This is a genomic window from Aeromonas sp. sia0103, assembly GCF_963895295.1.
In the GTDB taxonomy this organism is placed as follows: domain Bacteria; phylum Pseudomonadota; class Gammaproteobacteria; order Enterobacterales; family Aeromonadaceae; genus Aeromonas; species Aeromonas encheleia.
This window is the reverse complement of the sequence record NZ_CAWQKG010000011.1, coordinates 513,185-569,315: the sequence shown is the minus strand read 5'-3', so window position 1 is coordinate 569,315 and position 56,131 is coordinate 513,185. Positions and strand designations below refer to the sequence as shown.

The following is a 56,131-nucleotide window of genomic DNA, read 5'->3' as shown; positions in this document are numbered from 1 at the left end:
TGTCGGAGGTCGCGTCATAGGTGTACTTGGTGTTGCCGATCTCGTAGTTGTAGATCTTCTTGTCTTTGCGCAATGCGGCGCTCTTCCAATCCTTGCGAAAAGAGTTGGGAGAGATGATGGTCTTGAGCACCTTGTTCTCAATCCAGCTCACCTTGACGTTGGTCGAACCATCATCGATGGCCATTTTCATTACTTCAGACATGAGGAAATACCTGTTAATGGAGCAAATGGGTCCGATTGCCTTGCCTTATGCCATTGGCAAGGCGATCGGACCAATACATACACGGGTGGTACGGGTAAGGGGCGACAAGTTTAATGAGTTTCTAAAATCCGGTGAAGCAAATGATTGAATCCGGCGGGATCTTCCGCCGGCCAGGCATGATGGCCGGGAGGGGTGTGGATGCTGGCGTTGGGCAGGGAGGCGAACTGCTCCACCCGTTTGGCCAGCGGCAGATAGTCCTGGGTCGTGGAGATGATGGCCACCGGCTGCCAGAGGGTGCCGAGCCGGGCGCGGGCCGACCAGCCGGGCAAGGCAGCGAGCAGGGCCCTGTAGACCTTCTTCTTGTTGCTGCGCACGAAACGCAGCCGGAAGGTCTGGCGCAGTTGGGTGAGCTCGGGGCCGGGGAAGAGTTCCCGCGCCAGCCACCAGGCGAGCGGGCGCAGGCCGAACCAACGCAACCACTTCAGGCGCTGGGCGTAGCGCTCCCGCTCCTTGGGGGTCTCCAGCAAGAACTCGCTAAAGCCGTTGACCAGCACCAGACCGCGGATCTTGTTCGGCAGTTGCAGGGCCAGCTCCAGCGCCACCATGGCCCCCAGGGAGAGCCCCACCACCCAGGCGGGCTCCGGCTGCTCGTCGAGCCAGCGGGCCACGTCCGCCGCCAGGGTGGGCACATCGAAGGGCCCCTCCTGCATGCTCTGGCCGTGACCACGCAAGTCGAGGGCCACCACCCGGTAGTGCTGCGAGAAGTGCTCGAGCTGGGCCTGCCAGTCGAGGCTGGAGGAGCCGAGCCCGTGCAGCAATAGCAACAGTGGCCCCTCCCCCGCACTGCGCAGGGCCAAGCCATGGGATTTCATTACCTGATTGCGACGCACCCGCGCTCTCCCTCTCGGCTCGATGCCGGCACCTGATGACATAGATTCCCTTGTTGCGCTGACAGTCCGCCCTCACCAATCAGACTCGTCGCCTTGAGGGGTAGGGACATGGAACAGCGGATCCTGTCCCAGGCACCTCAACCCTCACCGACCAGACTCATCGCCTTGCTGGATAGGGACATGGAACAGCGGCTCCTGTCCCAGGCACCTCAACCCTCACCGACCAGACTCATCGCCTTGCTGGATAGGGACATAGAACAGTGGATCCTGTCCCAGGCGCCTCAGCCCTCACCGACCAGGCTCACCGCCTTGATGTAGGCATAGAGGAGCTGCCCCGGCACCAGCGCGAGCCGCTCGGCCGAGCGGCTGGTGATCCGGGCCAGCAGTATCTGCTGCCCCAGAGCCAACTGCAACAGGGTTTGGCCCGGCCTGACTTCCCGGATCTCCAGCAGACGGGTCTCGAGACAGTTGGAGAGGCTGGAGTGCGTTATGGGGGCGGTGGCGATCACCACATCTCGTCCCGCCACCTTGATCTGCAAGGGGCCTGTCTCGTCGGGGGCATGATCCATGGTGACCATCAGGGTCTGCTCGCCGAGCCGCAGGCTCGCCATCTGCGAGGCGTCGTCGTAGTGGGCCAGGGTGGCCCTCAGCATGACGCCGGCGTCATCGCGACTGGCGAGCGACAAGTCGGTGCGGGCGAAGATATCGCCGGGCCGGCCCTGGGCCTCCACCCGCCCCTCGGCCAGCAGCACCAGCTGATCGCACAGCAGGCTCACCTCCTCCATGGCGTGGCTGACGAAGATCATCGGCAGGCCGCTCTCGCGCTGCAGGCCCCTCAGCACATGGGCCTGATGAATGCGGCTGCGCCTGTCCAGCGCCGAGAAGGGCTCATCCAGCAGCAGCAAATCGGGCTCGGCCAGCAGCGCCCGCCCCAGTGCCACCCGCTGGCGCTGGCCGCCGGAGAGGCCATGGGCAGGCTGGGGCAGCAGTTCGACGAAGCCGAGCCGCTCGGCCAACGCCTCGGGCTGCCAGCGCCCCCTGCCCTTGCGGGCCGCCAGCTGCAGGTTGGCCAGCACCGTCATGTGGGGGAAGAGCCGCGAGTCCTGAAACACCAGGCCGATGCGGCGCCGCTCGGGCAGCAGGCTCCCTAGCTCCCGCCCCTGCCAGCGCAGGCGGTCCTGAGGCTGGCGATCGAGCCCGGCGATAATGCGCAGCAGGGTGCTCTTGCCACAACCTGAGGGGCCAAAGAGGCCGAGCATGCCGCCCAGCGGCAGCGCCAGCTCGCAGTCGAGCTCGAAGCCGCCAAACCGGCGCCTGGCCTTGAGGTGAAGGCTCATCCGAACAGCCTCCGTTGCCGACGCTGCAAGACGCCGTAGACCAGCACCAGCATGACGAGGGAGAAGCCCATCAGGCCGCCGGCCAGAGTGTGGGCGTTTTGATAATCCATGGCCTCCACGTGATCGAACAGGGCGATGGAGAGCACCTGGGTCTCCCCCGGGATGTTGCCCCCTATCATCAGCACCACGCCAAACTCCCCGAGGGTATGGGCAAAGCCCAGCGCCGCCGCCATCACGAAGCTCGGCAGCGTCATCGGCAAGATGATGTGGAAGAAGCGCTCGAGGGGCCCCAGCCCCAGGGTGGCGGCCGCTTCAAGTTCTTTGCTGCCCATGTTGACGAAGGCGGAGGTGAGCGGTTGCACCACGAAGGGCAGCGAATAGAGGATGGAGGCAAACAGCAGGCCGAGGAAACTGAAGGCAAGGGGGGCGCCAAAGGTCTCCTTCCACCAGGCACCGAAGCCGTAGGAGGGGGAGAAGGCGAGCAGCAGATAGAAGCCGAGCACCGTCGGCGGCAGCACCAGCGGCAACGCCACCAGCGCCTCCACCAGCGGCCGCAGCCGGTGCTGGCTGCGAGACAGCCACCAGGCCAGCGGCGGTGATAACAGCAGCAGGATGCCGGTGGTGCTGCCGGCCAGCTTCAGGGTCAGCCAGACGGCCAGCAGATCTCCCTCACTCATGGTCAAGGCCCCGGCCAGGTTCGAGCAACAACATGTCTTGCATCCTCATAGCAAAGAGTGGCCGGCCCAGAGGCCGGCCACTCATCATGCGGAATTAGCGCTCAGGCCATCATTGCGGCAGGGCATAACCCGCGTCCTTGATGGTGCTCTGGCCCGGGCCCTTGAGCCAGGCCACCAGGGCATCGACCGCTTCCCCTTTCTTCAGCACCAGCCCCTGCTGCTCGATGGCCGGATAGAGCTGATTCGGCACCGCCCAGGCTTCGCCGGTCTTGCCCGCTTCCACCAGGTTGGCCCAGGCGACGAAGCCCAGCTCGGCGTTGCCGGTGTCCACGAACTGCCAGGTCTGGCCGATGTTGGCACCGGTCAGCAGGCGATACTGCTTGGGATCGATCTTGAGCTGCTCCAGGGTCGCCATGGCGGCGGCGCCGTAGGGGGCGGTGCGCGGGTTGGCGATGGCGAGGTTGCCCTTCCAGCCGCGCAGGGTGGCTTCATCGGGGGCCGGGCCACCCTTCTTCCACAGACCCAGCTGGCCGATGGCGTAGGTGAAGCGCTCGCTGCCCTTGCCTTCCTTCTCCAGCTTCTCGGGTGTGGCCACATCGGCGGAGAGGAAGAGATCGAAGGGGGCGCCGTGGCTTATCTGGGTGTAGAGCACGCCGGTGGCCGCCGAGCTGATAACGACGCTATGGCCGGTCTTGGCGGTGAACTCCTTGCCGATGCGCTCTATGGTGCCCTTGAAGTTGGCGGCCACGGCGACCTTGACCTCGTCGGCCTGCACGGCACCGCTGTGCAACACGGAGGCGCAGGCGCCCACCAACAACACGGATAACAGCTGCTTCATTCCCTTACTCCTGTCATTACACCGAGGGGCCTGGTTCTGCCGGGCCCGAAAATGGGGTAATCCCTTTGTGGGACTCACTCCCTCAATATCAGCGTGCGCCTTATCAGCGTCTATTCACCAGCGAGCCGCGGCGTCGTCATCGCTCTGCTTGGCTTCGACCCAGCGCTGAATCCCCTCGGCGGTCAGCTCTTTTTTCCAGAACGGCGCCCGGGTCTTCAAGAAATCCATGATGAAGTGGCAGGCCTCGAAGGCTGCATCCCGGTGGGCGCTGCTCACCGCCACCAGCACTATCTGATCGCCGAGCAGCAACTCACCGATGCGGTGGATCAGGGTGCACTCCTGCAGCGGCCAACGCGCGCGCGCCTGGGCGACGATATCGGCCAGCGCCTTCTCGGTCATGCCGGGGTAGTGCTCGAGGGCCAGCCCCTTGACCTGCTCCCCCTGATTGAAGTCGCGCACCTTGCCGACGAAGGTGACGATGGCGCCCGTGTCGTGACGGGCGGCGAGCCGCTGGTATTCATCACCGAGGGAGAAATCGGCCCGCTGCACCAGGATGCGATCGGTCGAGTCAGTGGGCATCTCGTGGGACATGGCTCAGCCTCCGGTCACGGGGGGGAAGAAGGCCACCTCGTCGCCATCGACCAGCGCCGTATCGAGAGGCACCAGGGTCTGGTTGACCGCCACCAGCAGCTTGCCCGCTTCCAGCGCCAGTGCCCACTTGTCGCCACGCTCGCACAGGGCCACGCGCAGTTGTTCGGCCGTGGCGTAGTCGCTGGGCAGGCTCAGCTCGTCGCAACCGACCAGCTCCCGCACCTGGGCGAAGAACAGTACCTTGATCATGCGTTCTCTCCTGCATCCGGCGCCAGCTGGAAGTGACCGGACTTGCCGCCCTTCTTCTCGACCAGGCGCAACTGCTCGATCACCATGTCCTTCTGCACCGCCTTGCACATGTCGTAGATGGTGAGCGCCGCCACCGAGGCGGCGGTCAGGGCTTCCATCTCCACCCCTGTCTTGCCCGAGAGCTTGCAGAGGGTGCGGATATGCACCCTATTGTGCTCGGGCTGGGCTTCGATCTCTACCTCCACCTTGGTGAGTGCCAGCGGATGGCAGAGCGGGATCAGGTCGGCGGTCTTCTTGGCCGCCATGATGCCGGCGATGCGGGCGGTGGCAAACACGTCGCCCTTGTGGTGCTGACCGCTCAGGATCAGGGCCAGGGTGGCGGGCGCCATGGTCACGAAGGCTTCGGCGCGGGCCTCCCTTTCGGTGACCTGCTTGTCGGTCACGTCCACCATGTGGGCCTCACCGCTTTGATTGAGATGGGTCAGGTTCATCACTTTCCCTCAGGGGTGGGGTTCAAAGGTGGGAGACAAAGTTGCAGGGCCTGGTGCGGGCGTCGAGCTGATCCCGAATGAGCTGCTCCCAGCCCAGCTGGCAGGCGCCGGTGGAGCCGGGCAGGCAGCAGATGAGGGTGCGGTTGGCGAGTCCCGCCAGCGCCCGGCTCTGCATGGCAGAACCTTTTATCTCGGCAAAGGAGAGCTGGCGGAACATCTCGCCAAAGCCCTGCACCGTGCGCTCGAACAGCACGCCCACCGCCTCCGGCACCCGGTTCTGTTCATTGAAGCCGGTGCCGCCGTTGATCAGCACCACCTGCACCGCCTCATCGACGATCCACTGGCTGACCTGGGCCCGCACGCGGAACAGATTGTCGGCGCACAGCGCCCGATCCGCCAGCTGATGACCGGCCTGCGTCAGGGCCGACACCAGATAATCCCCCGAGCTGTCGTCGGTGGCGGTGCGGCTGTCGGAGACCGTCAGTACGGCGATCTGGAGAGGAATGAATTCGCTGTTTTTGGGTGCCATTGGGCAATTCCTGTCAATCATTGACCACGAGAGGAGAAGGGATGACACGCCCCCACCCGGCCAGATACCGCCGAAGCCATGCCGGCTGGTGAGAGGGGAAAACGGCGGGGGTCGCGTTATCGCGCACGGATTCTATCAAAAGTTGCCGTGCAGATGGGATTAACGAGTCCATAAAAATGAAAAACCACAGGGCCGGGCATGCCCGACCATGTGGTCACGTCCTTAGAAGCCCTTCACCCCCGTCATGTCGGGCAGCTGATGCGCTATGCCCTTGTGACAGTCGATGCAGGTGCTCTCGCCGCTGGCCAGGTTGGTGGAGTGCATCTTGGCGGCACGCCGTCCCTGCAGGGAGAAGTCCATGTATTCGAAGTTGTGGCAGTTGCGACACTCCCTCGAATCCGTCTCCTTCATCCGTTGCCACTCCCGCTCGGCCATCTCGCGCCGATGCGATTCGAACTTCTCGCGGGTGTCCACCTTGCCGGTCAGCATGCCCCACAGCTCCTTGGAGGCCTGCACCTTGCGAATGATCTTGTAGGTCCATTCGTGGGGCACATGGCAATCCGGGCAACTGGCGCGCACGCCGGAGCGGTTCGCGTAGTGGATGGTGTCACGGTACTCGACGAAGACGTTGTCCTTCATCTCGTGGCAACCGGTACAGAACTTCTCGGTGTTGGACGCTTCCATGGCGGTGTTGAAGCCCCCCCAGAAGATGACGCCGCCGAAGAAACCCATCATCAGCAGCACCCAGAGGGCCGCCTTGGAGGGAGACTTGAAGGTGGTCCAGAGTCGCTGCACAAAACCAGGTAATTTCATCTGTGGATTCCTCAGTTCGGTGCTTCGTTCAAGGGAAACTTGAAAGTGTTCCAGAGATGTTGCGCAAAGCCGGGTAATTTCATCTATGGACTCCTTAGTTCAGGGCTTCGACCGGCTTGAAAGTATTCTCCACCAGCGGCTTGGCATCCGCTTGCGGCACGTGGCACTGCAGGCAGAAGTAGCGACGGGGGGAGACTTCACCCAGGGTCAGGCCGTCACGGGTCTCGAAGTGAGTCGGGCTGATCTTGGGAGCCTTCATGGCACTGGCGTTCTTGAAGCTGTGACAGGCCAGACACTTGTTGACCTTGTTGTCCACCTCGTAGTTACGGGTATCGTGCGGGATCAGCGGGGGCTGATGCATGTACTGACGATCGTAGATGTCGCCATCCTTGCGATAGTTCTTGAGCGGGGCGGCCTCGGCCTCGATCGCGAGATCCGTGCTGCCTCGCTCCGACTTGATGCCTCCCGTGCTGTTGGTGATCTCGGGGACTGCCGCCATCAAGGAACCCGCCATCAGGCAGGCCAGCATTGCTCCAATCAGCTTTTTCATTATGTGTTCTCCGACGTTTTCTCTGCCTTGACGGCAAAACCTACTGTGATTTCGAAAACTTGCTCCGCGCAGACATCGATGCAACGGCCGCAGTTAGTGCACTCCTGAGCCACAATCAAGGGCCCGTGACCGCGCCTGGCACCGTGGACCGGGCCGCGCAGGATGGGACGCTCGGGGCAGACTGCATAACAATCCATGCAGTTGCTGCAACGCTCACGCCCTTTGGCAGAAATCTTGATGAACCCGACCCGGTTGAGCAGGGCATAGAAGGCCCCCACCGGGCAGAGATGGCCACACCAGCCTCGCTCCACCACCAACAGATCGAACAGGAACAGGGCCACCAGCAAGCCCCAGCCCGCCCCCATGCCAAACAGCAGACCGCGCAGGGCCAGCGACACCGGGTTGACCAGCTCCCACACCAGCACGCCCGTGATGGCCGGAGCCACCAGCACCATGGCCAGCAGCCAGTAGCGCGTGTTGCGGTTGAACTGACCGTTGCCCTTGAGGCCGAGCCGGGCCCGCAGCCAGGCCGCCGCATCGGTGATGAGGTTGACCGGGCAGACCCAGGAGCAGAACAGCCGCCCCCCGACCAGCCAGTACCCCAGCAGCACTATGGCCGCCCCGAACCACAGGGTGGCGACCGGCCAGTGACCCGCCGCGACCGACTGCAACAGGGTGAGCGGATCCGTCAGCGGCACCCTCTCCAGCAATAAAGAGCTCGAGAGGTTGCCCTTGAGGATCCAGATCCCCGCCAGCGGTCCCAACAGGAAGAGTCCCAGCACGCCGAACTGGATCAGACGACGCAGCAGCAGGAAGCGGTGTGACCGCCACCAGCCGAGCCGGGCCCGCGCCTCCTGTCCCGGATAGCGGCTCATAGCCCCTCCGGTTTGCGGGTCGGCAGGGTGAGGCGCTCACCGATGAGCGACTTGCCCGCCTTCTGCTTCTCTTCCCAGCCGAGCCGGTAGTGATGGCCGAGCTCCCCCTTGGCGAGCCGGTGGGGCACCACCTTGATCGCCGCCGTCTCCAGCACGCAGGCATGCTCGCACTTGCCGCAGCCGGTACAGCTGTCGCTGTGCACTGTGGGCAGAAACATGGCGTGCTTGCCGGTGCGCGGGTTGCGCACCAGTTCGAGCGTGATCGCCTGGTCGATGAGCGGGCAGACCCGGTAACAGACATCGCAGCGCAGGCCCAGATAGTTGAGGCAGGTCTCATGGTCGATGAGCACCGCCATTCCCATCCGCGCCTGATCGATGTCGGTCATGGCCGGATCCAGCGCCCCGCTCGGACAGACCACCACGCAGGGGATGTCGTCACACATCTCGCACGGCACGGCGCGCGCCTCGAAATAGGGGGTGCCGGTGGTCACCGGCTCCAGCAGCCTGGCAAGCTTCAGGGTGTCGTAGGGACAGGCCTCGACGCAGAGCCCGCAGCGCACACAGGCGCCGAGGAACTCCGCCTCGTCCAGGGCCGCAGGCGGCCGCAGTGCCTGGGCGGGCACCGCCTGCGCCTGCTGCCGGGCCACCCCGCCGAGCCCTGCGCCAAGCAGGCCCACGGAGCAGGCCCCCTTGGCAAGGTCGGCCAGGAACTGGCGACGGCTGCGACTCATTCCCCCGGGCCCCGCCTTACGCCTTCATGACCTTGACGGCGCACTTCTTGTAATCCGTCTCCTTGGAGAGCGGATCCGTGGCGTCCAGGGTCAGCTTGTTGACCAGCTGGCTCGCATCGAAGAAGGGCATGAACACCAGGCCTTTGGGCGGACGGTTGCGGCCGCGGGTCTCGACCCGGGTCTTCACCTCGCCCCGGCGGGAGGCGACGATCACCTCTTCACCACGGCGCACGCCACGGGCCTTGGCATCTTCCGGGTGCATGAACAGCACCGCATCCGGGAAGGCGCGATAGAGCTCGGGCACGCGGCGGGTCATGGTGCCGGTGTGCCAGTGCTCCAGCACGCGGCCGGTGGAGAGCCACATGTCGTACTCTTTATCCGGCGACTCGGCGGCCGGCTCATAGGGCAGCGCGAAGATCACTGCCTTGCCGTCGGGTTTGCCGTAGAAGCGCACCCCCTCGCCCGCCTTCACATAAGGGTCGAAGCCTTCGCGATAGCGCCACAGGGTCTCCTTGCCGTCCACCACCGGCCAGCGCAGACCGCGGGCCTCGTGATACTGATCGAAGGGGGCCAGATCGTGGCCATGGCCACGGCCGAAGCTGGCGTACTCCTCGAACAACCCCTTCTGCACGTAGAAGCCGAAGTGGTCGGCCTCGTCGTTCAGTGCTCCCTTGCTCTGCTCTTTCGGGAACTGATCGACCTGACCGTTGCGGTAGAGCACCTCATAGAGGGTCTTGCCCTTCACTTCCGGCATCTTGGCGATAAGCTCGGCCGGCCACACCTCTTCCACGGTGAAGCGCTTGGCAAACTCCATCAGCTGCCACAGATCGGACTTGGCCCCTTCCGGCGCCTTGACCTGCTGGTGCCAGAACTGGGTGCGACGCTCGGCGTTGCCGTAGGCACCCTCCTTCTCCACCCACATGGCGGTGGGCAGGATGAGATCGGCGGCCTGGGCGGTCACGGTCGGGTAAGGGTCGGACACCACGATGAAGTTGGCCGGGTTGCGATAACCGGGCAGTCCCTCCTCGTTCATGTTCGGGCCGGCCTGCATGTTGTTGTTGCACATCACCCAGTAGGCGTTGAGCTTGCCGTCCTTGAGCATGCGGCTCTGCAGCACGGCGTGGTAACCCACCTTGTCCGGGATGGTGCCTTCCGGCAGCTTCCAGATCTTCTCGGCGATGGCGCGGTGCTTGGGCTCGGTCACCACCATGTCGGCCGGCAGGCGGTGGGCGAAGGTGCCCACTTCCCGCGCGGTGCCACAGGCGGAAGGCTGGCCGGTCAGGGAGAAGGGACCGCTGCCCGGGGTGGAGATCTTGCCGGTCAGCAGGTGGATGTTGTAGCAGAGGTTGTTGGCCCAGACGCCGCGGGTGTGCTGGTTGAAGCCCATGGTCCAGTAGGAGACCACCTTCTTGGCCGGATCCGCATAGATCTGGGCCAGCTTTTCCAGCTTCTCCTTGGAGACGCCGGAGAGCTTGGAGACCGACTCGACGTCGTAGTCCGCCACGAATTTCGCGAAGTCATCGAAGCTCATGGGGGTAGAATCGCCGCTGTCCGGGTTCTTCGCCTGCTGCTGCAGCGGGTTGGTCGGACGCAGGCCGTAGCCGATGTCGGTGACGCCCTTGCGGAACTGGGTGTGCTTGTTGACGAACTCCCAGTTCACCTTGTCGTTCTGGATGATGTAGTTGGCGACGTAGTTGAGGATCGCAAGATCGGTCTGCGGGGTGAACACCATGCCGTTGTCGGCCAACTCGAAGCTGCGATGCTCGAAGGTGGAGAGCACATGCACCTGCACGTCCGGGTTGGAGAGGCGGCGATCGGACATCCGGGACCAGAGGATGGGGTGCATCTCGGCCATGTTGGAGCCCCACAGCACGAAGGCGTCGGCCTGCTCGATGTCGTCGTAGCAGCCCATGGGCTCATCCATGCCGAAGGTGCGCATGAAGCCGACCACGGCCGAGGCCATGCAGTGACGGGCGTTGGGATCCAGGTTGTTGGAGCGGAAGCCCGCCTTCATCAGCTTGGAGGCGGCGTAGCCTTCCCACACGGTCCATTGGCCCGAGCCGAACATGCCGACCGCGGTCGGGCCCTTCTCTTTGAGGGTGGCCTTGAACTTCTCGGCCATGATGTCGAACGCCTGATCCCAGCTGATGGGGGCGAAGTCACCGTTCTTGTCGAACTTGCCGTTGGTCATGCGCAGCAGCGGCTGGGTCAGACGATCCTCGCCATACATGATTTTCGACAGGAAGTAGCCCTTGATGCAGTTGAGGCCACGGTTGACCGGCGCATCGGGATCGCCCTGGGTCGCGACGACGCGGCCAGCCTGGGAGCCCACCAGCACTGAACAGCCGGTCCCGCAGAAGCGGCACGGCGCCTTGTCCCAGGTGATGGCGGTCTTGTCGGTGCTGGTGATAAGGTTCGCCGCCAGGGTGGGGGCACTGACACCGGCCACGGCAGCGGCAGCCGCCACCGCATTGGCCTTCATAAAGTCGCGTCGACTCAGCTTCATGGCATATCCTCGCATTGCTTATCGAGTTCATCGAACTGGTGGTAGATCAGGGCGGCGGAGAGCACCCCGGGCATTGCCCCAATGGCATCTATGGCCGCCATGATGGGGCGCTGGCTCGACCCTTCCAGGGTCACCACCAACTTGCCTTCGTCGCTGACAGCGTGGATCTCGGCACCCTCGAGGGCCGCGATCTGTTCGGCGAGCCGGTGACGCAATGGGGGCTGGGTCAGCACCACCAGGCTCGATACGTGGAACTCTTCTCGGTTCATAGTGTTTTCCAACTTGCTCATCCTTGCTTCCTATCGGCTAGCGGCAGAGGCGATGCCACCCTGGGGGCATGCCGGCGACGCCCTGGCTCAGACCTGATTCGGTTCGCCGCGGGGTGCGCCGACCCTGATGCTGCCGACCGGGCAATCCGCGACGCAGGCGCCACAGCCATTGCACAGCTCGAGATCGATGCTGGGCGTCGGCACTCGTCCCAACTGGGGAGAAAAACGGATCGCATTGTGTTCGCAGCTGTCCTGACAGCGCTGGCAGAAGACCTGCTCATGGGCCAGACAACCGGCTTCGATATGGGCCACGTAGTCCCAGGGGGCTTCCGTCACCGGACGAAACAGCGGCAGCTCGCAGGCCGAGACGCATTCGGTACAAAAGGTGCACTCGCCGCGGCTAAAGTCCAGGGTCGGGAAACCACCGTCTCCCTTGACCAGGATCTGCTCCGGACAGGCCGTCAGGCAGTCTCCGCAACGGGTACAGTCGGCCACGAAGTCGGGCCAGGAGAGGGACCAGGGCAGCCGTGTCTCGGGCTCGGGCGCACTCAGTCGGCCTCGAAACAAACCACGGCGTGACAGGTTGACCCCATCCGGCATATTGCTTCCTCTTCGCAGGTGAAAGACTCGAGTGCGGACTATGTGACTGGTATTTTCAATACCAATTATAAGCGTGGGTGTATATTGCGTCCCCGACAAGTTAAGGGATATACCACTAGGGGGATAAACAGGGGGGATTCTTGCGCTGGATCAATCCCTTGGCACAATGAGGTCACACAGGGGCGGGTCAAAATACCCCTATGTGAGGATTGCTTATTAATCGGTGGCTATTTTTATCGGGCGGCGAAACCTCAACCGCCGATGGAGGCAAGATGGGGGGTCATGCCGGCATTGCCGTCGTGCAGGCGATGGGTGGCGGCCTTGCCAACGAGGGCCTGGCGGATCCGTTGTTGCAACTCGTCCTGTTGGCTATCGGCAGTGAGCAGATCCCGCAGCTCCACGCCGTGGTCGCCGAACAGGCAGAGGTGCAGCTTGCCCACAGAGGAGACCCGCAGCCGGTTGCAACCGGCACAGAAGTCCTTGCTGTAGGGCATGATGAGCCCCACCCCGCCCTGTGACGCCGGGTGCATGAACACCTGGGCCGGACCGTCGTCGGCCCCACGCAGCTGCTGGATCCAGCCATTGCCGAGCAGTTGCTGCTTGATGAGCTCGCCGCTGGCGTGGTGATCGCGAAACAGGCTGTCCATCTCCCCGGTCTGCATCAGCTCGATGAAGCGCAGTTCGATGGGCTTGTGCCTGATCCAGGCCAGAAACGCATCCAGCTGCTGATCGTTGAGCCCCTTGAGCAGCACCGCATTGATCTTCACCGACTTGAAGCCGGCGGCCAGCGCCGCTTCGATCCCCTCCATCACCTCCGCCAGCTTGTTCTCGCCGGTGATCTGGTGAAACTGGCGCGGATCCAGGCTGTCGACACTGACGTTGAGCGCGGTCAGGCCGGCATCAAACCACTCCTGCGCCCGCTCCTTCAAACGATAACCATTGGTGGTCATCGCCACCTTCTCGATCCCGGGCGTGTTGGCCACGGTCTCGATGATGGCGGTGAAATCACGGCGCAGAGAAGGCTCGCCACCGGTCAGGCGCACCTTGCGGGTGCCCATGGCGGCGAAGCCGGACACTATCCGGCGGATCTCCTCCAACGAGAGGAACGACTTGCGCCCCTCCTTGTTTCCATCCGGGGGGCGATAACCGTCCGGCAAACAGTAGGTACAACGAAAATTGCACACGTCGGTGACCGACAGGCGCAAATAGTAAAAACGACGGGAAAAACCATCTTCAAGTGGCAACATAAACACCTTTCCAAATACGGGAGGCCAGGGCATTTCTTTCCTGACCCTTACAGCGCGAAGATCGGCTGACGGCGGTTTCCCCCTATCTGAGGACTTAGGCAAAACCGCTCGGAGTTCATCTAGTTTTTCGATGCTAGCACAAGTTGGAGTACACTCCCACGCAACTTTATGTGGTTTCTTACCAGTCCCGGGACCCTCAACCAGCATGCGAAAGTGGTTCAAAGTGCAGTCTGTCAGCAGCGCCATCGGCCGCTCCATGGTGCTCATCCTGTTCATGGCGAGCCTGATCGCCGTCGTCGCCATGGTCACCCTGTTCTATTCGGTCCCCGATGCCAAGGCCATCAACCTGTCCGGCTCATTGCGCATGCAGGCCTATCGCATGGCCTACGAGATCGAGCAGGGCCAGACCGTGCTGGGGCGGCTCGCCCAGTTCGAGCAGACGCTGCGCGCGCGCGAGTTGCAAGAGACCCAGCGCTGGATCACCCCCGCCTCCCTGCGCCGCACCTATGGCGAGGTGTTGCTGCAATGGCAGGTGATGCGTGAGCACATCGAGAATGCCACCCCCAGGCGCTACACCGACAACACCGAGCAGTTCGTCGCCGCCATCGACGACTTCGTCAACCAGATGCAATACCACGTGGAGTTCAAGGTGCGCATGCTGGCACTGGCGGAGGGGCTGGGGCTGCTCTCCATCATCACCATCGCCTGGTTCACGGTGCGCTTCACCCGCCAGCAGGTGGTGGCCCCGCTCAACCAGCTGGTCTATTGCGCCCGCCAGATCCAGCGCCAGGAGTTCGATCTCACCCTGCCCCCCCACTGCGAGAACGAACTGGGGGAGCTGTCGGGCGCCTTCGTCACCATGGCGGACGAACTCGGCAAGCTCTATCGGGAGCTGGAGAGCAAGGTGGAGGAGAAGACTGCCAAGCTGCAACAGGCCAACGATACCCTCTCCTTCCTCTATTCCACCGCCCAGAAGCTGCATGCGGCGCCGCTGAGCCGGCGTACCCTGCAGAAGCTGCTGGAGCGGGCGGCCGCCCATCAGCACATCGACTACATCCGGCTGACCCGCTTCGAGCACAACGCCATGCCGGTGTACATCACCGGCCGCAAGGGCTGGCCCGGCGATCTGGATAGCTTGGTGAGCTTCTATCTGCAGATGGACGATCAGGAGTTCGGGCGGCTCGACATGATCAGCGAGCACCCCATCGACGAGCGGCTGATGAAGAACTTCTCCATGCTGCTGGCCCAGGTGCTGCACAAGGATCAGACCCTGCTGCAACATCAGCGCCTGCTGCTGATGGAGGAGCGTGCCGTCATCGCCCGCGAGCTGCACGACTCGCTGGCCCAGGCGCTCTCCTACCTCAAGATCCAGTCCACCCTGCTCAAGCGCTCCGTCGCCAAGGGGGATCACGGCAAGGCCGAGGCGGCCATGCAGCAGATCGACGAGGGGCTCAGCAACGCCTATACCCAGCTGCGCGAGTTGCTCGGCACCTTCCGCCTCAGCATAGGTGACGCCAATCTCGGCGAAGCCATCGGCGTCATGCTGGAGCAGCTCAAGCCCCAGACCCGGGCCGAGATCAGGCTCCAATACGGTCTGGCCGATACCGACCTCGAGGCGGGGCAGCACATCCATATCCTGCAGCTGATCCGTGAGGCAGTGCTCAATGCCATCAAACATGCCGGCGCACAGCTGATTGAGGTTAGCTGTGAGACCCTGGCTGATGGTAACATTCAGGTTCAGATTTCAGATGATGGTGTCGGAATAGGGGGCGCGAGCTCCGCGGTCAATCACTACGGTCTTAGCATCATGAGCGAGCGCGCCAGCAAGTTGCACGGCCAGCTGGCCATCAGTGAGCCGCCATCCGGCGGCACCCGTGTACACCTGACCTTTCCCACCAGCCTAACAAGAGACGCCTGATGGACGAGATGAAATATAGTGTTCTGGTCGTGGATGACCATCCCCTCATGCGCAAAGGGATTGTGCAGCTGCTGGAACTGGAAGAGAACATCGAGGTGATCGGTGAGGCTTCCAACGGTACCGATGCCGTGGCCATGGCCAAGGAATCCGAACCCGACCTGATCCTGCTCGATCTCAACATGAAGGGGCTCTCCGGCCTCGACACCCTCAAGGCGCTGCGGGCCGAAGAGGTCACCTCCCGGGTGGTGATCCTGACCGTCTCCGATGCCCGCCAGGACGTGGTGGCCCTGCTCAAAGCCGGCGCCGATGGTTACCTGCTCAAGGACACCGAGCCTGACATGCTGCTGGGCCAACTGGCCGATGTCATGACCGGCAAGCAGATCCTGAGCGAGCCGCTGCGCCCCTATCTGGAAAACATCTATGAGCTGGATCATCTGCAGCAGAAGCTGGAGAGCCTGACCCGCCGCGAGATGCAGATCCTGCGCGAAATAGCCAAGGGGCTCTCCAACAAGCAGGTCGCCTCCGTGCTCCATATTTCCGAAGGGACGGTCAAGGTCCACGTGAAGAGTCTGCTGAAGAAGCTCGAGGCCCAGAGCCGGGTGGAAGCCGCCGTCATGTACCTGGAGCAGCGCAACTAGCGCGCTCACCCTCCGGGTCCTGCGATCACATCAGGGTCGCGGCTAGCGGCTCAACTGGCTGCATAAATAATCAATCAGGCCCCGCTACGTCGGGGCCTTTTGCTGACCAGGTGTCGACCCGTCCCCGCCACACAGTCCCGATCGGCCGGGCCCATGAAATGATTTATTTCCCCTCTGTGCCTTATTGAGCAAGTGCATTATTATCTTCAGGCGACCACATAGGAAGGATGGACGGCATGACTCCCGAACAGATCGAGTTGGTGCAGAGAGCATGGGGCAAGGTAACCGCATTGAATCACACCTATGTGCAGGAGGTGTATGAGGAGCTGTTCCGACTGTCGCCGGAATTGATCAACCTCTTTCCCGATCCTGCGGGCATGCCGGTCGCCAAGGTGTCGGAGACCCTGAACACGGTGATCACCAGCCTGGAGCAGCTGGATGCCTTGGGTTTCATCATCAGGGATCTCGGTCGCAGACACCGGAAATTCAAGGTGGAGCCACACCAGTTCGCACTGTTGAAGCAGGCACTGACGACAGTGCTGGCGCGGCGCTTGGGCGCAAACTTCAAGCCAGAACTGGCCGAGGCCTGGTCACAGATGTATGACGAGATCGCGGCCCTGATGCTGGAAGGCTTGAACCAGCACGCCGAGTCAACCGCCTAGCCCGCATCTGCCATCATGCCAGACAGCAGCTACCGCTGAAGGTGGATGGCAGAGGCGCATTTTGCAGGGGAGTCATTTGCAATATGCAAACGAGACCCCATTCTGCAGATGGGGCATGTTCGAAACCCTTGCGAGTCACTTGTGTCCAAGACTGCATCGGACCAAAGCTGCATTTTTTCCTCCCCATAACCACATGATTTTCATCGACTATTAAAATAGTTCTTCCTTCAACGGCCCCAATAAACCGATTTCCCCACCCTCTGGCACAGTCACTGCATTGTCATATGCAGATGCGACTTATCGGAGGATGGAACATGAAACTTCAACCCTTGGCACTGTTCCCCTTGCCCTCACACATACTGCCGGGCGGGAAACTCCCACTGCGCCTGTTTGAGCCACGCCACCTGCAGATGCTCAAGGAATCGTTCATCGATGATCGGGGCTTTGGCATCGTCATGGAGGAGACGACCAGCACGGGTAGCTGCGGACGCATACTGCCGGTCGGTACTCGCGTCAAGGTGACTGATTTCTATACCCTCAACGATGGCTTGCTCGGGGTCACAGTGCTCGGGCTCGAACGCTTCTCCATTCATGAAATGGAGACGGACGAAACCGGCTTGCGCCACGCCAAGGTAGAAACCCTGCCCAACTGGCCGAGCGCCCACTCCGATTTCAGTGACACACCGCTGGTGAGCAGATTGAGGGAGGTGTTTGAACAATATCCGGAATTGGATGAGCTCTACCCGGACAAGCAGTTTGACGATGCGGCCTGGCTCTGCCAACGATGGCTCGAGATCCTGCCCATGCCGATCTATGAAAAACAGATGTTGATTGCCAAACAAAACAGTGAAGCGGCGCGCCAGTTCTTGCGCCGACTGATCGCACAGTGAGTCAAAAGTAGCTTTGCAAAATGCGAATATTCTTACAATGAAAACACATAATTCGCATTTTGCGACGAGCCGGCAGCGAGGAATGACAGATTACTCAGCTGCAAGCCGCAAAAACAGGTTATTAAAAGTTGGCACGAATTTTTCATAAGTGCCTGTACAACCCGATTTATCCCGTGCTCTCTTCAGTATTTGCTGAAGAATTGGTCAACCACCAGGTTGACCATTTTTTTTATCTGGATCCCGGGTTTACAGTTCCGCAATGCCGCTGCAAGCAGCTGCGCAGCCGGGCCAGGCTGATCGGTTTGGCCAGGAAATCGTTCATCCCCTGGGCCAGACAGCGCGCCCTGTCCTCCGTCATGGCATTGGCCGTCAGCGCCACTATCGGGATCTCACACCCCATTTCACGCAAGCGGCGGGTCGCCTCCAGCCCGTCCATATGCGGCATCCGCATGTCCATCAGGATGAGATCGGGCCGCCGCTCGTTGACCTGCGCCAACGCCTCCAGGCCATTGGCCGCCAGCCGGACCCTGCACACCAATTTCTGCAGCATGAGCGACACCACCAGCTGATTGACCGGGCTGTCCTCCACCACCAGCACATCCAGATCCAGCATGGCGAGCGCATCGGTGACGGGCTGACCCGGGTCTATGCAAGGGGCCGCCATGCCGGGCAACTCGAACCAGAAACGGCTGCCCTGACCGGGCGTACTCTGCAGGTAGATCTCGCCGCCCATCAGCTGCACCAGCCTCCGGCTGATGGCAAGCCCGAGCCCTGAGCCGGAGAAACGGCGGGTGGCCGAGCTGTCGACCTGAAAAAATGGCTCGAACAACAACCCCTGATCCTCGGCGGAGATACCTATCCCGGTATCGGTCACCGACACCCTCAGTCGCTCATCCTGCCACCCCAGCGCCAGCTGCACGCTGCCGGTGGCGGTAAACTTCACCGCATTGCCGAGCAGGTTGCCGATCACCTGGGACAGACGGACCGAGTCCCCCTGCAACCAGTCCGGCACCGATTCATCCAGTTGCCAATGCAAGCGGATGCCCTTGGCGCTGGCTTGTGCCTGCAGCGGCTCCACCAGCGCCTGACACAGGCGGGCGGGTTGCAGCGGCTCGGCATGCAGCGCCAGGGTGTGAGATTCGATCTTCGAGAAGTCGAGCACATCATCGATGATGGTCTGCAGCAGATGCGCCGAGTGGGTGGCATGGCCGAGCAGGGCCTGTTGCTGGGCCTCGAGCCGCCCGTATTGCAACAGATCCAGCATCCCCAGCACCGCATTCATGGGGGAGCGGATCTCGTGAGTCATCATGGCCAGGAACTGTGACTTGGCCCGGTTGGCCGTCTCCGCCTCGTCCCGTGCCCGCGCCAGCTCCTGCTCCCGGCGGATCTGGTTGTCGATCTCCCGCGCCGTACCCCGATAACCGATAAAGACACCGTCGGCATCGAAGCAGGGCTCGGCGTTGAGCTCCATCCAGCGGGGCCCCCTGGCCAGCACCACCTGGGTACGCATCGCCCGCACCGGCAGCTGCAGCGCGATCAGCCGTCGGTACTTGCACCACTCGGGATCCTGGGGGTCATGGGCAAAATCATAGAGACTACGGCCGACCTGGCGGGCGATCAGCTCTCTGCGGTAACCGGGGGCCGACACATAACTGAGCCTATGCTCGGGATCCGTCTCCCAGAACCAGTCGGACGCCATGGCGGCAAAGCTGCGAAAACGCTGCTCGCTGGCCTGCAGGGCCAGGGTCTTGAGCTCGACCTGCTCCTGCAGGCGAGCTCTATAGGCAATGTTGACCAGCGCCTGGGAGATGAGGGGACGGCACCGCTGCATCGCCGCCTTGCTCTTGAGATCGAAGGTGCCCACGGCGCCATGACGGCAGATGAGCACCCCGGAAAAACCGGGAGCCTGCAGCCCCGTCATCATGACGCTGGCCCAGCCCGCCGCCCCCGCCAGGGGTGCCAGCTCAGGCAGCTGGGACGGATCATAGATGACCAGGGTTTCCCCCGCGATGGCGCGGGAGAAGAGCGGGGTCAGTGGCCAGGGGCGGCCCGTCTCCTCGGGCTGGGTGCTGAGATGAGTGGTGCCGCTCGCCCCGCCCCAGGCCACCACATCCGCATGCTCGAAGCCGATGAAAGGCTTGAGCGTCTGGATGAGGCTGTCCAGCACCTGCTCCAGACTCTGGGCATCGGCCAGCGTCGCCACCCCGCACAGCAAGGCCTGCGACTCCTGGCGGTATTTGGCCTCCCGCTCCCGGCAACGCACCAGCTCCACCAGCGTGGTCTGCAGCTTGTCACCCAGAGCTTCGAGTTCGGTATTGCCTATCATCTTGTGTCCAGCACTGTGTCAGCTATCGAGGAAGATTACGCTCGATACCATGAGGTTGCCATGGGCCAGCTCACCATGGGGCAAACGCCCCTGCTCGCCGAAGGTAAAGGGGGTGATGAAGGGGATCTCCCCCAGTTGGCTGCGGAACTGGTCGACGACATCGTTCAGGCTCTCCCCCAGCACCAGTCGGCAGCCGGCACAGAACACCACCAGGGCGCCGAAGGGCTGCAGGCTGCCCGCCATGCCATATTCGGGCTCGATCCGCACCGCATTCAGACTGCGCTGCAACAGGCCTTCCTCACTGCTGTACATCAGCTCCAGGCGCTCCCCCAGCCGGGTCTCGGTAAACAGCCGCAACCCTTCTCTCGGGGTCACCGCCTCGGGATGAGAGAGCTTGTAATAAGGCATGTCGTCCAGGGTCCCGACCTGGCGGGCCAGCGGTGAGAGGGTGGTCTCCCTCAGGATGGGACCCACCTGCCAGGGGGTCTCGCGCTCCGTCCAGCGGGCATACACCCGGGCCGCCGGCTCGTGATCTATGGTCAGCACCTCGCGCCCATCCAGGGCGGTGATGGTGCCATGCTGTTCGGTGGGGACATAGCCGGAGTGAAACTGGAAGGCCAGCTGGCAATCAGGGTACAGCACCGCCAGCACCGCGCCTTGCCGGCTCTCGCCCTCGTCCCAGCACAGCTGCCATTCGCCGGTGACCCCATCATCCGCCGCCGAGCCCCCCACGACGGGAACCGTCGTGCCGAACTCCGCCTCGATCCCCGCCAGCATGACCTCTTCCAGCCCGGGGCTGGTATGCAGCAAGATGAGTTGCGGCAGCTCGCCGGGGCGTCCGCCATCGGCGATGGCGCCGCGCAGCAGCTGGCGCGCATCCACCTCATCCCCGGCCTGACCGGCCACGCCGTAGGCCCCCTTGTCGTCATAGAGGGCGGCGACCGCCAGGCCCCAGCCATGCCGGGCATGGTGGCCGGCCTGGGTCATGATCCCGCCGCAGGAGCTGCAACCGATGAGACGACAATCCGGGAAGCGGATTTTAAGCGCATGGCGCAGTACCGCAGCATCGTGAGCTTGGGTAAAATAGACCAGCAACAACGATGGGGAATGAGCTGATTGAGCGAGCAGCCGCTCGGCTATCTGTTGGGCGGCCAGCAGGGTCGTCTCTGCAAGAGAGTGAGCCGTCAGGAAGTTCAACGCCATCTCCTAGTGGTATGCGATGCAGGTGGTAAGCAAAAATCATACCCTTATCAAATGATTAGCTGGCCATATTGGCTAGAATGGTTCTCACAGACCCACCCACAGGATGGCTGCATGTGGCAGAAAAATATCAGTAACTTTGATCGGGTCGTCGCCATCGGCGGTGGCCACGGCATGGGCCGGGTGCTCTCTTCCCTCTCGTTTTTAGGGCAACGGCTGACCGGGATCGTCACCACCACGGATGACGGCGGCTCCACCGGACGCTTGCGCAAGAGCCAGGAGTGCATCGCCTGGGGGGACTTGCGCAACTGCCTCAATCAGCTGGTGACCGATCCCGGCATCGGCAGCCAGTTGTTCGAATACCGCTTCAATGGCCGAGGGGAGCTGGCGGGTCACAACCTCGGCAATCTGATGCTGCTGGCGCTCGACAACCTCTGTGTCCGCCCTCTGGATGCCATCCGGCTCATCAGCGACATGCTGAAGATAGAGCCCCAGTTACTGCCCATGTCCGAGCTACCCACCGATCTCTGCGCCCACACCGTCTGCGGTGACCAGATCCTGGGGGAAGTCTCCATCGATCAGCTCGCCACCCCGCCGCGGGCCCTGAGCCTGAGTCCGACCGTGCCGGCCACCCGCGAGGCCGTGCAGGCCCTGACCCAGGCCGACATGATCATCCTGGGGCCAGGCAGCTTCCTCACCTCCGTCATGCCCCCCCTGCTGCTGGACGAGGTGGCTGGCGCCATTCGGGATAGCCAGGCCATCGTCGTCTTCGTCTGCAACCTGGTCGCCGAAAACGGGCCGGCCGGCCAGCTGGCACTGCCCGAGCAGCATCGCTGGCTGGAAGAGCGGATAGGTCAAGGCCGGGTCGATGCCATACTGGCGCCAGAGGGCCTCAGTGTCCCCGAGCTGGCGGATTGCCTCATCCAGGCCGAGCTGGGTGAGGCTGCCCTGCCCCATCGTCACGATCGTCTCAAGCTTCGACAGGCGCTGGATGAGGTTATCCAGGGCAGGCACATCAGGCATCACAAGGCAGGCTGAGCCCGAGATCAGTGATAGCGGGCCAGATGGGAGAAGACTTGTGGCAGGGAGTGCTCCAGCTGCGCCAGCAGTTGGCCAGCCTCTTCTGCATCTTCCCGGCGGCAGGCAAGCTCCAGCGCCATCACCTGCCGGTAGCTGGGCTCGGCACCATAACTGCCACAGGAAGACTTCATGCTATGGGCCACTCGGGCCAGTGCGGGCCAGTCCCGCTGCTCGTACAGCGGCCTGAGCCGAGCGAGCTGCTCGCCCACCTCCTCGACAAACACCGAGATGACGACGGGCATCATCTCGTGACCAATGTCCTCTGCCAGCTGCCGTAGCACCTTCTGATCCAGCCACTCCATCTTCGCTTCCCTTTGATGGTATTCAAACAGACCACAATATAGATGATGATCGCGCCGGCTGTCATCCGGCATAGGATCGCAGACCAGCCCGGTGAGCGGTCTCGATAACGCCATAATGTGAGCCGGTTCAAGTTATCGAAAAGCAGGAATACCAGGGAGCAACATAAATGTTGCCACCAAATTAACATTTAAATAACAATGCGAGTCATGAGAATGATGCGGCTCAGCAACACCTCTCTCATCCCTTTTGCCTGTATGGCTGCTGCGAAGAACCAGGGTAGGATTCTACCCTGGTATTTTTTTATCTCTCACTCGGGTGAATTGCCGTGCGCCAGTTCACCCAGCCGGAACAGGCAAAACTCCCCCGGCACCATCTTCACCCAGTGTTCATTGCCGGTCAGCGGCCTCGTCGCGATCAGGGTCACCACGTCGTTTGGCGTCGTCTCGCTCTGGAAATCGATGGCCACGTCCTCATCCAGCAAACGGGCCTCGCCAAAAGGCGCCCGGCGGGTGAGCCAGTAGAGGTTGTTGCTGCAATAGGTCATCACGAACTCCCCATCCGACAGCAACATGTTGAACACCCCCAATCCGCGCAACTCATCACACCGGCTCGCCAGATAGCGGAACATGGCGGGGAAGTTGGCCGGACGCTTGGGGTACTTCTGCTCCAGCTGCGCGAGCAGCCAGCAGAAAGCGTGCTCGCTGTCGGTGTCCCCGACCGGACGGTGACGCCCGGTCGACAGCCGCTTGTAGCCTGTCAGTTGCCCGTTATGGGCGAAGGTCCAGTAACGGCCCCACAGCTCCCGGGTGAACGGGTGGGTATTCTCCAGCGACACGCAGCCACGATTGGCCTGCCGGATATGGCTGACCACGGCGCGGCTCTTGATGGGCAGCGCCTGCACCAGCTTGGCGATGGGTGACTGGGCGCTGGGCTCGGGATCCTTGAAGGTGCGAAAACCGCGCCCCTCATAGAAGGTGATCCCCCAGCCATCCTTGTGGGGGCCTGTCTTGCCGCCGCGCAGCATCAGCCCGGTAAAACTGAAGCAGATGTCGGTCGGCACATTGGCACTCATGCCGAGCAGTTCGCACATATCCAGTCCACTCCCTGAATGACTTGAGCCTCTCTTCAATCAGCGGCTCTCGCCGGAGGGGGCGCGACAGAAGCGGTCGGCATGACCGCACCGCGTCCCCTCCGACAGACGCCGATTACTCGGCCATCTCTTTTTCAACCAACTGGATCAGCATAAGGCGGATCACCTCGCTGGGCAGCTGGTTACTTGGCCATCTCTTTCTCGACCAGCTGGATCAGGATGTGGATCACCTTGATGTGCACTTCCTGAATGCGGTCGGCATAACCGAAATGGGGCACCCGGATCTCGACGTCGGCCAGGCCGGCCATCTTGCCACCGTCCTTGCCGGTCAGCGCGATCACCTTCATGCCCTTGGCATGCGCGGCCTCGATGGCCTTGAGAATGTTGCCGGAATTGCCGCTGGTGGAGATGCCGAGCAGCACGTCGCCGCGACGACCGACCGCTTCCACGTAGCGGGAGAACACATAGTCGTAGCCAAAGTCATTGGAGACGCAGGAGAGGTGGCTCGGATCCGAGATGGCGATGCCGGCGTAACCGGGACGGTTCTCCCGATAACGACCGGTCAGCTCCTCGGCAAAATGCATGGCGTCGCAGTGAGAGCCACCGTTACCACAGGAGAGCACCTTGCCTTCCTGCTTGAAGGAGTCGGCCAGCAGGCGGGCGGCCGCCTCTATGCTCTTCAGGTTCTGCTCATCGGCCAGGAATGCCTGGAGCACGCTGGCAGCTTCGGTCAATTCATTGCGGATAAGTTCTTGGTACATGGCGTCTGGTGTCTCTTTGTATCGTCCAACATAGGGTTCCGCATTGTCGCACAAGCCAATCCCGCCGTCGCCCCCCGGCCAGCAGGGGGAAAGCCGGTTGCGTTAGCTCGCTCACGGCCGGGAGGTAACCGAGTTGTAAACATCTTGATAATTTTGTGCACATGAATTACAACAGAGGCCACATCCAACAGGTCAGACCTCTGGATCAGTTCATTCACTTAGCACCCAACTTCGGCAACTCATGCAAGGAGCAAACAATGACGACGACCCTCACTCTGCTCGGAGTGATCCTGGTGATCGGCGCCATGGCTTATCGCCGGGCGTCTCTGCTCACCTCTACGCTTGCCACGGCTGTCGCCCTGGTCATCGGCACCTTCTATGGCCAGGTTCCCCTGCTGCTGTGGGTGCTGTTCGCCCTGGTTGCCATCCCGTTGAATCTGGTGGAGTTTCGCCGTAATCAACTGACCAGGCCGCTGTTCAAGCTCTACAAATCCATCATGCCGGAGATGTCGCGCACCGAGAAAGAGGCCATAGAGGCGGGCACCACCTGGTGGGAAGCGGATCTCTTTGCCGGCAACCCGAACTGGAAGAAGTTGCACGCCATCCCGGTCGCGACCCTCTCCAGCGAGGAGCAGGCCTTCATGGACGGCCCGGTCGAAGACGTGTGCCGCATGGTCAACGACTGGGAAGTGACCCATGAGCGCGCCGATCTCTCTCCCGAGGTGTGGCAGTATCTGAAGGACCACAAGTTCTTCGCCATGATCATCAAGAAGAAATACGGCGGGCTGGAATTCTCCGCCTATGCCCAATCCTGCGTGCTGCAGAAACTGTGCGGCGCCAGTGCCGTGCTCGCCTCCACCGTCGGCGTGCCCAACTCCTTAGGGCCGGGTGAGCTGCTGCAGCACTATGGCACCGAGGAACAGAAAGACCATTACCTGCCCCGCCTCGCCATCGGCAAGGAGATCCCCTGCTTCGCCCTGACCAGCCCGGAAGCGGGCTCGGATGCGGGCTCCATCCCTGACTTCGGCATCGTCTGCAAGGGGGAATGGGAAGGGGAAGAGGTGCTCGGCATGCGCCTGACCTGGAACAAGCGCTACATCACTCTGGCACCGATCGCCACCGTGCTGGGGCTGGCGTTCAAGCTGCGCGACCCGGACCATCTGCTCGGTGAGGAAGAGGAGCTGGGGATCACCTGCGCCCTGATCCCGACCCACATCAAGGGCGTCGAGATCGGCCGCCGTCATTTCCCGCTCAACGTGCCGTTCCAGAACGGCCCGACCCGCGGCGAGGAGGTATTCGTGCCGCTCGACTTCATCATCGGCGGCCCCGCCATGGCGGGTCAGGGCTGGCGCATGCTGGTCGAGTGCCTCTCGGTCGGCCGCGGCATCACCCTACCCTCCAACAGCACAGGCGGCGTCAAGATGCTGGCCCTGGCGAGCGGCGCCTACAGCCGCATCCGCCGCCAGTTCAAGCTGCCGATCGGCAAGATGGAAGGCATCGAAGAGCCGCTGGCGCGCCTCGGCGGCAACGCCTACATCATGGGTGCGGCGGCCAAGCTGACCGTGACCGGCATCGATCTGGGGGAGAAACCCTCGGTCATCTCCGCCATCGTCAAGTATCACCTCACCGACCGCGCCCAGAAGAGCATCATAGATGCCATGGACATCCACGGCGGCAAGGCGATCTGCATGGGCCCGAACAACTACCTGGCTCGTGGCTACCAGGGCGCCCCCATCGCCGTCACCGTCGAGGGGGCCAACATCCTGACCCGCAGCATGATCATCTACGGTCAGGGCGCCATCCGCTGCCACCCTTATGTGTTGCCGGAGATGCTGGCCGCCAGCCACCCGGATCAGGAGCAGGCGCTCAAGGCGTTCGACAAGGCGATGTTCAGCCACGTCGGTTTCGCCATCAGCAACCTGGTGCGCAGCTTCTGGCTGGGCCTGACCGGTGCCCGCTTCGCCGCGTCGCCGTTCAAGGATCAGACCAAGGGCTACTACCAGCAGCTGACCCGCCTCTCCGCCAACCTGGCCTTCCTGTCCGACATGGCGATGGGCACCCTGGGCGGCGAACTCAAGCGCAAAGAGCGGGTCTCCGCGCGCCTCGGCGATGTGCTGAGCCAGCTCTATCTCGCCTCCAGCGCCCTCAAGCGCTTCCAGGACGAGGGCCGTCAGCAGGCGGATCTGCCGCTGCTGCACTGGGCGCTGCAAGATGCGATGTTCAAGGCACAGGAGGCGATCGATGAGCTGCTGCGCAACTTCCCGAATCGCTGGATCGGGCTGGCCCTGCGGGTCATAGTGCTGCCGCTGGGTCGCGACCTGAAACGCCCGAGCGACAAGCTGGACCAGCAGGTCGCCCGTCTGCTGCAGACACCGAGCGCCACCCGCGACCGTCTGGCCGAGGGGCAGTACCTCACCCGCGAGGAGGGCAACCCCTTCGGCCTGCTGGAACAGGCTCTCGATGACGTGCTGGCCGCCGAGCCGCTGTTCGAGAAGATCTGCAAGGCAGACGGTCGCAAGCGCCCCTTCACGCAGTTGGACAGGGTCGCCGACGAGGGGCTGGCGCTGGGGGTCATCAACCCGGCCGAGGCCGACCTGCTGCGCCGGGCCGAACAGAGTCGCCTGCGCACCATCAACGTCGATGACTTTGACCCCATCGACCTGGTCGCCAACAAGGCACTGTTCGAACCATCGGCCTATCACAGAGCGGCCTGAGTCCGCGGATAAATGCCAAAACGCCTCCCTTGTGGAGGCGTTTTTCATGCCGATATCGGCAACCTCAGCGGAGGCGAAAAAGAGACGTATGCGGGATCATATTTTGGTTATCTATACGTTTCCTATCTTTAATGAAGCGGTTAAGGTAAGCACAGGATCACACACAGGATTGCATAATGGATGATCAAATCCTGATAATTGACGATGACGACGACCTCCCCCTGCCCACACCGCGCCCAGCCGGTTGGAAGGTGATGATCGTGGACGATGAGCCCGAAGTGCATCGCATCACCAAGATCACCCTGAGCAAGTTTGAATTCGACAACAAGCCGATCGATTTTCTGCACGCCTATTCGGCCGCCGAAGCCAAGGCGCTGCTCGCCGCGACCCCGGATGTCGCCCTGCTGCTGCTCGATGTGGTGATGGAAGCGGATCACGCCGGTCTCGAGGTGGTGAAGTTCGTGCGCGACGAGCTGCAAAACAAGATGGTGCGCATCGTGCTGCGCACCGGCCAGCCCGGTCAGGCACCGGAGGACGATGTCGTCACCAACTACGACATCAACGATTACAAGGACAAGACCGAGCTCACCTCCCAGAAGTTGCGCACCCTGCTGCGCGCCAGCCTGCGCTCCTACCGCGACATCCGCACCCTGGAGAGCAATCGGCAGGGGTTGGAGAAGGTCATCGAAGCCTCCAAGGGGATCTTCGAGCAGCGGGCCCTGCGCCAGTTCGTCGAGGGGGCGCAGACCCAGCTCAGCGCCCTGCTCAACCTGGAAGAGTCCCAGATCTACGATGTGAAACACCTGGCCTACGAGGTGCGGGATCAGATACTGGAGCCGCTGCTGGCCGACGAGCCCTCGCTCCTGCTGAGCGAGGCGCCCGACATCTTGCGCCAGGCCATGACCAGGGGAGCCAACGTCTACGACGGCAACCAACTGGTGCTCTACTGCCAGAATGCCCGCCATCACCTGCTATTCCACATCGAGACCACCCGCCCGCTCAACCAGATGGATACCGGCCTGCTGAGCCTGTTCACCGAAAACATCATAGTGGCGCTGGAGAACATCCGGCTCAACGAGGTGATAGGAGACAACCAGCGCGAAATCATCTACCGCATCGGCGAGCTGGTGGAGACCCGCTCCAAGGAGTCCGGCCTGCACGTCAAGCGGGTGGCGCTCTATACCGAGCTGTTCTGCCAGTTGCTCGGCATGAACGAAGAGCGGTGTGAGCTCATCAAGCGCGCCTCCCCCCTGCACGACATCGGCAAGGTGGGGATCCCGGATGCCATACTGCACAAGCCGGGCAAGCTCACCCCGGAGGAGTGGGAGATCATGAAGACCCACGCGCAATTGGGGCAGGACATGCTGTCCGGCAGCGATCTGGCGCTGTTCCAGATAGGCGCGACCATCGCCGGCAATCACCATGAGAAGTGGAATGGCAGCGGCTATCCCCGTGGGCTTAGGGGCGACCAGATCCCGCTGGAGGGGCGCGTCGTGGCACTGGCCGACGTATTCGATGCGCTGGGCTCGGATCGCTGCTACAAGCAGGCCTGGCCGCTGGATCGGGTGATGGCGCTGATCGAAGCGGAACGAGGCCAGCACTTCGACCCCCAACTGGTGGATCTGATGCTGGCCAACCTGGACAGGTTTCTCGACATTCGCGATCAGCACAAGGATATCTACATAGGGGCGCATTGAGTGGCCAGCGAGATGTCCTCATCATAAAAAAAGCCGCCCCATGGGGCGGCTTTTTCACGGCCAGGGCCGGGTTACTGTTCCGGCAAATTGAGATCCAGTTTGAGCCCAGGCACCGCACTTTCGCTCTGCGCCTGCTGCGCCGCCATCGCCTTGTGCAGGGTCTGGCGCTTCTGTCGCAAGATGAAGCCCCCCGCCCCCAGCAGGAGCAGCAGCCCCCCACCAGCCCCCAGCGCCCAGGGCAACCAGCCGCGACTCTCCTGCTCCTCGAACCGGGTCTGAGCCGGCACCGCAGTCGCGGGCGCCGCAGAGGGGGGCGGCGTCAGCACCGGCGGCAGGATGTTGAACGCCTTGATCGGCAGTTGCAGCCGGATTTCACGCCCCAATCGGGTCGTACCAAACAGGGTCGCCTCGACCTTGTACTGCCCCACCGCCTTGAGCGCCACGAGATCGATGCTGAGCCCGGGCTCGCTCGCCACGGCATTGAACGGCATGCTGACCCCAGTGCTGTCGGCAACCTTGCCCTGGATCAGCACCGAGGCAGGATCCAGCTCGTCGGCGTCGATGACGAACGAGAGCCTGGCCCCCATCTCGCCGGAGGGGGGCGCCAGGCTGTAACTCACCGGCCAGGGGTAGATCAGCACCTGCTGTGACTGGGCGCGGGAGAAGACCTGATTGCCGGTGCTGTAGAGTGCGCGGTACTTGCCAGCGGGCACGTCCAGCACCGCCTCTGCGGTCATGATGCCGTCACCTGGCACCTCATCGAGCCCCTTGCCATCGTCGAGGTAGTGACCGAGCGTCTCCTCGAGCATGGGCTCTCCGCTCTGCTCGGCATTGTTGAACTGCTGCAGCCTCACCGTCATGCCCAGATCGGAGAGGTAGTACCCCGCCCCTGGGGCAGCGCCATCGATCAGCAGCCGGGACTGAAGCTTGATGCGTTCACCCTGATAGAGCTGGGTCGGCAGCGGCTCGCTCTCGAGCCGGACATCGGACAGCAGGCGTACCCGGTTCTCGGGATCGACCGCTCCTATGGCCTGCCAGGGGCCCGGCATGGGGTCGCGCACCGTGATGAGATCCTGATCCTGCAACGCCAGCCAGCCCACCTCGGGCGGCGTGACCTTGCCGACATAGAGCTTGCTGCCATCGGGCCGCACCAGGATCACCGAGGGCATCCCTGGCTTGCGCTTGACGATAAAGGTGATCTCTTTCACTCCGTAATCGATGCGAAAGCGATTGTCGAGCAGGGGAATATCGGAGGGGGCAAACACCTCGTTGGCCATGACCGGGAGTGAGAGCGAGGCCAGCAGCAGGCCACCCCAGAGGGGCCTCATTGCCGCCACAGGCAGGCGCCTCCTTTCTTCTGCACCAGATCGAGCCGCGCCTCGTGGGCCGCGAGTACCTCGTCATTGGCGCGCACCACCTTGAGCGGCGAGCGGTTGCTCTCCAGCCGGCGGATGCCGGTGTCCTGGCTGCTGTCATTCTCGCTGCTTTCATTGGCCAGGTTGAGCTTGGTCTGGCCACCCGTCATCAGCAGGTAGACGTCCGCCAGGATCTCCGCATCCAGCAAGGCCCCGTGCAGGGTGCGGTGGGAGTTGTCGATGCCGTAGCGATCGCACAAGATGTCCAGGTTGTTGCGCTTGCCGGGGAAGAGATCCCGCGCCATCGCCAGGGTATCGGTGATGCTGCAGATGTCCGCCGTCTTGAAGCTGAGGCCTAGCTTGCTGAACTCATAGTCCATGAAGCCCACGTCGAAGGGCGCATTGTGGGCGATGAGCTCGGCGCCACGGATGAACTCGATGAAGTCGTCGGCTATCTGGCTAAAGGAAGGCTTGTCGACCAGGAAGGCATCCGTGATGCCGTGTACCTGGATGGCCTCGGGGTCCACCAACCGATCCGGCTTGATATAGACGTGGAAATGATTGCCCGTCAGCTTACGGTTGATCACCTCCACACAGCCGATCTCGATGATGCGATGGCCGAGGTAGACGGGACCGCCTGCCGTGTTCATACCTGTGGTTTCAGTATCCAGAATGATCTGGCGATTCAGTTGGGGTGTGTTCATGATCCAATCTATGTCAAACTTCGGTTTTACTCGCTAGTTTACCCCAAGCCTCATGTTAAAACAGATTGATTGCTCATGTTGAAACAGATTGATTTATACACGGATGGCTCCTGCCTCGGTAATCCGGGCCCGGGTGGTTACGGTGCCGTCATGGTCTATGGCCAGCACCGCAAGGAGATTGCCGGCGGCTTTCGCCTGACCACCAACAACCGGATGGAGCTGATGGCCGCCATCATGGGGCTGCGTACGCTCAACGCCGCCTGCCAGGTACGCCTCACCACCGACAGCCAGTATGTGCGCCAGGGGATCACCCAGTGGATCATCGGCTGGAAGAAGAAAGGCTGGATGACCGCCAACCGTCAGCCGGTCAAGAACGTCGATCTCTGGAAGGAGTTGGATGCGGAAGTCGCGCGCCACCAGATCGAATGGCTCTGGGTCAAGGGTCACTCCGGCCACCCGGAGAACGAGCGCTGTGACGAACTGGCCCGCGATGCCGCCAGCGGCAAACAACTCGCCGAAGACGTGGGCTATCAGCCCTGATAGCTCCTCCCCGGGCCAGTCGCGAGACTGGCCCGCTTGTGCATCACGCGAGAATGTAAGCTACCACCCCTGACGCGCCATGCCCGGCGCCGCCATCGACTCAGGCAGGCGCCAGCGTCGGCGCACCGGGATCAGCGGAAAACGCCGCTTGCGGGCGGCGATCACATAGACAGAGGCCAGGGGCCGGCAATAGTCCCGCCCCAGACTCTCCCGCCACCAGCCGATCCGGCTCTGCCTTCCCATGAAGGAAAAACCGAAGCGCTCGTCAAACATCACCTCGCAGCCCAGCAGTTGCAACCAGTCGGTCACCCGCGTCGGGGTGAACATCCGCGCCGACCAGGGCAGCTGTTGTCGCATAAACGGCAGATAGTGACCGAGTCCCACTAGGCTGGTGGGGTTGTAACCGCTGACGATGAGCCAGCCATCATCGGTCAGCACCCGCTCGGCTTCACGCAGCACCTGGTGCGGATCCGGCGAGAAATCGAGGCAGTGGGCGAGCAGGCAGGCGTCCACGCTGCCGGTGCGTACCGGCAAGGCGAGCGGATCCCCCTTCATATCCAGCAGCCGCCCGCCAGGGGCGACCCCGATCTGGTGGCGGATGGAGGAGCCGCCGCAGGAGAGCTCGGCGCTCAGGGCGCCAATCTTCAGCAGATGATAGCCAAACAGGTGCGGGCACCAGTTATCGAGCCGCTCCTGCAGCTCGGCGGCCACCCAGTCCCCCATGGGCAGCGCCGACCAGCTGGTCGGGATCTCGATCTGTTGTTCAGTACGTGCCAGCTGCATAATGGGACCAATCCGAGGTTCGAATGCCATCCTGTTATATAAGATCCCTTCCACAAAGAGAACACAAAGAGAAGCCGAGCCATGTATACCGTCATCACAGTTCCTGCCTTTAGCGACAACTACATCTGGTTGATCCGACACGAGAATCATTGCCTGGTCGTGGATCCGGGCGAGGCAGCCCCGGTACTGGAGCGGCTCGAGGCGCTCGGGCTTGAGCTCGATGCCATACTGCTGACTCACCATCATAAGGACCATGTCGGCGGCGTCGGCGAGCTGCTCCGTCACTTCCCCCGCGCCAGCCTCTATGGTCCGAGGCACGATCCCATGCCGGCCCATCACGGTCAGTGGCTCGAGGACGGGGATCGGATCAACTGGCACGGCCTGAGCCTGGACGTCATCCATGTGCCCGGCCACACCCTTGGCCACATCGCCTACCACGGTCAGGGCATGCTGTTTTGTGGCGATACCCTCTTCTCCGCCGGCTGTGGCCGCCTGTTCGAAGGCACCCCCGCCCAGATGCACGACTCCCTGCAACGGCTCGCGGCCCTGCCCGATGACACCCTCCTCTATTGCGCCCATGAATATACCCTCTCCAACCTGCGTTTCGCCCACGCGGTCGAGCCCGATAACCAGGCGATCCAGCGCCGGATCGGCCTGATCAGCAAGCTGCGCCAGCAGGGCCTGCCGAGTCTCCCTTCCCGGCTGGGGGATGAGCGGCATTTCAACGTATTTCTGCGCTGCGAGCAGGATTCCGTGAGATTTTCTGCTGAGAAATACGCCCTGAAATGCTTGGAAAATCCAGAGGATACCTTCGCCGTGCTGAGGGGCTGGAAGGACGTTTTTTGAACAAACCTTGATCAGGGGGCCATTGCCCCTTATGATGCGTGCTGTTTTTCCTAAAGATGACCTGAGCGAGATGAAGCTACGAACGGCCTTATTGGCAGCGCTGTTTCTCAGCGGCTGTCAAAACCTGAGCCATCAGGATGACCGGGCGGTAACGGCAATCGAGCCGATCAAATCCCCCCAAGTCAGCAAGAAAACATACAAAAAACATTCAGCGCGCTTCCTGTTCGGCGATGAACAGATTGAAGAACTGGATGACACGGATAACCTGTGGGTGCGTATCAGCGATGATATGCAGCTTGACTCGCATGAGAACGCCCGTGTCCGCCAGCAGCGTGATTGGTTACTGCGTAATGATAAGCATATGGCGACCATTGCCAGCCGGGCTGAGCCCTACCTGTATCTGATGGTAGAGGAAATCGAACGGCGTGAGCTGCCAATGGAGCTTATTACCATCCCCATGATCGAGAGCATGTTCGATCCCAATGCCCGTTCCCGCAGCAATGCGGTCGGTCTTTGGCAGTTCGTGCCTGCCACCGGCAAAAACTTCGGTCTGCGCCACGACAACTGGTATGACGGCCGTCGCGACGTGCTGGCATCCACCAATGCCGCGCTGGACTACCTGGAATACCTGAACCGTTTCTTCGACGGTGACTGGCTGCAGACGCTGGCCGCCTACAATGCCGGTGAAGGCCGGGTACGCAACGCCATCATCCGCAACCAGAAGGCCGGTCGACCGACCGATTACTGGTCGCTGGACCTGCCCCGGGAAACCCGGATGTACGTGCCCAAGATCCTGGCCATGGCTGACATGATCCGCAACGCGGACAAATACAATGTCACCCTGCCGGTGCTGGCCAACAGGCCGCAGCTGCGCACCATCAACACCGGTGGCCAGATCGATCTGAACGTGGCGGCGCAGCTGGCAGGCATTTCCGCCTCCCAGCTCAAGGAGGTCAATCCGGCCCTCAAGCGCGGCATGACCTCGCCACAGGGACCCTATCAGCTGCTGGTACCGGTCGAGTATGCCGATACCCTGGAGCTGGCCCTGGCCGACCTGCCCAAGCGTGAGCGCACCCGCGGCGCCGGCTCCTATCAGGTCACCAGCGGCGATACCCTCTCCCGTATCGCCCAGAACCACGGGGTGAGCGTGCAGCAGCTCAAGCTGGCCAATAACCTGCGCAGCAACAGCCTGCGCCGTGGCCAGACCCTGATGATCCCCCATGGTGGCAAGCCGATGGCGGCTCAGGCCAGCCAGAGCAAGCCGCAGCAGCTGGCCAGCCGCAGTGGCAGCAAGATCCAGTACAAGGTGCGTTCCGGTGACAATCTCTGGAGCATCAGCCAGGCGCACGGGGTAGCTCACGACGAGCTGGCCAAGTGGAACGGGCTGAATGCCAAATCGGCGCTGAAGCCGGGCATGAAGTTGGTGGTCTGGCCCAAGCAGGGCAAGGGCAGTAACAAATCCATGGTCTATCAGGTGCGGCGCGGGGATTCCCTCTCCTCCATCGCCGCCCGCTTCCAGGTCGCCGTCAACGACGTGATGCGCTGGAATCAACTCGGCAAGAGCGACTACCTCAAGCCGGGCCAGGAGCTGACCCTGTTCGTGAAGAACAACAGCTGATGGTCGATGACCGACTAAAAAAATACCCCGCCTGGTGCGGGGTATTTTTTTGGCTGTTCAGCGGGCCACATCGCTCAGGGGCTGATGGCCTGGGCCGCGAAACGCGCCACTATGGGATTGTGATCCGAGGCATCGGTGGCGGGTGAGTTCACCTCGACCAGATCCAGATTGCGGTAGTAGAGGTGATCCAGCGGGCGGCCGAAGGCGGTGCGGCGCAGATCCGGTACCGGGATGGCTTCCTGCAGGCCGAGTTCTCCCACCAGCTTGTTCAGCCAGAACGCACGCTTGTCGCTCCAGGTGTTGAAATCCCCCGCCAGAATGACCGGGCCCTGGTGACGATGGATCAACGCGGTCAGATCGTTGAGCTGCTCGCGGAAGGTGGCCATGCCCAGCTCGAAGTTGACCGCATGCAGGTTGACCACCAGCACACCGTCAGGATCACCCTGCAAGGGGTACAGGCTCACCAGACCGGACTTGGGAATACGCAGCAGAGGCTCGGGTGAGCGCACGCCGCAGACGAAGGCCTGTGGCGTTTTGGCCACCGTCATGACGCCGAAGGAGACACCGCCCTGGGTGAAGGCTTGCAGCTGCTGCCACTGGAAGTCGCCGCTCCTCAGCCAATCCAGCATCTCGGGCCGGGTCGCCGACTCCTGCAGCAACACCAGATCCTGGGACTTGGCATACTCGTCCAGCCCTTCACGCCAGTTCTTGCGCTGACCCTTGTAGAGATTCCAGACGGTAAGGCCGAACTCGCGGGGCAAGGCGGTGGAGGCCAGTGCCACCAACGGTGGCTGTTGGCAGCTGATGCCGGGTACTATGCCCGCCGCCGTGACCAGATGATCCTGATCCGGTACCTCGAAACAGCCAACCAGCCCCAGCGTCAGCAGGGAGGTACCCAGAATACGATAACTATTTTTCATTGGCTAACAACCACCTGCCTCTGCAATGCGCCATGACCATCACAAATGTCATGGACGCCGACTAGTCTCATTATTCGTGTCCGGCCCGACTCATCCATGAGGGATCCCGCAATGGCGAGACAGCACCAGTACCGCGTGACATTTTATGATCAACAAGGAAATTGTCATCAAGTGGAGCTTTCCACCGTCTATCAGATCAGACGGGATCCCCAGTGCGATCTCTGCCTGTTTGACACCCAACACTGCGTGGGCTCGGAAGAGATGCTGGAACGCATGATACGGCAAAAAACCGGGCTTGAGCAGGAAATATCCATCATCAACGCCCGGCTTATCTGAGCCGGATCAGACCGGAACGGGACGGGATCTGCCCTGATCGTCGATGGCGACGTAAGTAAAGACCCCCTCGGTCACGCAGTAGCGCTGGGCTTCGTTTTCCCGCAGCACCGGCTTGACCCACACCTCCAGCTTGAGCCGCATGGAACTGCGACCCACCTTCAGGCAGCGACCGTAGCAACACACCACGTCCCCGACCTTGACCGGACTGTGGAAAGTCATCCCCTCGACGGAAACGGTACAAATACGTCCTTTTGCCAACTCCTTGGCCATGATGCCCCCACCTATATCCATCTGGGACATGATCCATCCCCCGAAGATATCGCCATTGGGGTTGGTATCGGCTGGCATCGCCAGAGTTCTCAGCAACAGTTCCCCATCGGGGTGACGCTTTGTATCTACCATCATTACCGCTCTCTCTATCATGGATGCGGCATGATAGGGGGCGATCCCGGCCTTGGCAAACCTCAATTGCCCGCCAGCCCCGGCGAATACAGGGCTGGACGCGGCCCGTCACCGACACAACAGACGACATTGAGCCCTATTCCGGCTCAGCGATCCTGGGCGGCCTGCTCGGCAAACCAGTGCGCCGGATCGGGCCAGCGGTAGACGAAGCCGAGCCGCTGGCAGATGCGTTGCCCCTCGATCGGCGCAAAAACGCCGGCGGGCTCGATGAACTGCGGGGGCGCCAGGCCGAGCAGCCGGCTCGCGAAGGGATAGAGCTGCTCCCGGCGCGGGTGCACGGGGGCGCTCAGGTTGTAGGCATCCCCGTCCTGTCCCTGCTCCAGCATCAGCTGGCAGGCCGCCACCACGTCATCCAGGTGCACCAGATTCACCGCCTGGCCGCCGCCAGTCACCGTCTTGCCGGCGAGGAAATGGCCGGGATGACGCCCCGGGCCATAGAGCCCGGCCGGGCGCAGCACCATGGCGCAGGCAAAGCCGGCGCCCTGCACCGCCTGCTCGGCGGCCAGCATCCGTTCCCCCCTGGCATGGGCCGGGCAGGGCTGCTCCTCTTCCCCCTGCCCCGGCGCCCACACCGAGGTCGCGCTGATCAGCAGCACCTTGCGTGTGCCCGCCGCCTTGGCCAGCTGACACAGCCGTGCCACCGCTCCCGGGTAATCCTCGGTCTTGCTCGGTGGCACACAGACCACCAGCGCGTCGCAGGCGAACGGCAAGGGCGCCGCCAGTTGGGGAGAGATCAATAGCGGCAACGCCGCCACCCCCTCCGCGCTCAGCCGCTCCGCCTTCTCGGCCGAGCTGACGGTCACCAGAACTCGCCTGCCCTCTGCCTGCAAGGCCTTCGCCAGCGGCAGTCCCAGCCAGCCTGCTCCCAGGATCCCGATCTGGCTCATGTTCGCGTCTCGCATTGGTAATATCCTGACAAAAAAAAACGGCCATCCAATGATGACCGTCGAAAGTAACGAAGGAAATAGCTGGATTAACCAGTTACCTCCCACAGCGGGAAAATCGGGAGCGCACGCTCCTAATTCGTGGGGCCTATCCTAGTGGCAGCGCAGGCAAAAAGCTTTGAAGCGGATCACAGTTGAAAAGGATTTCTGAAAGCGCTTTCAATCCTGGCCGCGAAAATTGGCCCATTCAGGGCCAACTTATTGCTCAGGCCACGGACTCGCGACGCACCAGTTCAGCCTCGAACTTGAGCGCCAGGCCGTCGACCGGCTTGTGATCCAGCAGCCGCAAGGCCAGCTCGGCCGCCCTCTCCCCCATCTCCTCGATGGGATAGCGCACCGTGGTGAGCTTGGGGTAGATGTAACGGGCGTAGGGGATATCGTCGAAGCCCACCACGGAGATCTGCTGCGGTATCTTGTAGCCCCGCTCCAGCAGGCAGGAGATGGCGCCCGCCACCATGGCGTCGTTGAACCCCAGCACGGCGCTGAACTCGACACCCCGCTCCAGCAGCTCGCCCATGGCCACATAGCCCCCCTTCTCGTCGGCGAAGGCGCGACCGATGAGGGTCGGATCCAGCGCGACGCCGGCCCGTTGCAGGGCGAAGCGATAACCGGCCATCCGCTGCTGACCATCGACGAACTCCTCGTCATCCGAGGTGACGAAGGCGATCTTGCGATGCCCCGCATCCAGCAGATGCTGGCAGGCGGTGGTGATGCCTGCCTGGTTGTCCAGCCAGACGCAGCGCTCCTCGCAGCCCGGCACCTGGCGGTTGATGAAGACGATGGGGGTAGTGCCCGCCGCCAGCTCGCTCAGCTCCTCGTCGGGCAGCGCCTTGCTGTGCAGGATCAGGGCGTCGCACTGACGCTGCAACAACGCCTGGATGGCGTGGCGCTCCCGGGTCGCGTCATGGTTACCGGAGACCACTATGGTGAACTTGTTCGCCTTGTCGACCATGCTCTCGATGCCGCGCATCATCTGGGCGAAGAAGGGACCCCCACAGAGGTCACCCACCAGCACGCCGATGCAGTTGGAACGTTTGCTGACCAGCGCCTGGGCAAAGCTGTTGGGACGAAAACTCAGCTCCTTCATGGCCGCCAGCACGGCTTCACGCTTCTCCGGGGCCACCTGCGCCGTGTTGTTGATGACTCTCGACACCGTCGAGATGGACACATTGGCCAGCTGAGATACGTCTTTGATCGTTGCCACTCTCAATTCCTTTGTTGGGGAAGCCTGTCTGTGTTGATCGGGGCATTATATAGAACCAGCCAGACCAAGACGCGGCGCCCGATCACCTGGCAGGTTTCCTTTTGTAACAAAATCTTAAGGGATGATAACCATTTTGAGGCAAGAAAGGGAGACAGCCGCCGCGGCGGCTGTCTCCCGTCTCAATAGGCGTGGTTCAGCTCACGTTCCGACATGAAACGCAGCGGCTGCTGCAGCTTTTGCTGATAGATGAGATCGAAGGAGAGCACGTTCTGGACATAGTTGCGCGTCTCCCGGTAAGGGATGCTCTCCACCCAGACATCCATCGGCTTGTTGGTACTCTGATCGCGCCAGCGCTTGACCCGGCCGGGGCCCGCGTTATAGGCCGCCGCCGCCAGGATCCGGTTGCCGTCATAGACATCCAGCAGGCGCTTGAGGTAGGCGCTACCGAGCCGGATGTTCATGGCCGGATCGAACAGCTGCTGCTCGTTGCGATAGGGTACCCCCAGCTTGGCGGCGGTCTCCTTGGCGGTGGCCGGCATCAGCTGCATCAGGCCCCGTGCCCCGACCGGCGACTGCGCCAGCGGGTAGAGGGCGCTCTCCTGGCGGGAGATGGCGTAGAGCAGGCTGGTGTTCATGCTCCGCTCCTGCGCCATCTGGGAGAAGGTGCGCTTGAGCGGCAGGGGGAAGCGCAGGTCGAGCGCGTCCCAGGCCTCGGCCCGGATGCTGGACAGGATCGCCAGTTCATGCCAGCCCTGATTGAGGGCGATGTGACCAAACTCGATGCGCTGGGCGACCGGGTTGCGATCCATGTTGTGGATCCACTCCGAGCGCGCCGCCGTGACCTCGTTCATGGCCAGCAACTCTCGCACCCGCAGCAGGAAGGGCCAGCGGCTGCTCGCCGTGCGCCAGTCCGGCACCTTCTGGGCCGAGCTCTGGTTCTTCATGCGATAGGGCACGCCGGTGCGCTGCGCCGCCATGAAGCCGTAGAAGCCGCGCAGGTTGGCGGTTTCCAGGTAGAGATCCCGCGCCGGTTTCTGCTGACCCTGCACCTCCAGGGCGCGGGCCAGCCAGTAACGCCAGCGATCCTCTTTCTGCAGGGCGATGGGCATCCGCTTGACCCAACCGGATAGCCCACGCCAGTCCTGCTCCCAGACGGCGAGTCGCGACCTCAGCTCCAGCAGCTCCGCATCCTTCATCCGCACCAGGGTCGCATCCAGCCAGTTGCGCTGGACCAGGGAGCGATCCAGCAGCAGGCGGCGCGCGGCGGCGCGTTCGATGGGCAAGACCTCGGCCTGGCTCAGGCCAAAGCGGCGCTTCATCTCCCCCAGCTGGCGCAAGACCGCCTCGGGATCCTGATTGGCGTAGCGGGCCAGCCCCAGCGACAGCAGGTGCTTGGACGACGGCGCCGTCGTGAAATAGGCCGGGTTCATCGCCTTGGCGGGCTGCTCATACAGGGCGATCATCTGATCCCCATAGGGCTTCAGGTTACCGCTCAGCTGGGCACCGAGGTGGCGGATGAGATCCGGATTCTGTGCCTCGAACGCCAGCTTCATGCGCTGCCAGATCTTATCCTGGGTGCGCATGCCCGCCTGTTGCCAGAGCTGGAACAGGGGATCGCAGGCATCGGGCCTGGACTGGCCGCTCAGCCAGAGCTTGCCAGCCTCATTCAGCGCCTCTGTCTTCTGCCCGGTGTAGTAGCGCGCCTGATAGTGCTGGCAGAGCAGATCGGTGGAGCTCGGCTTGGCCGGGTAGAAGCGCAGGAACTGGGACCACTGCTGGCTCTGGGCCAGATAGGTGAGGTAGCCGCGCTCCAGCCGGTTGGACTGGGGGGTATCCCCGTGCTGGCGGATGAAGCGGGTCACGTCACCATAGTTGGCCGCCCCCGGCCGGAAGGCCAGCTGGTAGTAATCCAGGTAGGGCAGCAGCGGGTAATGGGCCAGCCGCGCGCGAATTTGCTGGAAGCGGACCTGATCGTCGGCCCGCACCGCATCATAGCCCTCACGATAGAGGGATTGCTCCATGGTCTGCGCCATGATCCCTGGCACCCACAGCGCCGATAAGACGATTCCCCAGACGGCTTTCACGAATAGCGTTCTCCCTTGAGAGGCACAACCACCGCCCGTTGGCGGTGGTGACATGACACTCATTCTACCCGGTAAATATGGGAGCTACGCCACACTATTTTTATCGGCCGGGACGACGCGTTCGGGGCGGGTCAGCCGACGGATGTAGCGCTCAAGATAGGGCACAGGCAACGGCTTGGAGGCGAGATAGCCCTGGTAGAAATGGCAGCCCTGCGCCTGCAGGAATTCCAGCTGCTGACGGGACTCGACCCCTTCCGCCGTCACATTGAAGCCCATGTGGCGGGCCATGGCGATCACCGCCTCGACGATGGCCATGTTGTCGCCATCCTTGGGGATGTCCTGAATGAAGGAGCGATCGATCTTCAGCTCATCGGCCGGCAACCGCTTGAGGTAGCTCAGGGAGGAGTAGCCGGCGCCGAAGTCATCGATGGCAAAGCTGATGCCAAGGGCCTTGAGCTCGGTCATCTTGCTGATGGTGTCTTCCGCGTGGCCGAGCACCACGGACTCGGTGATCTCCAGGTTCAGGCAGGCGGGATCCATGCCGGTGGCGGCCAGCACATCGTGGACGCAGTCGACGAAATCCGTGGCATGGAACTGCTTGGCGCTGACGTTGACCGACAGCTGGGGCACGTGGATCCCGTTCTCCTCCCAGGAGACATACTGGCTGCAGGCTTCATGCAGAACCCAGTTGCCGATGTCGACGATGAGATCCGTCTCCTCGGCGATGGGGATGAACTCGGCGGGTGACACCAGCGCCCGGCCCGGCGGCTGCCAGCGGATCAGCGCCTCCACCCCTATGATGTCGCCCCCCTCCACCATGTGCTGGGGCTGATAGTGCAGCGTCAGCTCCTGGTTGTTGAGGGCGCTGCGCAGCTCGTTGTGAATGAGCAGGCGGCGATCCGCCTGCAACTGCATGGAGGCATCGAAGAAGCGCCGGGTCTTGCGGCCCGCCGACTTGGCCTGGTACATGGCGGTATCCGCCTGCTTGAGCAGATCCCCCGCCTCCTGCTCCCGGCCGGGGAACAGGGTGATGCCGACGCTGGCCCCGATGTGCAACACCTGACCGCCGTGGGTATAGGGGGCGGCGATCTCGCCGATGAGTCGCTCGGCGATGAGATCGGCCTGCATCTCCGCCTGGGGCGGGCTGGTCGACAGCGACGGTAGCAGCAGCACGAACTCGTCACCGCCGAGGCGGGCCAGGCAATCCCCCTGCCGCACCAGCCTCTTGAGCCGACTGGCCACCTCCTTGAGCAGCCAGTCGCCGGTGGCGTGGCCGAGGGAGTCGTTGATGGTCTTGAAGTGATCGAGATCGATAAACAGCAGGGCGCCGACCAGGTGCTCGCGGCTCGCATCGAGGAAGGCCTGGGCCAGGGTCTCGTGCAGTTGACGGCGATTGGGCAGGCCGGTCAGCTCATCGTAATAGGCAAGATCCTGGATGCGCCGCTCCGCCGCCTTACGCTCCGAGATATCTTCGAAGAAGATGACGTAATGGCTGATCCCCCCCTTGTCATCCTGCACCGGCGTGACTATCTCCCACTGGGGATAGGAGTCACCGCCGACGTTCAGCCGCAGGGTCTCCCCCTGCCAGCGATCGAGGGCGTTGAGCTCGTAGCCAAGCCCCCCCAGTCCGGACCAGAGGTCATTGCCAAGGTGCAGGCCTATCACCTCCTGGCTGTCGAAGCCGGTGATCTGGCTGAACGCATGGTTGACCCGCAGGATCTTGAAGTCGGGATCCGTGATGATGATCCCTTCATGAGTCTCGAACGCTACCGCAGATAGCCGCAGCTGGGCGTCGCTCTGCAACCGCTCGAGCTCGGCCACCATGCGTACCGAGAAGATGGTCAGAACGGAATCCAGGTTGGCGGTCTGGGTCTGGCTCGGGAAGAGCAAGGCCAGATGGCCCAGGATCTGGCCAGCGCGATCACAGAGCGGCTGGGCGTAGTAGTGCTGGCCCGGTGGCAGGCCGGCGCAGTCGGTCAGGGGTTCGCTGATAGGGGCCGCACCGGCGGCACCCTGCCGATAGAGCTGCCGGCAGGGCAGGTCGGCGATCCCGTACTCCTTGAGATCGATGCCGTGACTCGCCAGTACCCTGAGCCGATCGCGACCGACCCGCTCCGTCAGCCATACCGCATTGGCCCCCAGGATGTGGGCGAGCTCGTTGACCAGGGTATTGCAGAAGTCGAGCCCCGTCCTGGCGGAGAGGGCCTGCGCCAGCTGGGCCAGCAAGGGGTCTTGCAACAGCGGGGGATGCTGGGCGAGCCCGGTAGCTTGCCCGCTGCCGTTCGCCTCTCGATCCGTCACCTCGAGGGGCGCCAGCCAGCCGCAGCACAGCTGCTGCGCGGGCACGTACTGGCCGCACCAGAGCACATGGTGCAGGGCGCCGGTGTCATCGCTGAGATGACCGATGAACTGGCCTGGCTGACGAGAATGGTGGAGTCTGGAGAGAAAGTCGGCGAAGCCGGGTTCATCCTCTGGCGCCAGCCGCGTGGCCCAGGGATGCGCCCCCTCCCCCTGCCAGGGTTGGCAAGAGACATGATCAGACAGACTCCATTGCTTATGCTGCCGATCATAAAACCACATCATCTGAGTGGCTTGCTGTTTCATTTACGACTCCAACACTACAACTACGCAATCCATCCGGAACACGGCCTGGAGGGAATATCCACTCGCGCCCATATACCCGCCTGCGCATGGCGGTTGCGATGCGAGGAGAGAGGTGTGGGTAAAGAGGCGAGACTAAGCGGCGAAAACCAGACATCGGGTCGACACAAGGCGCTGCCAAGAGGGGACAGAGACGATCCTAGTTACTTCATACTGCCTGCCCGTTTCGCCGAGCTCAAGCGGTTTTTGGCATGAAACGGGAAAAGCTCACAATTTATAAATCGCTAAATAACCAAGGGAATATTTCGTGACGCAGATCACGTTTTCATTCGCCAGCATGGGTAATCTGAGGGTGAAGACACAAGCAAGACGACCCGAAGGGGGCCAATATGAAAATCGAAATGACCAGTAAAATCATCGACATCACCCCAGCCATCCGCGAGCGCATTGAATCCCGTTTTGAAAAGCTCGAGCGTCTTCAGGTGCCTCTTATCACACCTCATGTGATCATCTCCAAAGAGCGTTTGATGTATATCGTCGAGGCCACGGCCGGTATCCCCAACGGCAAGCTGTTTGCACAGGCAGAGCACGAGGATCTGTACGCCGCCATCACCGATCTGGGCCAGAAGCTGGAGCGCCAGCTCACTCGTCACATCGAGAAACCCATAGCACGCCGTGGGGCGGCCGTGGTCAAGGAAGTGCCCCAGCCGGATGAAGCCGACGCATAATCCGGACTGTCATCACCCTCATTGAGCAAAAAGGCGGGCCATCCCGCCTTTTTGTATTTGCAGCGCCTGACGTCACCCCAGCCAGCGCAAGCGGGCATCGACCCCTAGTTTCAACTCTTCCAGCAGCGGTAGCATGAGCAAGGGATCCTCCCCCCTCGGCTGGGAGGCCAGCCTGCCCTGCCAGCGTTCACGCCCCAGCGCCGAGAGGTTGGCGTAGATGGCCGGATCCAGCGCCGCGGCCTTGCTCACCAGCGGGGGCGAGCGCAACGCCAGCCAGAGCCGCACATCCACCATGCTCCCCCCCTGTTGCAGACGCTCGTTGAGCTCACTGGCATCGGGCTCCGCCACTGTCCCCTGCAAGGCCGCCTCGGGTGGCAGACCGAAATGGCTGCGCCAGGCCTGCTCTTGCGGCGGCGCCGCCGGCGTGGCCCCAAACCAGGGTTGCTCCTCGACGGCATCGCTCAGCAGGGCCAGGTGCAGCCGGAAGTCGGCCCTGTCCCCCTGGCGGAGATCCTGGTTGAGGCGCTGGCCCAGCTGGGCTTCATCGACGAGCAGTCGGTCACGTATCGCGCTGGGCAGCATGAGATAAATCTCAGAAATGGGGGTTTCATTGTTTATCGGCCATCAACCCGATCCTTTGAGCATTAAAAATAAAGCCAAGGGGTTCACAAGCGCGACAGATCTGTTAGTATGCGCCTCGCACTCGAGGAGGGGTTCCCGAGCGGCCAAAGGGATCAGACTGTAAATCTGACGGCTCTGCCTTCGAAGGTTCGAATCCTTCTCCCTCCACCATTCAAGTGCAACAATCAGGTACTGCCCCGTGGAGGGGTTCCCGAGCGGCCAAAGGGATCAGACTGTAAATCTGACGGCTCTGCCTTCGAAGGTTCGAATCCTTCTCCCTCCACCACTCTTCTGAAGACCCGGCCAAGCGCCGGGTTTTTGCATTTCCGGGCCATCTCAATCTCACCCCGTCGGATAGCACCATGAAAAACGGGAGGACAAGGCCTCCCGTTGTTGCGACATCCGCCTCACAGGGTGAAGCGATAGAAGATGTCCACCGCCTGGGCCACCCCGCTCACCGCCTGCAGATAGAGTCTGGGCAGCACCTCGTAGCGCAGCTTGAACTCGGCGATGGGGCTGAACACCCCGACCCCGTACTGGAACTGCAGGCCCGGCAGCAGATAGGCAGACAGAGTCACCTGGGTATCGTCCCCGCTGCCGGCGGTGTCGAGTGCCACGTCGCTCATGCCGAGGGACTCCCCTATGCTGGAGACCACCCCGTTGGCCTGGCTGACCGCACCGGCCACCAGCAGGCCGTTGAAGCCGCCATCCTCGCCACTGGTCTGCAACCCCTTGCCGCGCAGCAGATAAGAGAGCTGCTCGGACTGCGTCATCATGGGCTCGGAATAGACGGTGATCTTCGGCTTCGCCGCCGGCCCCGTGACCCGCACCCCGACGGTGACGTTGTCCTCTATGGTATCGGGATCCCGATACGCCTCTATGTTGAGATAGGGCTGATCGATGGGGCCGGAGAACAGGATCCGGCCATCCTTGATGATCAGGTTCTGGCCGTAGGCCTTGAAGCGCCCCTCGTTCAGGACCAGCTGGCCGTTGCCCGACAGCGGCTTGGACGGATCCTGGCGGATGTTGAGCGCCCCGGCCACCTTGGTCTTGAGCCCCATGGCCTCCAGCCGCACGTCATCCCCCAGCCGGATGGCCAGCTTGATCTCCATCGGCAGTGGCGCCGTCTTCGGCAGCGGTGGCACATCGTCATAGATCACGGTCACGTCATCGGAGAGGGCCACCGCGCTCTCGGGCAGGCTCTTGACCAGGATCCGCGACCAGGGGATGTCCACCTGACCGCTGATCCTGGTCTCCTCGCCCAGCGAGATGGCGATGTCCGGCGTCACCCTGACCCGGCCCATGCCCGGGTACTGGGCCTCCAGATCCTTGCCCTGGATGGTGAGGCTGCCGGTGACCGGCAGCCGGGCCCAGCTCAGCCAGCCCCCCAGCGCGAGCGGCCCCTTGCCCACCAGCATGGAGCCATCGAGCTCGGCCCTGTTGCCTTCAATCTTGAGACGGGTCACCAGCTTGCTCAGGGTGACCATGTCGGAGTGGGTCTGCACCTCGCCATCGCGCAGGTTGAGCTCGCCGTACAGCAGGGGGGACGCCAGGGTGCCATCGAAGCGCGCATCCGCCGAGATGATCCCCTGCAGGGTGCGCACCTCGGGGATCAGCGGGGCGAAGGTGGTCAGCTTGAGGCTGTCGAACTTGAGCTGGCCGGACAGGTTGCCACGCCCGGCGGGCTCCCTGATCAGCATCTCGGTGTCGATGTTGCCGATCTGGCGGGAGGCGAAGTCGATCCGGACCGCGGCCTGCTGGCGCTCGAAATCGACCCCCAGCTCGAGTTGCTGGTAGTCGGTCTTGAGCTCATCGGCCACGAAGGTCCCGGCCGTGGTGCGGACCCTGGCGTGCAGGGTCGGCTGGGAGCCGCGCCAGCTGGCGCGACCGTCTGCCGACAGGACCGCCTGCCAGCGGAAGTTATCCGGTAACCAGGGGCGCAGCCGCTTGAGATCGAACGCGCTCAGGGCGAAGTCCAGGCTGCCCTGCTCGGCGGAGAGCCGGCTGCCCTTGACGCAGAGGCTGGCCCCCTGCGATCCCAGGCAGAGATCCCCCATGGTCAGCTGCTGTTTGGGCAGATCCAGGTCCAGCGACCAGGGCGCCGTCAGCTCCCAGCGCTTGAGCGGCGTCTTCAACTTGAGGCTCGAGAGGGCGCCGCGCCAGTGATCCCCGCGCAGGCCGCCATTCAGGCTCAGATTGGCGGCCACCGGCTCCCCCTTCATGGTCAAGGTGAGATCGTGACGGTTGAGATCGCCGCTGAGGTTCAGGGCCAGCTGGGAGAGCGAGTTCGCCCCCTGCACCAGGCTCGCCACCGTCAGCGCCAGCTCACCGGCGGGCTTGTCTCCCACCAGGGCATTGCCCTTGATGGCGATCCCTTTCAGCACTGTGCCGGCATAGGAGAGACGACCCGAGGCCAGATCGGCGGTCACCCTCGGCGCCTGCTGGCTGCCGGTGAGGCGGACCTGGCCCTTGATGTCACCCTTGAGACCGGGATAGAGGCCACCCAGGGCGGGCGCATCCAGATCCGCATCCAGCCTCCAGGCTTGCGCGGTGAGCGATCCCTTGGCCCGCAGATGGTTGGGGCCGCTTTGCAGCGCCAGCGCCGGGATCTGCCACTCCATCTTGTCGTTGCCGCTGAGCTCCCCCTTGAGGGCCAGCGGATACTGGTTCAGTTTGCCGTCTACCCTGAGCTCGGGTAGCGCCAGCTGCCAGTGGCCCGCCTCGGTCAGCTCGAAACGGCTGACTATCTTGCCCGCCAGCTTGCCCTTGATCTCGGGCAGCAGCTCGGCCGGGTTGATCTCCTTGAATTCGGTGGTGCCCTGCCACTGGACCCCCTTGCTCCAGGCCAGCTTGCCATCGAGCTTGAGCTCGCCGGTCAGGGCATTAAGCAGCAACTCGATGCGACTCAGCTTCGCCAGATCGCCCTTGCCCGACAAGGCCAGCTTGAAGGGCGGCACATCCGTGCCCTTGCCGCTGGTCTTGAGCGCAAACTGATAGCCGGAGAGCTGCCCCTTGGCGGTCAGGTTGCCCTTGCCCAGCTGGTAGCTGGGCTCCTCCTTGGCGGGCTTGTGCAGCGGCCAGCCGAGGCTCTTCCAGTCCAGCGCCAGATCAAACGGCAAGTCAGGATCCAGTGCCGCCAGGCTTCCCTTGAGAGTGGCGGCCACCGGCCCCTTGGCTTGCAGCGCCAGCCCCAGCTTGCCGACCGAGCCGTCCAGGGTCAGTTTCACCTGCTCGGAGCCAAGCTCCCACTGCTTCAGCCCCTTGCGCGCCTTGGCGTCCAGGGTCAGGGCGAGCGGATAGTCATCGACCAAGCGCACATGGCCACTGAGCGCCAGATCGGCCATGTCGTGGCGCAGGGAGAGTTCGCGGATGTCGATGCGCTCTTCCTTTGCCGTGGCGGAGAGCACCAGCTTGTCGATGCCCTCGATCAACTCACCCTGCTGATAACGCAGCCTGGTCAGGGACAGTCCTTCGAGCTGGACGGGGAATGGCAGGCTAAAGGCGGGCAGCGCGATGGGCGCCGCTTTCTTGGCCTTAGTGGCCTTGCTGTCATTTCCCTGTTTTGCCTTGGCGATGACCGGCTCCTTGGTGCCGACAGGGGATGGGGCCGCCTTGGCCGTCTTGTCTGCCTTGGCCTCCTTGCTTGCCTTGTCGGTTGGGGTCTTGGCCGGTGGCGTCTCGACCAGGGTCACATTCAGGCCATCGAGCATGGGCCCGCGCACGATCAGCCCCTTGCGATCCAGGCTCGCACCTATATCGAGAGACTTGAGGGTCAGCCCCAGCCCGGGCACGGCGAAATCCAGATCCGTCACCTTGAGGCTGTCGATCTGGATGCGCAGCGGCAGCGGCTGCCAGACGAAGGGCGCCGTCGGTTCTTCGGCGGCAGGCTCGGCTTGCGCCGCCCGGACCACGGGATGGCTCACCTCCAGCGACTTGATCCAGAGCTTGCCCTGCAGCAACTTGCCGAGATCCCAATCCAGCACGGCGTGATCGATCGTGACATCGACCAGCGCATCCTGCCAGCCGAGCCCTTTCAGGGTCCAGCCGTAGCCGAGTTGCCCTGCCACCAGTTCCCCCTTGAGGGAGGGCAGCGCGGCCCTGGCCTGTTGCCACAACCACTGGTTGCCCGGGTGGCTGAAGCCCAGCAGGCTGACGCCGATGAGCAGCAGAAAGACGATGCCCATCAACCACAAGAAAATACGTTTTACCCAGATCACGATGCAGACCCCAGCGAAAGAGACAGCCGCAGCGGCCAGAGAAGAAGGCGGTTAAAGCAGATCATAATTCAGGCCCCAGCGCGAAGTGCAGCCGCAGCGGCTTGTCTTCCTCGGAGATGCCCACCGCCAGATCCAGCCGGACCTGGCCGATGGGCGTGACCCAGCGCACCCCGATCCCGGTGCCTATCTTCCAGGCCTCGCTGTAGTCGATGGTGGCGGTACCGCCATCCACGAACAGGGCGCCGAGCCACTTCTCGCTGAAGCGATAGTTGTATTCCAGGCTGCCCACGCTGGTATAGCGCCCGCCGGTGAGCTTGCCATCCTCATCCTTGGGGGAGATGGTCTCATAGCCGTAGCCACGCACGGTCTGATCGCCACCGGTGAAGAAGCGCAGGGAGGGAGGCACCAGAGCGAAGTCGTCCCCTATGATGGCCCCCTGTTCGACCCGCATCAGGAAACGGTGATCATCCCCCAGGGTCCGTAGCCACTTGCTGCGTCCCCACACCCGCATGAAGCTGATGTCGGAGCCCCAGTAAGGGCTGGAGAACTCAGTCGTCAGCTGCTGGCGATCGCCCCACTCCGGCACCAGGCCGCCGCGCACCCGCAGCCGCGACCAGGAGACACCCGGGATCAGCAGCAGGCTGTTCCCTTCGTCGTTACCCTGCACATAGCGTTCGTTCTCCAGCCGGATGAAGACGTCCCTGTCCCAGCTATCCGGCCGTCGCTTCCAGCGGTGCACGCCGAAGGTGGCCAGATCGGAGCGGGTGTCGTTGTTGTCCGTGTACTGGTAACCCGCTTGCAGCGAGTAGTAGTCCCGCAGCGGATTGCCGACCGGGATCTGGTAATCGAAGCTGAGTTCGGCCTCAGGGGCCGAGATCTTGGCGGTGCTGGACAGGCTGTGGCCGTAGCGGTTGACCCAGGGCTTCTCCCAGGTGGCACTCATCCTCGGCCCCACGTCGGTGGCATAGCCGACACCGGCCTCGATCTCGTGATCGACTCTGTTGGTGAGCGTCACCTGCAGCGGCACCATGTTGCCCTCGGCCTGACCGATCAGCGGCTTGATATCCACCTGTTTGAACAGCTTGGTGGAGGAGACATCCTGCGACATCTCGGCCAGGCGGATCGCCAGATAGGGATCGCCGCTCTTGACGTTGATCAGCGGCCGGATGAGGCGCAGCGCCTCCGGGGTGGCATCGTAGCGGATCTCGCCGAAGTGATAGCGGGGGCCGGAGCGGAACAGGATGAAGATCTCGGCCGTGCCCTGATCCGGGAACACCTTGACCTGGCTCTGGCTGATCTTGGCGTCGAAGTAGCCGCGCGCCAGCCCCAGGCTGCCGAGATCCGCCTTGATGGACTCGTACTTGCCGTGGTTGAGGGGCTCGCCCTCCTTGAGGGGCAGCTTGTCCAGCAGCTCGCTGTAGATCTCGTCGCTGCTCGCATCCCCTTCCAGCAGTATGTCGAGGCGCGAGATGAGCACCGGCTTGCCCCTGTCGATCTCGACCAGCACCTTGGCGGGGGACTTCTTCTCGCGCTTGAGGGTGATCTTGGGCTGGTAGTAGCCATACACCTGCAGCGCTTGCTGCACGCTCTCGGTGATCTTGGCGCGGGCGGGGCGATACTGGCGCTCCTGGTAGACGGGCAGGGCATTGAGATAGGCCTCGACGTTATCCTTCTGTTCGCCCTTGACCCCCTTGATCTGATAGGTCAGCTTGGCCGCCATGGCCGGCGTCACCAGCAGCAACAGGCAGAGGGCGAGCCCCAGTGCGCCAAGCCCGCGACGAATGTTTCGTCCAGGCGATGTGATCCCTGCAGGCAGGAGAGGATAGCATCCTGTCAAACGTCAATTTCCCCGCATAACATTATTAAAAGACTGAATTATTTAGAATGATAATGAGGCTCACTCCCGAGCAAGCGCAGTTCATCCTAGCATAAACAGGGACTCGACAGCAGGGAGTACCCCCACGCGCGCCTCCCCCATGTTGGCATGGGTCATCCCGCAAAACAGCCCTCGGCAGGTGCCCCCAGGGGGAAAACCCCGCCTCCCTGAGCGAAAAACGCACACTTCCCCGGCCCGTGGGTACAAAAAACCGCCACCCTGGCCCGCGGTCACTCTCCCATAGTCTGCCGCTAGTCTGCCGCACCCCATGGCCGGCCGCGGGCGCCACGCGACAACCTCTGTCGGCTCACAACCGGAATGACCGCCCAGAGCATCAAGGGCGGCTTGACAGCCTCGTTCATCAAGGCCCGGTTCGCTCCCTGCTATTCAACAGGAAAATAAATTTAAATCAATCACTTGAACAGGTGGAATGAAAGCTTCGCTCAATCCAATCGATTTATCCCGCTGCCACTGCGCGCCCGCCTGCCCCACACTGGCGACATCAATAGAAGGAGAGATCCCATGCCCTCACGTAGCGAACAGATGGCTGACTACATCGCCGATCGGCTCGAGTTCATCACCTTTCTGGCCTGCTGCAGCGCCTTGCTGGCCCTGCTGACCGGCATGAGTGGCCAGCAGGCGCTGGCCTTCACCGCCCTCAACCTGCCCTTTGGGCTCGTCCTGTTGCTGGGGCTGGCCATGCTGGCCCCGCTGCCGGCGCACTGGCGCCTGCCCGGGATCACCCTGCTGCTGCTGGGGGGCGCACTGTCCACCCTGCAGCTGAGCGGGCAATGGCTCAATCCGCTGGCGATCTGGAGCCTGTACGCCCTGCTGGGGCTGGAGATCCTGTGGCAGGCTCGTCCCAGAACGCGGCTGACGGCGAACGCGCGCGGCTGATCCCGCCCATCTTCCCGCCCCGGCGCGCCGACGGCTGACGTGGGCGGCGAATTCGGGTAATCTTGCGCCCCATTTGTTGTCAACTGCCGCGGAGCGCCCCATGAAGAAAGCCTGTGCCCAGCACATCCTGGTCAAAACCGAGAAGCAATGTCTTGAGATCAAGGAAAAGCTCGCCAAGGGCGCCGATTTTGGCCAGATGGCGAAGCGTTTCTCCACCTGCGCCTCCGCCAAGCGCAGCGGCGATCTGGGGGAGTTCTCGAAGGGGGACATGGTCAAGGCGTTCGACGATGCCGTGTTCAAGGGGGAGCTGCTGACCGTGCTGGGCCCGGTGCGCACCAAGTTCGGCTTCCACCTCATCAAGGTGCTGTACCGCAACTGAGCCCCGGGGCGTCGCGAGGGCGCCCAGCCCGCTCACACCTCACAGGGCTAGGACGCCGGCACCAACCCGGCAGCGAACGCCAATGCTGCTGAAAATGGCCGGATTAGCATAAATTTACTAACGTTATCAGTTAATTAAGTTTATCCTTCTGGGCATTGCTCCATCATAACCAGTGGATCCCTCATATGCCCAGTTATTTGTGGTGGCCCCTGCTGGCCTGGTTGCTGCCCCTCGGCGGCGCCATCGGCAGCCGCGTTCACCTCTGGCCCTGGTGGGTCGGCTTCAGCCTCTGCCTCGCCAGCGCCCTGATAAGCCTCGGACTCTTGCTGCACCTGCTCTGGCGCCGATACGGGGTGCCACGCCGGGCGGACAACCAGTGGAGCCAGCTGTGGGGCCACCTATGGGGAGTAGTCCCGCTGCTGCTGCCCCTGCTGTTTGTGGTGCAGGCGCTGCGCGCCCCGCTCACCAACGACGTCAGCACGGATCCCTACCACCCGCCCCGCCTCCAGTGGGCCGAGCGGCTGAGGACGGCGCAGGATCTCCCCATCAATGCCGCCCCCCTGCAAGCATTTGCCGGCAATCCCGGTCCTCTCTATACCAGAGCCACCCCCATCGAGGTTGTCACCGAGGCGAGCGAGCTGATGAGCGAGCTGGGCTGGCAGGTAGAGCCCAGCCCGGACGGCCTCGATGCCGTGGTGACCTCGGGCTGGTTCGGCTTCCAGGATGATGTGGCGCTACGGGTCTTCCAGGGTCCGAAAGAAACCCGGGTCGACATGCGCTCCGCCTCCCGCCAGGGGCGCAGCGATCTGGGCGCCAACCGGGCGCGGATCCAGGACTTTTTGACCCGCCTCAACGAGCGGCTCGGTCAGGCCTACAAACCCAATTTGAAGCAATAAGAAGGTAATCAATGCGTGTCGAGGTCAAGCCCGATCGGGAATATGCCTGGTTTATCCGCCCCTTCTTCTGGCTGCAGCAACGCAACTACGGCCAGGTGCTGATCCCCGGCAAGTGCTGGGGCCGCTCGCCACGCCTGTTTGCCGCCGTGGCCACCCTGTACGGGGTGATCAACCGCAAGCGATCCCCCATAGATCCCGTGCTGCGATCCCTGGTGACGGTGCGAGTCTCCCAGCTCAACTGGTGCCGCTTCTGCGTCGACATCAACGCCATGACGCTGATCAAGCGGGCGGGATCCAGCGCCAAGGTGGAGGCCCTGGCCCAGTGGCGGGACAGCCCCCTGTTCGATGAGCGGGAACGCGCCGTGCTCGACTACACAGAGGCGATGACCGGGCTGGAGGGGGTGAGCGACGAGCAGGCGGCTCGGCTCAAACCCTGGTTCGACGACGATGCCCTGGTGGAGCTGACCGGCCTCATCGCCTTCCAGAACATGTCCGCCAAGTTCAACGCCGCCCTCGACATCGCGCCCCAGGGCTTCTGCCAGCTGCCGGTGCAACCCGAGCGGCCCCCTCTGCCCGGCAATAAAAAGCCGGACCAGACACCCCGATGAGCCGCCCCCGCCTGCTGCTCCTGCTGAGCATGGGGTGCCTCATCGGCGCCTTCTTCGCCCTCGATCTCGGCCGCTACCTCAGCCTCGCCGAGCTGCAGGCGCGTCAGGCGCAGCTCTCCGGCTGGGTGCAGGCGCACTTCGGCCAGGCCAGCCTGCTGTTCATGCTCATCTACGTGCTCACCACCGCGCTCTCCCTGCCCGGCGCCAGCCTGCTGACCCTGGTGGGCAGCGCCCTGTTCGGCGTCGGCTGGGGGCTGCTGCTGGTGTCGTTTGCCAGCACCATCGGCGCCACCCTGGCCTTTCTCAGCGCCCGCTTCCTGCTGCGCGACTGGGTCAGGGCACGCTTCGGCGACAAGCTGGCCCAGCTCGAGCAGGGAATGGCGAAGGATGGCGCCTTCTACCTGCTGAGCATGCGCCTCATCCCCCTCTTCCCCTTCTTTCTGATCAACCTGCTGATGGGGCTCACCCCCATCAGAGTCAGCACCTACTACTGGGTGAGCCAGCTCGGCATGCTGCCCGGCACCTTCGTCTATGTGCTGGCGGGCAGCGAACTGGCCACCCTCACCAGCACGGGCAACATCCTCTCCCCCGGCCTGATGGCGGCGCTGACCCTGCTCGGGCTGATGCCTTTATTGATGAAGAGCCTGGTGAGCCTGCTGCAACGCAGGCTCACCCTGCGCCGGCTGCACGCCCCCTATCAGAAACCCGGGCGCTTCGACTACAACCTGCTGGTGATAGGGGCCGGCGCCGGTGGCCTGGTCAGCAGCTACATCGCCGCCGCGGTCAAGGCCAGGGTGGCCCTCATCGAGCAGCATAAGATGGGGGGGGATTGCCTCAACACCGGCTGCGTCCCCTCCAAGGCGCTGATCAGAAGCGCTCGCTTCGCCTTTGATCAACGCAAGGCCGGCGCCCTGGGTTTCAGCCCCAGCCAATCCCGGGCCGACTTTGCCGCCGTGATGGCGCGCATTGCCGAGGTGATCGAGCAGGTCGAGCCCCACGACTCCGTCGAGCGCTACCAGCGGCTCGGGGTGGAGTGCATCCAGGGGCAGGCCCGCCTCGTCTCCCCCTGGGAATTGGAGGTGAACGGCCGACGCCTCAGCAGCCGTCACATCGTCCTCGCCACCGGCGCCAGGCCGCGGGTGCCGGACCTGCCGGGGCTCGGCGAGGTGCCCTACCTCACCTCGGACAGCCTCTGGCAGTTGCGCGAGCCACCGCGCCACCTGCTGGTGCTCGGCGGCGGCCCCATCGGCTGCGAGCTGGCCCAGAGCCTGGCCCTGCTCGGCATCTCCGTGACCCTGGTGGAGCTGGCCGACCAGCTGCTGCCGAGGGAAGAGCCCGAGGTCGCCGCGCTGCTGCAGGCGCAGATGGAGGCGGACGGCGTCAGGGTGCTGACCGGCTGGCAGGCCGAGCGAGTCGAGCTCGACAAAAACGACGAGATCGCCCTGCAACTGCGCCAAAGCACCCCGCAGGGCGACGAGCTCATGCTCATCGAGGGAGACCGGCTGCTGCTGGCGCTGGGCCGGGTCGCCAATGTGACCGGCTTCGGGCTGGAGGAGCTGGGGGTCACCCTCAATCCCGGGGGCACGGTGCGGGTGGATGCTTTCCTCGCCACCAACTACCCCAGCATACTGGCGGTGGGGGACCTTGCAGGCCCCTACCAGTTCACCCACTTCGCCGCCCATCAGGCCTGGTATGCGGCGGTCAATGCCCTGTTCAGTCCCTTCACGCGTTTCAAGGCCGACTACCGGGTGATCCCGGCCGCCACCTACACCAGCCCGGAAATCGCCAGGGTGGGGCTCAACCGCAGGGAGGCGCAGGCGCAGGGCATCCCCTTCGAGGCGACCCGCTTCGCGCTGGCCGAGCTGGATCGGGCCATCGCCGACGGCGAGCGGGAGGGGTTCGTCGAGGTGCTGACGGTGCCGGGCAAGGACAGGATCCTGGGGGCCACCATAGTGGGCGCCCAGGCCGGCGAGCGGCTCGCCGAATTCGCACTCGCCATGCGCCACGGGCTGGGGCTTCGCAAGATCCTCGCCACGGTGCACGCCTATCCCACCCTGATGGAGGGCAACAAGCAGGTGGCGGGGCTCTGGTTGCAGTCCTGGCAGCAGGCCCACCAGCCAGCCTGGCTGCCCACCCTGCTGGCCCGTTATCACGGTTGGCGCCGCGGCGCCTGACTCCATTTGCATAAGGCAATCACCATGTTCAAGACCCGGCTTCGCTCCTTGTTCCACGCCATGTGCCTCGCGGCACTGCCCCTGCTGATGGCAACCCCGTTGCAGGCCGGCGAGGAGGAGTGGCAGCAGACCCTGCAGCATGCCGAGGGCCAGACCGTCTATTTCAACGCCTGGGGCGGCAGCCCGGAGATCAACGCCTACCTGCTGTGGGCCGGGCAGGAGCTCAAGCGCCAGTACAAGGTCACATTGGTGCAGGTGAAGGTGGATGACATAGCCCAGAGCGTCAGCCAGCTGCTGGCCAACAAGCGGGCGGGCAAGTCCAGCGGTGGCCCCATCGACCTGCTCTGGGTCAATGGCGAGAACTTCAAGGCGCTCAAGGAGCAGGGGCTGCTGGGCGCCCCCTTCAGCCCAGATCTGCCCAACATGGCCCTGGTGGATCGGCGCCTGCCGGTGACGGAGGACTTCACCCTGCCGGTGGACGGGCTGGAGGCCCCTTGGGGCATAGGCCAGCTCAACCTGATGGTCAACGGCGATGAGGTCGGCACGCCCCCCACTTCGGCGGCCGCCCTGCTCGACTGGGCCAGGGCCCACCCAGGCCGTTTTACTTACCCCAAGCCGCCGCAATTTCATGGCTCCAGCTTCCTCAAGCAGATCCTGCTGGAGT

52 protein-coding genes, 2 tRNA genes and 1 riboswitch (2 of these 55 cut by a window edge) are annotated in these 56,131 nt (G+C 63.0%); of the genes, 20 read left to right on the top strand and 34 right to left on the bottom strand.

The window, feature by feature from the left end; translation table 11 throughout:
- The 17 genes from parM to moaA form a co-directional block, all read right to left on the bottom strand.
- Positions 1–202, bottom strand: the start of a protein-coding gene (gene parM / locus AACW18_RS05385) for a plasmid segregation protein ParM domain-containing protein (RefSeq protein ID WP_232018915.1). Its footprint begins 842 nt before the window's first position; 202 of the gene's 1,044 nt are visible here — the first part of the coding sequence; it begins with the start codon at positions 200–202; the stop codon falls past the left edge of the window.
- 110 nt (positions 203–312) lie between these two features.
- Positions 313–1,092 carry an alpha/beta fold hydrolase gene (locus AACW18_RS05380; RefSeq protein WP_218388020.1) on the bottom strand — a complete coding sequence of 260 codons (780 nt, stop codon included), beginning with the start codon at positions 1,090–1,092 and terminating at the stop codon, positions 313–315.
- Positions 1,093–1,373: 281 nt separating this feature from the next.
- Positions 1,374–2,429, bottom strand: a complete 1,056-nt coding sequence (modC, locus tag AACW18_RS05375) for a molybdenum ABC transporter ATP-binding protein (protein WP_218388019.1) — start codon at positions 2,427–2,429, stop codon at positions 1,374–1,376.
- Complete coding sequence (gene modB / locus AACW18_RS05370) at positions 2,426–3,106, bottom strand: molybdate ABC transporter permease subunit (RefSeq protein ID WP_042651419.1); 681 nt, start codon at positions 3,104–3,106, stop codon at positions 2,426–2,428. Before modB ends, modC begins: the two co-directional genes overlap by 4 nt.
- Positions 3,107–3,215: 109 nt before the next feature.
- Positions 3,216–3,944 (bottom strand): molybdate ABC transporter substrate-binding protein, encoded by a 729-nt coding sequence (gene modA / locus AACW18_RS05365; RefSeq protein WP_218388018.1) that lies wholly within the window; start codon positions 3,942–3,944, stop codon positions 3,216–3,218.
- A gap of 114 nt (positions 3,945–4,058) precedes the next feature.
- A complete protein-coding gene (gene moaE / locus AACW18_RS05360) occupies positions 4,059–4,535 on the bottom strand; it encodes a molybdopterin synthase catalytic subunit MoaE (RefSeq protein ID WP_371317016.1) in 477 nt (158 codons plus the stop codon).
- A 3-nt stretch (positions 4,536–4,538) separates the two neighbouring features.
- Positions 4,539–4,784, bottom strand: a complete 246-nt coding sequence (gene moaD, locus AACW18_RS05355) for a molybdopterin synthase sulfur carrier subunit (protein ID WP_218290188.1) — start codon at positions 4,782–4,784, stop codon at positions 4,539–4,541.
- Entirely contained in the window at positions 4,781–5,275 is a 495-nt protein-coding gene (moaC, locus tag AACW18_RS05350; protein WP_218290186.1) for a cyclic pyranopterin monophosphate synthase MoaC, read from the bottom strand. The genes moaD and moaC overlap by 4 nt, the downstream gene beginning before the upstream one ends.
- 22 nt (positions 5,276–5,297) lie before the next feature.
- On the bottom strand, positions 5,298–5,804 hold the full coding sequence (moaB, locus tag AACW18_RS05345) for a molybdenum cofactor biosynthesis protein B (protein ID WP_042651414.1): 507 nt from the start codon (positions 5,802–5,804) through the stop codon (positions 5,298–5,300).
- A gap of 222 nt (positions 5,805–6,026) precedes the next feature.
- Positions 6,027–6,617 (bottom strand): cytochrome c3 family protein, encoded by a 591-nt coding sequence (locus AACW18_RS05340; protein ID WP_042651413.1) that lies wholly within the window; start codon positions 6,615–6,617, stop codon positions 6,027–6,029.
- A gap of 94 nt (positions 6,618–6,711) precedes the next feature.
- Positions 6,712–7,167 (bottom strand): nitrate reductase cytochrome c-type subunit, encoded by a 456-nt coding sequence (locus AACW18_RS05335; protein WP_042651412.1) that lies wholly within the window; start codon positions 7,165–7,167, stop codon positions 6,712–6,714.
- Positions 7,167–8,042 carry a quinol dehydrogenase ferredoxin subunit NapH gene (gene napH / locus AACW18_RS05330; protein ID WP_218388017.1) on the bottom strand — a complete coding sequence of 292 codons (876 nt, stop codon included), beginning with the start codon at positions 8,040–8,042 and terminating at the stop codon, positions 7,167–7,169. The genes AACW18_RS05335 and napH overlap by 1 nt, the downstream gene beginning before the upstream one ends.
- On the bottom strand, positions 8,039–8,773 hold the full coding sequence (napG, locus tag AACW18_RS05325) for a ferredoxin-type protein NapG (protein WP_218388016.1): 735 nt from the start codon (positions 8,771–8,773) through the stop codon (positions 8,039–8,041). Before napG ends, napH begins: the two co-directional genes overlap by 4 nt.
- A 16-nt stretch (positions 8,774–8,789) precedes the next feature.
- Positions 8,790–11,279 (bottom strand): nitrate reductase catalytic subunit NapA, encoded by a 2,490-nt coding sequence (gene napA / locus AACW18_RS05320; protein ID WP_042651409.1) that lies wholly within the window; start codon positions 11,277–11,279, stop codon positions 8,790–8,792.
- The gene (locus AACW18_RS05315; RefSeq protein ID WP_232018914.1) at positions 11,276–11,569 is read right to left on the bottom strand and encodes a chaperone NapD; all 294 of its coding nucleotides are present in this window, start codon (positions 11,567–11,569) and stop codon (positions 11,276–11,278) included. Before AACW18_RS05315 ends, napA begins: the two co-directional genes overlap by 4 nt.
- 66 nt (positions 11,570–11,635) lie before the next feature.
- Entirely contained in the window at positions 11,636–12,148 is a 513-nt protein-coding gene (gene napF / locus AACW18_RS05310) for a ferredoxin-type protein NapF (protein WP_218328112.1), read from the bottom strand.
- Positions 12,149–12,399: 251 nt separating this feature from the next.
- Positions 12,400–13,395 carry a GTP 3',8-cyclase MoaA gene (moaA, locus tag AACW18_RS05305; RefSeq protein WP_218388015.1) on the bottom strand — a complete coding sequence of 332 codons (996 nt, stop codon included), beginning with the start codon at positions 13,393–13,395 and terminating at the stop codon, positions 12,400–12,402.
- A riboswitch (molybdenum cofactor riboswitch) is annotated at positions 13,383–13,521 on the bottom strand. Its footprint overlaps the gene before it by 13 nt.
- 79 nt (positions 13,522–13,600) lie before the next feature.
- On the opposite strand from moaA, the gene narQ reads away from it, so the two are divergent.
- From narQ to AACW18_RS05285, 4 genes are all read left to right on the top strand, one after another.
- The gene (gene narQ / locus AACW18_RS05300) at positions 13,601–15,313 is read left to right on the top strand and encodes a nitrate/nitrite two-component system sensor histidine kinase NarQ (protein WP_042651405.1); all 1,713 of its coding nucleotides are present in this window, start codon (positions 13,601–13,603) and stop codon (positions 15,311–15,313) included.
- Positions 15,313–15,951, top strand: a complete 639-nt coding sequence (gene narL / locus AACW18_RS05295) for a two-component system response regulator NarL (RefSeq protein ID WP_042651404.1) — start codon at positions 15,313–15,315, stop codon at positions 15,949–15,951. Before narQ ends, narL begins: the two co-directional genes overlap by 1 nt.
- Positions 15,952–16,187: 236 nt before the next feature.
- Positions 16,188–16,613 carry a globin domain-containing protein gene (locus AACW18_RS05290; protein ID WP_042651403.1) on the top strand — a complete coding sequence of 142 codons (426 nt, stop codon included), beginning with the start codon at positions 16,188–16,190 and terminating at the stop codon, positions 16,611–16,613.
- 314 nt (positions 16,614–16,927) lie between these two features.
- Complete coding sequence (locus tag AACW18_RS05285) at positions 16,928–17,503, top strand: LON peptidase substrate-binding domain-containing protein (RefSeq protein WP_218290174.1); 576 nt, start codon at positions 16,928–16,930, stop codon at positions 17,501–17,503.
- Between the two features lie 229 nt (positions 17,504–17,732).
- On the opposite strand, the gene AACW18_RS05280 is transcribed toward AACW18_RS05285, so the two are convergent.
- Both AACW18_RS05280 and AACW18_RS05275 read right to left on the bottom strand, forming a co-directional pair.
- Positions 17,733–19,829 carry a PAS domain-containing hybrid sensor histidine kinase/response regulator gene (locus AACW18_RS05280; RefSeq protein ID WP_218388014.1) on the bottom strand — a complete coding sequence of 699 codons (2,097 nt, stop codon included), beginning with the start codon at positions 19,827–19,829 and terminating at the stop codon, positions 17,733–17,735.
- An 18-nt stretch (positions 19,830–19,847) separates the two neighbouring features.
- Positions 19,848–21,032, bottom strand: a complete 1,185-nt coding sequence (locus tag AACW18_RS05275; protein ID WP_218388013.1) for an FIST signal transduction protein — start codon at positions 21,030–21,032, stop codon at positions 19,848–19,850.
- A gap of 111 nt (positions 21,033–21,143) precedes the next feature.
- Here AACW18_RS05275 and AACW18_RS05270 point away from each other — a divergent pair, with 111 nt between their 5' ends.
- Positions 21,144–22,067 (top strand): gluconeogenesis factor YvcK family protein, encoded by a 924-nt coding sequence (locus tag AACW18_RS05270; protein WP_218328117.1) that lies wholly within the window; start codon positions 21,144–21,146, stop codon positions 22,065–22,067.
- An 8-nt stretch (positions 22,068–22,075) separates the two neighbouring features.
- Here AACW18_RS05270 and AACW18_RS05265 read toward each other — a convergent pair whose 3' ends face one another.
- The 3 genes from AACW18_RS05265 to lpcA all read right to left on the bottom strand — a co-directional run bounded on the left by AACW18_RS05265 (position 22,076) and on the right by lpcA (position 24,263).
- Positions 22,076–22,411, bottom strand: coding sequence for an Hpt domain-containing protein (locus AACW18_RS05265; RefSeq protein ID WP_042651399.1), 336 nt, complete (start codon positions 22,409–22,411; stop codon positions 22,076–22,078).
- Positions 22,412–22,719: 308 nt separating this feature from the next.
- Entirely contained in the window at positions 22,720–23,502 is a 783-nt protein-coding gene (locus tag AACW18_RS05260) for a class II glutamine amidotransferase (RefSeq protein WP_218290165.1), read from the bottom strand.
- 182 nt (positions 23,503–23,684) lie between these two features.
- Positions 23,685–24,263 carry a D-sedoheptulose 7-phosphate isomerase gene (gene lpcA / locus AACW18_RS05255; protein WP_042651397.1) on the bottom strand — a complete coding sequence of 193 codons (579 nt, stop codon included), beginning with the start codon at positions 24,261–24,263 and terminating at the stop codon, positions 23,685–23,687.
- Between the two features lie 257 nt (positions 24,264–24,520).
- Between lpcA and fadE the strand changes: the two genes are divergently transcribed.
- Complete coding sequence (fadE, locus tag AACW18_RS05250; RefSeq protein ID WP_218388012.1) at positions 24,521–26,977, top strand: acyl-CoA dehydrogenase FadE; 2,457 nt, start codon at positions 24,521–24,523, stop codon at positions 26,975–26,977.
- A gap of 176 nt (positions 26,978–27,153) precedes the next feature.
- Positions 27,154–28,674, top strand: a complete 1,521-nt coding sequence (locus tag AACW18_RS05245; protein WP_042651395.1) for an HD domain-containing phosphohydrolase — start codon at positions 27,154–27,156, stop codon at positions 28,672–28,674.
- A gap of 71 nt (positions 28,675–28,745) precedes the next feature.
- Here AACW18_RS05245 and AACW18_RS05240 read toward each other — a convergent pair whose 3' ends face one another.
- Positions 28,746–30,002, bottom strand: coding sequence for a TIGR03503 family protein (locus tag AACW18_RS05240; RefSeq protein WP_218388353.1), 1,257 nt, complete (start codon positions 30,000–30,002; stop codon positions 28,746–28,748).
- The gene (gene dnaQ / locus AACW18_RS05235) at positions 29,999–30,733 is read right to left on the bottom strand and encodes a DNA polymerase III subunit epsilon (protein ID WP_042651393.1); all 735 of its coding nucleotides are present in this window, start codon (positions 30,731–30,733) and stop codon (positions 29,999–30,001) included. The genes AACW18_RS05240 and dnaQ overlap by 4 nt, the downstream gene beginning before the upstream one ends.
- A gap of 75 nt (positions 30,734–30,808) precedes the next feature.
- Between dnaQ and rnhA the strand changes: the two genes are divergently transcribed.
- Complete coding sequence (gene rnhA, locus AACW18_RS05230) at positions 30,809–31,273, top strand: ribonuclease HI (RefSeq protein WP_042651392.1); 465 nt, start codon at positions 30,809–30,811, stop codon at positions 31,271–31,273.
- Between the two features lie 60 nt (positions 31,274–31,333).
- Here rnhA and AACW18_RS05225 read toward each other — a convergent pair whose 3' ends face one another.
- A complete protein-coding gene (locus AACW18_RS05225) occupies positions 31,334–32,056 on the bottom strand; it encodes a class I SAM-dependent methyltransferase (RefSeq protein WP_218328122.1) in 723 nt (240 codons plus the stop codon).
- Positions 32,057–32,137: 81 nt separating this feature from the next.
- On the opposite strand from AACW18_RS05225, the gene gloB reads away from it, so the two are divergent.
- A complete protein-coding gene (gene gloB, locus AACW18_RS05220) occupies positions 32,138–32,902 on the top strand; it encodes a hydroxyacylglutathione hydrolase (protein WP_218388011.1) in 765 nt (254 codons plus the stop codon).
- A 70-nt stretch (positions 32,903–32,972) separates the two neighbouring features.
- A complete protein-coding gene (locus tag AACW18_RS05215) occupies positions 32,973–34,520 on the top strand; it encodes a lytic transglycosylase (protein WP_042651389.1) in 1,548 nt (515 codons plus the stop codon).
- 74 nt (positions 34,521–34,594) lie between these two features.
- Here the strand turns inward: AACW18_RS05215 and AACW18_RS05210 are convergent, their stop codons facing one another.
- Positions 34,595–35,440 (bottom strand): endonuclease/exonuclease/phosphatase family protein, encoded by an 846-nt coding sequence (locus AACW18_RS05210; protein WP_042651388.1) that lies wholly within the window; start codon positions 35,438–35,440, stop codon positions 34,595–34,597.
- Positions 35,441–35,551: 111 nt separating this feature from the next.
- Here AACW18_RS05210 and AACW18_RS05205 point away from each other — a divergent pair, with 111 nt between their 5' ends.
- Complete coding sequence (locus AACW18_RS05205; protein WP_042651387.1) at positions 35,552–35,776, top strand: hypothetical protein; 225 nt, start codon at positions 35,552–35,554, stop codon at positions 35,774–35,776.
- A gap of 6 nt (positions 35,777–35,782) precedes the next feature.
- On the opposite strand, the gene yciA is transcribed toward AACW18_RS05205, so the two are convergent.
- The 5 genes from yciA to AACW18_RS05180 all read right to left on the bottom strand — a co-directional run bounded on the left by yciA (position 35,783) and on the right by AACW18_RS05180 (position 43,074).
- The gene (yciA, locus tag AACW18_RS05200; protein ID WP_197720916.1) at positions 35,783–36,181 is read right to left on the bottom strand and encodes an acyl-CoA thioester hydrolase YciA; all 399 of its coding nucleotides are present in this window, start codon (positions 36,179–36,181) and stop codon (positions 35,783–35,785) included.
- Between the two features lie 143 nt (positions 36,182–36,324).
- Positions 36,325–37,140: an NAD-dependent epimerase/dehydratase family protein gene (locus AACW18_RS05195; protein ID WP_218388010.1), complete on the bottom strand. Its 816-nt coding sequence runs from the start codon at positions 37,138–37,140 to the stop codon at positions 36,325–36,327.
- A gap of 247 nt (positions 37,141–37,387) precedes the next feature.
- Entirely contained in the window at positions 37,388–38,386 is a 999-nt protein-coding gene (locus AACW18_RS05190; RefSeq protein ID WP_218388009.1) for a LacI family DNA-binding transcriptional regulator, read from the bottom strand.
- Between the two features lie 179 nt (positions 38,387–38,565).
- Positions 38,566–40,470 carry a transglycosylase SLT domain-containing protein gene (locus AACW18_RS05185; RefSeq protein ID WP_218388008.1) on the bottom strand — a complete coding sequence of 635 codons (1,905 nt, stop codon included), beginning with the start codon at positions 40,468–40,470 and terminating at the stop codon, positions 38,566–38,568.
- A gap of 84 nt (positions 40,471–40,554) precedes the next feature.
- Positions 40,555–43,074, bottom strand: a complete 2,520-nt coding sequence (locus tag AACW18_RS05180) for a putative bifunctional diguanylate cyclase/phosphodiesterase (protein ID WP_218388007.1) — start codon at positions 43,072–43,074, stop codon at positions 40,555–40,557.
- Positions 43,075–43,460: 386 nt separating this feature from the next.
- On the opposite strand from AACW18_RS05180, the gene hpf reads away from it, so the two are divergent.
- Positions 43,461–43,799 carry a ribosome hibernation-promoting factor, HPF/YfiA family gene (hpf, locus tag AACW18_RS05175; RefSeq protein ID WP_042651382.1) on the top strand — a complete coding sequence of 113 codons (339 nt, stop codon included), beginning with the start codon at positions 43,461–43,463 and terminating at the stop codon, positions 43,797–43,799.
- 72 nt (positions 43,800–43,871) lie between these two features.
- Here the strand turns inward: hpf and AACW18_RS05170 are convergent, their stop codons facing one another.
- Positions 43,872–44,381 carry a VC2046/SO_2500 family protein gene (locus AACW18_RS05170; RefSeq protein ID WP_218388006.1) on the bottom strand — a complete coding sequence of 170 codons (510 nt, stop codon included), beginning with the start codon at positions 44,379–44,381 and terminating at the stop codon, positions 43,872–43,874.
- Positions 44,382–44,506: 125 nt separating this feature from the next.
- Between AACW18_RS05170 and AACW18_RS05165 the strand changes: the two genes are divergently transcribed.
- A tRNA-Tyr gene (locus tag AACW18_RS05165) sits at positions 44,507–44,591 on the top strand.
- 30 nt (positions 44,592–44,621) lie between these two features.
- Positions 44,622–44,706 (top strand) — tRNA-Tyr (locus tag AACW18_RS05160).
- Positions 44,707–44,827: 121 nt separating this feature from the next.
- On the opposite strand, the gene tamB is transcribed toward AACW18_RS05160, so the two are convergent.
- Together tamB and tamA are read right to left on the bottom strand one after the other, a co-directional pair.
- Positions 44,828–48,637, bottom strand: coding sequence for an autotransporter assembly complex protein TamB (tamB, locus tag AACW18_RS05155; RefSeq protein WP_218388005.1), 3,810 nt, complete (start codon positions 48,635–48,637; stop codon positions 44,828–44,830).
- Between the two features lie 61 nt (positions 48,638–48,698).
- On the bottom strand, positions 48,699–50,474 hold the full coding sequence (tamA, locus tag AACW18_RS05150; protein ID WP_218388004.1) for an autotransporter assembly complex protein TamA: 1,776 nt from the start codon (positions 50,472–50,474) through the stop codon (positions 48,699–48,701).
- 561 nt (positions 50,475–51,035) lie between these two features.
- On the opposite strand from tamA, the gene AACW18_RS05145 reads away from it, so the two are divergent.
- From AACW18_RS05145 to AACW18_RS05120, 6 genes are all read left to right on the top strand, one after another.
- Complete coding sequence (locus AACW18_RS05145; protein ID WP_218328130.1) at positions 51,036–51,410, top strand: hypothetical protein; 375 nt, start codon at positions 51,036–51,038, stop codon at positions 51,408–51,410.
- 100 nt (positions 51,411–51,510) lie between these two features.
- The gene (locus AACW18_RS05140; RefSeq protein WP_042651377.1) at positions 51,511–51,789 is read left to right on the top strand and encodes a peptidylprolyl isomerase; all 279 of its coding nucleotides are present in this window, start codon (positions 51,511–51,513) and stop codon (positions 51,787–51,789) included.
- A gap of 185 nt (positions 51,790–51,974) precedes the next feature.
- Positions 51,975–52,685, top strand: coding sequence for a DUF1499 domain-containing protein (locus AACW18_RS05135; RefSeq protein WP_042651376.1), 711 nt, complete (start codon positions 51,975–51,977; stop codon positions 52,683–52,685).
- An 11-nt stretch (positions 52,686–52,696) separates the two neighbouring features.
- The gene (locus AACW18_RS05130) at positions 52,697–53,293 is read left to right on the top strand and encodes a carboxymuconolactone decarboxylase family protein (RefSeq protein ID WP_218328132.1); all 597 of its coding nucleotides are present in this window, start codon (positions 52,697–52,699) and stop codon (positions 53,291–53,293) included.
- Complete coding sequence (locus tag AACW18_RS05125) at positions 53,290–55,467, top strand: FAD-dependent oxidoreductase (RefSeq protein WP_218388003.1); 2,178 nt, start codon at positions 53,290–53,292, stop codon at positions 55,465–55,467. Before AACW18_RS05130 ends, AACW18_RS05125 begins: the two co-directional genes overlap by 4 nt.
- A 24-nt stretch (positions 55,468–55,491) precedes the next feature.
- Positions 55,492–56,131: the 5' portion of an ABC transporter substrate-binding protein gene (locus tag AACW18_RS05120; RefSeq protein ID WP_218388002.1), read on the top strand. 545 nt of this gene lie beyond the right edge of the window; 640 of the gene's 1,185 nt are visible here — the first part of the coding sequence; the start codon lies at positions 55,492–55,494; the stop codon falls past the right edge of the window.

Excerpts from the sequence above, each read along its gene's own strand:
- modC (WP_218388019.1), bottom strand. The coding sequence starts at position 2,429 with ATGAGCCTTCACCTCAAGGCCAGGCGCCGGTTTGGCGGCTTCGAGCTC.
- modB (WP_042651419.1), bottom strand. The coding sequence starts at position 3,106 with ATGAGTGAGGGAGATCTGCTGGCCGTCTGGCTGACCCTGAAGCTGGCC.
- modA (WP_218388018.1), bottom strand. The coding sequence starts at position 3,944 with ATGAAGCAGCTGTTATCCGTGTTGTTGGTGGGCGCCTGCGCCTCCGTG.
- moaE (WP_371317016.1), bottom strand. The coding sequence starts at position 4,535 with ATGTCCCACGAGATGCCCACTGACTCGACCGATCGCATCCTGGTGCAG.
- moaD (WP_218290188.1), bottom strand. The coding sequence starts at position 4,784 with ATGATCAAGGTACTGTTCTTCGCCCAGGTGCGGGAGCTGGTCGGTTGC.
- moaC (WP_218290186.1), bottom strand. The coding sequence starts at position 5,275 with ATGAACCTGACCCATCTCAATCAAAGCGGTGAGGCCCACATGGTGGAC.
- moaB (WP_042651414.1), bottom strand. The coding sequence starts at position 5,804 with ATGGCACCCAAAAACAGCGAATTCATTCCTCTCCAGATCGCCGTACTG.
- AACW18_RS05340 (WP_042651413.1), bottom strand. The coding sequence starts at position 6,617 with ATGAAATTACCTGGTTTTGTGCAGCGACTCTGGACCACCTTCAAGTCT.
- AACW18_RS05335 (WP_042651412.1), bottom strand. The coding sequence starts at position 7,167 with ATGAAAAAGCTGATTGGAGCAATGCTGGCCTGCCTGATGGCGGGTTCC.
- napH (WP_218388017.1), bottom strand. The coding sequence starts at position 8,042 with ATGAGCCGCTATCCGGGACAGGAGGCGCGGGCCCGGCTCGGCTGGTGG.
- napG (WP_218388016.1), bottom strand. The coding sequence starts at position 8,773 with ATGAGTCGCAGCCGTCGCCAGTTCCTGGCCGACCTTGCCAAGGGGGCC.
- napA (WP_042651409.1), bottom strand. The coding sequence starts at position 11,279 with ATGAAGCTGAGTCGACGCGACTTTATGAAGGCCAATGCGGTGGCGGCT.
- AACW18_RS05315 (WP_232018914.1), bottom strand. The coding sequence starts at position 11,569 with ATGAGCAAGTTGGAAAACACTATGAACCGAGAAGAGTTCCACGTATCG.
- napF (WP_218328112.1), bottom strand. The coding sequence starts at position 12,148 with ATGCCGGATGGGGTCAACCTGTCACGCCGTGGTTTGTTTCGAGGCCGA.
- moaA (WP_218388015.1), bottom strand. The coding sequence starts at position 13,395 with ATGTTGCCACTTGAAGATGGTTTTTCCCGTCGTTTTTACTATTTGCGC.
- narQ (WP_042651405.1), top strand. The coding sequence starts at position 13,601 with ATGCGAAAGTGGTTCAAAGTGCAGTCTGTCAGCAGCGCCATCGGCCGC.
- narL (WP_042651404.1), top strand. The coding sequence starts at position 15,313 with ATGGACGAGATGAAATATAGTGTTCTGGTCGTGGATGACCATCCCCTC.
- AACW18_RS05290 (WP_042651403.1), top strand. The coding sequence starts at position 16,188 with ATGACTCCCGAACAGATCGAGTTGGTGCAGAGAGCATGGGGCAAGGTA.
- AACW18_RS05285 (WP_218290174.1), top strand. The coding sequence starts at position 16,928 with ATGAAACTTCAACCCTTGGCACTGTTCCCCTTGCCCTCACACATACTG.
- AACW18_RS05280 (WP_218388014.1), bottom strand. The coding sequence starts at position 19,829 with ATGATAGGCAATACCGAACTCGAAGCTCTGGGTGACAAGCTGCAGACC.
- AACW18_RS05275 (WP_218388013.1), bottom strand. The coding sequence starts at position 21,032 with ATGGCGTTGAACTTCCTGACGGCTCACTCTCTTGCAGAGACGACCCTG.
- AACW18_RS05270 (WP_218328117.1), top strand. The coding sequence starts at position 21,144 with ATGTGGCAGAAAAATATCAGTAACTTTGATCGGGTCGTCGCCATCGGC.
- AACW18_RS05265 (WP_042651399.1), bottom strand. The coding sequence starts at position 22,411 with ATGGAGTGGCTGGATCAGAAGGTGCTACGGCAGCTGGCAGAGGACATT.
- AACW18_RS05260 (WP_218290165.1), bottom strand. The coding sequence starts at position 23,502 with ATGTGCGAACTGCTCGGCATGAGTGCCAATGTGCCGACCGACATCTGC.
- lpcA (WP_042651397.1), bottom strand. The coding sequence starts at position 24,263 with ATGTACCAAGAACTTATCCGCAATGAATTGACCGAAGCTGCCAGCGTG.
- fadE (WP_218388012.1), top strand. The coding sequence starts at position 24,521 with ATGACGACGACCCTCACTCTGCTCGGAGTGATCCTGGTGATCGGCGCC.
- AACW18_RS05245 (WP_042651395.1), top strand. The coding sequence starts at position 27,154 with ATGGATGATCAAATCCTGATAATTGACGATGACGACGACCTCCCCCTG.
- AACW18_RS05240 (WP_218388353.1), bottom strand. The coding sequence starts at position 30,002 with ATGAGGCCCCTCTGGGGTGGCCTGCTGCTGGCCTCGCTCTCACTCCCG.
- dnaQ (WP_042651393.1), bottom strand. The coding sequence starts at position 30,733 with ATGAACACACCCCAACTGAATCGCCAGATCATTCTGGATACTGAAACC.
- rnhA (WP_042651392.1), top strand. The coding sequence starts at position 30,809 with ATGTTGAAACAGATTGATTTATACACGGATGGCTCCTGCCTCGGTAAT.
- AACW18_RS05225 (WP_218328122.1), bottom strand. The coding sequence starts at position 32,056 with ATGCAGCTGGCACGTACTGAACAACAGATCGAGATCCCGACCAGCTGG.
- gloB (WP_218388011.1), top strand. The coding sequence starts at position 32,138 with ATGTATACCGTCATCACAGTTCCTGCCTTTAGCGACAACTACATCTGG.
- AACW18_RS05215 (WP_042651389.1), top strand. The coding sequence starts at position 32,973 with ATGAAGCTACGAACGGCCTTATTGGCAGCGCTGTTTCTCAGCGGCTGT.
- AACW18_RS05210 (WP_042651388.1), bottom strand. The coding sequence starts at position 35,440 with ATGAAAAATAGTTATCGTATTCTGGGTACCTCCCTGCTGACGCTGGGG.
- AACW18_RS05205 (WP_042651387.1), top strand. The coding sequence starts at position 35,552 with ATGGCGAGACAGCACCAGTACCGCGTGACATTTTATGATCAACAAGGA.
- yciA (WP_197720916.1), bottom strand. The coding sequence starts at position 36,181 with ATGATGGTAGATACAAAGCGTCACCCCGATGGGGAACTGTTGCTGAGA.
- AACW18_RS05195 (WP_218388010.1), bottom strand. The coding sequence starts at position 37,140 with ATGCGAGACGCGAACATGAGCCAGATCGGGATCCTGGGAGCAGGCTGG.
- AACW18_RS05180 (WP_218388007.1), bottom strand. The coding sequence starts at position 43,074 with ATGAAACAGCAAGCCACTCAGATGATGTGGTTTTATGATCGGCAGCAT.
- hpf (WP_042651382.1), top strand. The coding sequence starts at position 43,461 with ATGAAAATCGAAATGACCAGTAAAATCATCGACATCACCCCAGCCATC.
- AACW18_RS05170 (WP_218388006.1), bottom strand. The coding sequence starts at position 44,381 with ATGCTGCCCAGCGCGATACGTGACCGACTGCTCGTCGATGAAGCCCAG.
- AACW18_RS05145 (WP_218328130.1), top strand. The coding sequence starts at position 51,036 with ATGCCCTCACGTAGCGAACAGATGGCTGACTACATCGCCGATCGGCTC.
- AACW18_RS05140 (WP_042651377.1), top strand. The coding sequence starts at position 51,511 with ATGAAGAAAGCCTGTGCCCAGCACATCCTGGTCAAAACCGAGAAGCAA.
- AACW18_RS05135 (WP_042651376.1), top strand. The coding sequence starts at position 51,975 with ATGCCCAGTTATTTGTGGTGGCCCCTGCTGGCCTGGTTGCTGCCCCTC.
- AACW18_RS05130 (WP_218328132.1), top strand. The coding sequence starts at position 52,697 with ATGCGTGTCGAGGTCAAGCCCGATCGGGAATATGCCTGGTTTATCCGC.
- AACW18_RS05125 (WP_218388003.1), top strand. The coding sequence starts at position 53,290 with ATGAGCCGCCCCCGCCTGCTGCTCCTGCTGAGCATGGGGTGCCTCATC.